This window comes from Serratia microhaemolytica, from assembly GCF_004011885.1.
Classification (GTDB): domain Bacteria; phylum Pseudomonadota; class Gammaproteobacteria; order Enterobacterales; family Enterobacteriaceae; genus Serratia_G; species Serratia_G microhaemolytica.
On sequence record NZ_SBEF01000035.1, the window covers coordinates 1 to 40,929 of the forward strand.

The 40,929-nt window shown below is 46.8% G+C and carries 55 protein-coding genes, 4 tRNA genes and 1 rRNA gene; 50 read left to right on the forward strand and 10 right to left on the reverse strand.

The features are described from left to right. The 37 genes from rrf to fis form a co-directional block, all read left to right on the forward strand. Positions 1 to 110: ribosomal RNA gene (rrf, locus tag EOJ37_RS11135) — 5S ribosomal RNA — on the forward strand; the annotation flags it as partial. Between the two features lie 294 nt (positions 111 to 404). Then, on the forward strand, positions 405 to 716 hold the full coding sequence (rpsJ, locus tag EOJ37_RS11140; RefSeq protein WP_001181005.1) for a 30S ribosomal protein S10: 312 nt from the start codon (positions 405 to 407) through the stop codon (positions 714 to 716). Positions 717 to 748: 32 nt separating this feature from the next. Beyond that, positions 749 to 1,378, forward strand: coding sequence for a 50S ribosomal protein L3 (gene rplC, locus EOJ37_RS11145; protein ID WP_127959995.1), 630 nt, complete (start codon positions 749 to 751; stop codon positions 1,376 to 1,378). Between the two features lie 10 nt (positions 1,379 to 1,388). Then, positions 1,389 to 1,994 carry a 50S ribosomal protein L4 gene (rplD, locus tag EOJ37_RS11150; RefSeq protein ID WP_127959996.1) on the forward strand — a complete coding sequence of 202 codons (606 nt, stop codon included), beginning with the start codon at positions 1,389 to 1,391 and terminating at the stop codon, positions 1,992 to 1,994. Then, positions 1,991 to 2,293 (forward strand): 50S ribosomal protein L23, encoded by a 303-nt coding sequence (gene rplW / locus EOJ37_RS11155; RefSeq protein ID WP_127959997.1) that lies wholly within the window; start codon positions 1,991 to 1,993, stop codon positions 2,291 to 2,293. The genes rplD and rplW overlap by 4 nt, the downstream gene beginning before the upstream one ends. A gap of 18 nt (positions 2,294 to 2,311) precedes the next feature. Continuing rightward, positions 2,312 to 3,136, forward strand: coding sequence for a 50S ribosomal protein L2 (gene rplB, locus EOJ37_RS11160; RefSeq protein WP_127959998.1), 825 nt, complete (start codon positions 2,312 to 2,314; stop codon positions 3,134 to 3,136). Positions 3,137 to 3,150: 14 nt separating this feature from the next. Beyond that, positions 3,151 to 3,429 carry a 30S ribosomal protein S19 gene (rpsS, locus tag EOJ37_RS11165; RefSeq protein ID WP_017374152.1) on the forward strand — a complete coding sequence of 93 codons (279 nt, stop codon included), beginning with the start codon at positions 3,151 to 3,153 and terminating at the stop codon, positions 3,427 to 3,429. Between the two features lie 14 nt (positions 3,430 to 3,443). Further along, entirely contained in the window at positions 3,444 to 3,776 is a 333-nt protein-coding gene (gene rplV, locus EOJ37_RS11170; protein WP_026741343.1) for a 50S ribosomal protein L22, read from the forward strand. Positions 3,777 to 3,793: 17 nt separating this feature from the next. Further along, positions 3,794 to 4,492 (forward strand): 30S ribosomal protein S3, encoded by a 699-nt coding sequence (gene rpsC, locus EOJ37_RS11175; RefSeq protein WP_127959999.1) that lies wholly within the window; start codon positions 3,794 to 3,796, stop codon positions 4,490 to 4,492. A gap of 12 nt (positions 4,493 to 4,504) precedes the next feature. Then, the gene (gene rplP / locus EOJ37_RS11180) at positions 4,505 to 4,915 is read left to right on the forward strand and encodes a 50S ribosomal protein L16 (protein ID WP_127960000.1); all 411 of its coding nucleotides are present in this window, start codon (positions 4,505 to 4,507) and stop codon (positions 4,913 to 4,915) included. After that, positions 4,915 to 5,106 carry a 50S ribosomal protein L29 gene (rpmC, locus tag EOJ37_RS11185; protein ID WP_127960001.1) on the forward strand — a complete coding sequence of 64 codons (192 nt, stop codon included), beginning with the start codon at positions 4,915 to 4,917 and terminating at the stop codon, positions 5,104 to 5,106. The genes rplP and rpmC overlap by 1 nt, the downstream gene beginning before the upstream one ends. Positions 5,107 to 5,108: 2 nt before the next feature. Continuing rightward, positions 5,109 to 5,363, forward strand: a complete 255-nt coding sequence (rpsQ, locus tag EOJ37_RS11190) for a 30S ribosomal protein S17 (RefSeq protein ID WP_127960002.1) — start codon at positions 5,109 to 5,111, stop codon at positions 5,361 to 5,363. Positions 5,364 to 5,529: 166 nt separating this feature from the next. Continuing rightward, positions 5,530 to 5,901, forward strand: coding sequence for a 50S ribosomal protein L14 (gene rplN, locus EOJ37_RS11195; RefSeq protein ID WP_023479426.1), 372 nt, complete (start codon positions 5,530 to 5,532; stop codon positions 5,899 to 5,901). Positions 5,902 to 5,911: 10 nt separating this feature from the next. Next, positions 5,912 to 6,226: a 50S ribosomal protein L24 gene (gene rplX, locus EOJ37_RS11200; RefSeq protein WP_127960003.1), complete on the forward strand. Its 315-nt coding sequence runs from the start codon at positions 5,912 to 5,914 to the stop codon at positions 6,224 to 6,226. A gap of 14 nt (positions 6,227 to 6,240) precedes the next feature. After that, the gene (gene rplE / locus EOJ37_RS11205) at positions 6,241 to 6,780 is read left to right on the forward strand and encodes a 50S ribosomal protein L5 (RefSeq protein ID WP_127960004.1); all 540 of its coding nucleotides are present in this window, start codon (positions 6,241 to 6,243) and stop codon (positions 6,778 to 6,780) included. Positions 6,781 to 6,794: 14 nt separating this feature from the next. Then, positions 6,795 to 7,100 (forward strand): 30S ribosomal protein S14, encoded by a 306-nt coding sequence (rpsN, locus tag EOJ37_RS11210; protein WP_127960005.1) that lies wholly within the window; start codon positions 6,795 to 6,797, stop codon positions 7,098 to 7,100. A 30-nt stretch (positions 7,101 to 7,130) separates the two neighbouring features. Further along, positions 7,131 to 7,523: a 30S ribosomal protein S8 gene (gene rpsH, locus EOJ37_RS11215; RefSeq protein ID WP_127960006.1), complete on the forward strand. Its 393-nt coding sequence runs from the start codon at positions 7,131 to 7,133 to the stop codon at positions 7,521 to 7,523. A 14-nt stretch (positions 7,524 to 7,537) separates the two neighbouring features. Continuing rightward, on the forward strand, positions 7,538 to 8,071 hold the full coding sequence (rplF, locus tag EOJ37_RS11220) for a 50S ribosomal protein L6 (protein ID WP_127960007.1): 534 nt from the start codon (positions 7,538 to 7,540) through the stop codon (positions 8,069 to 8,071). A 9-nt stretch (positions 8,072 to 8,080) separates the two neighbouring features. Next, positions 8,081 to 8,434: a 50S ribosomal protein L18 gene (gene rplR / locus EOJ37_RS11225; RefSeq protein WP_127960008.1), complete on the forward strand. Its 354-nt coding sequence runs from the start codon at positions 8,081 to 8,083 to the stop codon at positions 8,432 to 8,434. Between the two features lie 14 nt (positions 8,435 to 8,448). Beyond that, positions 8,449 to 8,949, forward strand: a complete 501-nt coding sequence (gene rpsE / locus EOJ37_RS11230; RefSeq protein ID WP_127960009.1) for a 30S ribosomal protein S5 — start codon at positions 8,449 to 8,451, stop codon at positions 8,947 to 8,949. Between the two features lie 6 nt (positions 8,950 to 8,955). Further along, on the forward strand, positions 8,956 to 9,135 hold the full coding sequence (gene rpmD, locus EOJ37_RS11235; protein WP_127960010.1) for a 50S ribosomal protein L30: 180 nt from the start codon (positions 8,956 to 8,958) through the stop codon (positions 9,133 to 9,135). A 3-nt stretch (positions 9,136 to 9,138) separates the two neighbouring features. Continuing rightward, complete coding sequence (gene rplO, locus EOJ37_RS11240; protein WP_127960011.1) at positions 9,139 to 9,573, forward strand: 50S ribosomal protein L15; 435 nt, start codon at positions 9,139 to 9,141, stop codon at positions 9,571 to 9,573. Between the two features lie 8 nt (positions 9,574 to 9,581). Beyond that, on the forward strand, positions 9,582 to 10,913 hold the full coding sequence (gene secY, locus EOJ37_RS11245) for a preprotein translocase subunit SecY (protein ID WP_127960012.1): 1,332 nt from the start codon (positions 9,582 to 9,584) through the stop codon (positions 10,911 to 10,913). 33 nt (positions 10,914 to 10,946) lie between these two features. Then, positions 10,947 to 11,063, forward strand: a complete 117-nt coding sequence (gene rpmJ / locus EOJ37_RS11250) for a 50S ribosomal protein L36 (RefSeq protein WP_037402687.1) — start codon at positions 10,947 to 10,949, stop codon at positions 11,061 to 11,063. A gap of 146 nt (positions 11,064 to 11,209) precedes the next feature. Continuing rightward, entirely contained in the window at positions 11,210 to 11,566 is a 357-nt protein-coding gene (rpsM, locus tag EOJ37_RS11255; RefSeq protein WP_127960013.1) for a 30S ribosomal protein S13, read from the forward strand. A 16-nt stretch (positions 11,567 to 11,582) separates the two neighbouring features. Beyond that, positions 11,583 to 11,972, forward strand: a complete 390-nt coding sequence (rpsK, locus tag EOJ37_RS11260) for a 30S ribosomal protein S11 (RefSeq protein ID WP_004951128.1) — start codon at positions 11,583 to 11,585, stop codon at positions 11,970 to 11,972. A 33-nt stretch (positions 11,973 to 12,005) separates the two neighbouring features. Further along, positions 12,006 to 12,626 carry a 30S ribosomal protein S4 gene (gene rpsD / locus EOJ37_RS11265; RefSeq protein WP_127960014.1) on the forward strand — a complete coding sequence of 207 codons (621 nt, stop codon included), beginning with the start codon at positions 12,006 to 12,008 and terminating at the stop codon, positions 12,624 to 12,626. A gap of 26 nt (positions 12,627 to 12,652) precedes the next feature. After that, entirely contained in the window at positions 12,653 to 13,642 is a 990-nt protein-coding gene (locus tag EOJ37_RS11270) for a DNA-directed RNA polymerase subunit alpha (protein ID WP_127960015.1), read from the forward strand. 40 nt (positions 13,643 to 13,682) lie between these two features. Beyond that, positions 13,683 to 14,072, forward strand: coding sequence for a 50S ribosomal protein L17 (rplQ, locus tag EOJ37_RS11275; RefSeq protein ID WP_127960016.1), 390 nt, complete (start codon positions 13,683 to 13,685; stop codon positions 14,070 to 14,072). A 517-nt stretch (positions 14,073 to 14,589) separates the two neighbouring features. Further along, positions 14,590 to 15,042: a type II 3-dehydroquinate dehydratase gene (gene aroQ / locus EOJ37_RS11280; protein WP_127960017.1), complete on the forward strand. Its 453-nt coding sequence runs from the start codon at positions 14,590 to 14,592 to the stop codon at positions 15,040 to 15,042. Positions 15,043 to 15,074: 32 nt separating this feature from the next. Continuing rightward, positions 15,075 to 15,536, forward strand: a complete 462-nt coding sequence (gene accB / locus EOJ37_RS11285; RefSeq protein ID WP_127960018.1) for an acetyl-CoA carboxylase biotin carboxyl carrier protein — start codon at positions 15,075 to 15,077, stop codon at positions 15,534 to 15,536. 11 nt (positions 15,537 to 15,547) lie between these two features. Beyond that, positions 15,548 to 16,891 (forward strand): acetyl-CoA carboxylase biotin carboxylase subunit, encoded by a 1,344-nt coding sequence (gene accC, locus EOJ37_RS11290; RefSeq protein WP_127960019.1) that lies wholly within the window; start codon positions 15,548 to 15,550, stop codon positions 16,889 to 16,891. 216 nt (positions 16,892 to 17,107) lie between these two features. Further along, entirely contained in the window at positions 17,108 to 17,350 is a 243-nt protein-coding gene (locus EOJ37_RS11295; RefSeq protein WP_127960020.1) for a YhdT family protein, read from the forward strand. Beyond that, on the forward strand, positions 17,340 to 18,785 hold the full coding sequence (gene panF, locus EOJ37_RS11300; protein ID WP_127960021.1) for a sodium/pantothenate symporter: 1,446 nt from the start codon (positions 17,340 to 17,342) through the stop codon (positions 18,783 to 18,785). The genes EOJ37_RS11295 and panF overlap by 11 nt, the downstream gene beginning before the upstream one ends. An 11-nt stretch (positions 18,786 to 18,796) precedes the next feature. After that, positions 18,797 to 19,678, forward strand: coding sequence for a 50S ribosomal protein L11 methyltransferase (gene prmA, locus EOJ37_RS11305; RefSeq protein WP_127960022.1), 882 nt, complete (start codon positions 18,797 to 18,799; stop codon positions 19,676 to 19,678). A 477-nt stretch (positions 19,679 to 20,155) separates the two neighbouring features. Further along, the gene (gene dusB / locus EOJ37_RS11310) at positions 20,156 to 21,121 is read left to right on the forward strand and encodes a tRNA dihydrouridine synthase DusB (RefSeq protein WP_127960023.1); all 966 of its coding nucleotides are present in this window, start codon (positions 20,156 to 20,158) and stop codon (positions 21,119 to 21,121) included. Positions 21,122 to 21,142: 21 nt separating this feature from the next. Further along, positions 21,143 to 21,439 (forward strand): DNA-binding transcriptional regulator Fis, encoded by a 297-nt coding sequence (gene fis / locus EOJ37_RS11315; protein ID WP_127960024.1) that lies wholly within the window; start codon positions 21,143 to 21,145, stop codon positions 21,437 to 21,439. A gap of 135 nt (positions 21,440 to 21,574) precedes the next feature. Here the strand turns inward: fis and hemB are convergent, their stop codons facing one another. The 8 genes from hemB to rmuC form a co-directional block, all read right to left on the reverse strand. After that, positions 21,575 to 22,597, reverse strand: a complete 1,023-nt coding sequence (gene hemB, locus EOJ37_RS11320) for a porphobilinogen synthase (RefSeq protein WP_127960025.1) — start codon at positions 22,595 to 22,597, stop codon at positions 21,575 to 21,577. 27 nt (positions 22,598 to 22,624) lie between these two features. After that, the gene (gene tatC, locus EOJ37_RS11325) at positions 22,625 to 23,392 is read right to left on the reverse strand and encodes a Sec-independent protein translocase subunit TatC (protein ID WP_127960026.1); all 768 of its coding nucleotides are present in this window, start codon (positions 23,390 to 23,392) and stop codon (positions 22,625 to 22,627) included. 2 nt (positions 23,393 to 23,394) lie between these two features. After that, a complete protein-coding gene (gene tatB / locus EOJ37_RS11330) occupies positions 23,395 to 23,880 on the reverse strand; it encodes a Sec-independent protein translocase protein TatB (RefSeq protein WP_127960027.1) in 486 nt (161 codons plus the stop codon). A gap of 3 nt (positions 23,881 to 23,883) precedes the next feature. After that, the gene (gene tatA, locus EOJ37_RS11335; protein ID WP_127960041.1) at positions 23,884 to 24,147 is read right to left on the reverse strand and encodes a Sec-independent protein translocase subunit TatA; all 264 of its coding nucleotides are present in this window, start codon (positions 24,145 to 24,147) and stop codon (positions 23,884 to 23,886) included. Positions 24,148 to 24,297: 150 nt separating this feature from the next. Next, on the reverse strand, positions 24,298 to 25,929 hold the full coding sequence (ubiB, locus tag EOJ37_RS11340; protein WP_127960028.1) for a ubiquinone biosynthesis regulatory protein kinase UbiB: 1,632 nt from the start codon (positions 25,927 to 25,929) through the stop codon (positions 24,298 to 24,300). Then, positions 25,926 to 26,543 (reverse strand): ubiquinone biosynthesis accessory factor UbiJ, encoded by a 618-nt coding sequence (locus EOJ37_RS11345; protein ID WP_420820635.1) that lies wholly within the window; start codon positions 26,541 to 26,543, stop codon positions 25,926 to 25,928. The genes ubiB and EOJ37_RS11345 overlap by 4 nt, the downstream gene beginning before the upstream one ends. Next, positions 26,543 to 27,298 carry a bifunctional demethylmenaquinone methyltransferase/2-methoxy-6-polyprenyl-1,4-benzoquinol methylase UbiE gene (gene ubiE, locus EOJ37_RS11350; protein WP_127960029.1) on the reverse strand — a complete coding sequence of 252 codons (756 nt, stop codon included), beginning with the start codon at positions 27,296 to 27,298 and terminating at the stop codon, positions 26,543 to 26,545. Before ubiE ends, EOJ37_RS11345 begins: the two co-directional genes overlap by 1 nt. Before the next feature lie 100 nt (positions 27,299 to 27,398). Then, positions 27,399 to 28,883 carry a DNA recombination protein RmuC gene (gene rmuC, locus EOJ37_RS11355; RefSeq protein WP_127960030.1) on the reverse strand — a complete coding sequence of 495 codons (1,485 nt, stop codon included), beginning with the start codon at positions 28,881 to 28,883 and terminating at the stop codon, positions 27,399 to 27,401. A gap of 608 nt (positions 28,884 to 29,491) precedes the next feature. Between rmuC and EOJ37_RS11360 the strand changes: the two genes are divergently transcribed. From EOJ37_RS11360 to EOJ37_RS11375, 4 genes are all read left to right on the forward strand, one after another. Next, complete coding sequence (locus tag EOJ37_RS11360; protein ID WP_127960031.1) at positions 29,492 to 30,223, forward strand: LuxR family transcriptional regulator; 732 nt, start codon at positions 29,492 to 29,494, stop codon at positions 30,221 to 30,223. 233 nt (positions 30,224 to 30,456) lie between these two features. Continuing rightward, positions 30,457 to 31,605, forward strand: coding sequence for a hypothetical protein (locus tag EOJ37_RS11365; protein WP_127960032.1), 1,149 nt, complete (start codon positions 30,457 to 30,459; stop codon positions 31,603 to 31,605). A gap of 290 nt (positions 31,606 to 31,895) precedes the next feature. Then, positions 31,896 to 32,186 (forward strand): helix-turn-helix domain-containing protein, encoded by a 291-nt coding sequence (locus EOJ37_RS11370; protein WP_127960033.1) that lies wholly within the window; start codon positions 31,896 to 31,898, stop codon positions 32,184 to 32,186. Then, entirely contained in the window at positions 32,173 to 33,525 is a 1,353-nt protein-coding gene (locus tag EOJ37_RS11375) for a type II toxin-antitoxin system HipA family toxin (protein ID WP_127960034.1), read from the forward strand. The genes EOJ37_RS11370 and EOJ37_RS11375 overlap by 14 nt, the downstream gene beginning before the upstream one ends. A gap of 362 nt (positions 33,526 to 33,887) precedes the next feature. On the opposite strand, the gene EOJ37_RS11385 is transcribed toward EOJ37_RS11375, so the two are convergent. Beyond that, complete coding sequence (locus tag EOJ37_RS11385) at positions 33,888 to 34,751, reverse strand: YicC/YloC family endoribonuclease (RefSeq protein ID WP_127960035.1); 864 nt, start codon at positions 34,749 to 34,751, stop codon at positions 33,888 to 33,890. Between the two features lie 238 nt (positions 34,752 to 34,989). On the opposite strand from EOJ37_RS11385, the gene rph reads away from it, so the two are divergent. From rph to birA, 4 genes are all read left to right on the forward strand, one after another. Then, the gene (gene rph / locus EOJ37_RS11390) at positions 34,990 to 35,706 is read left to right on the forward strand and encodes a ribonuclease PH (RefSeq protein WP_127960036.1); all 717 of its coding nucleotides are present in this window, start codon (positions 34,990 to 34,992) and stop codon (positions 35,704 to 35,706) included. Positions 35,707 to 35,800: 94 nt separating this feature from the next. After that, positions 35,801 to 36,448 (forward strand): orotate phosphoribosyltransferase, encoded by a 648-nt coding sequence (gene pyrE, locus EOJ37_RS11395; protein ID WP_127960037.1) that lies wholly within the window; start codon positions 35,801 to 35,803, stop codon positions 36,446 to 36,448. 294 nt (positions 36,449 to 36,742) lie between these two features. Then, on the forward strand, positions 36,743 to 37,780 hold the full coding sequence (murB, locus tag EOJ37_RS11400; protein ID WP_127960038.1) for a UDP-N-acetylmuramate dehydrogenase: 1,038 nt from the start codon (positions 36,743 to 36,745) through the stop codon (positions 37,778 to 37,780). Then, positions 37,777 to 38,739: a bifunctional biotin--[acetyl-CoA-carboxylase] ligase/biotin operon repressor BirA gene (birA, locus tag EOJ37_RS11405; RefSeq protein ID WP_127960039.1), complete on the forward strand. Its 963-nt coding sequence runs from the start codon at positions 37,777 to 37,779 to the stop codon at positions 38,737 to 38,739. Before murB ends, birA begins: the two co-directional genes overlap by 4 nt. 61 nt (positions 38,740 to 38,800) lie before the next feature. Here the strand turns inward: birA and coaA are convergent, their stop codons facing one another. Continuing rightward, positions 38,801 to 39,751 carry a type I pantothenate kinase gene (gene coaA, locus EOJ37_RS11410; protein WP_127960040.1) on the reverse strand — a complete coding sequence of 317 codons (951 nt, stop codon included), beginning with the start codon at positions 39,749 to 39,751 and terminating at the stop codon, positions 38,801 to 38,803. A 356-nt stretch (positions 39,752 to 40,107) separates the two neighbouring features. On the opposite strand from coaA, the gene EOJ37_RS11415 reads away from it, so the two are divergent. The 5 genes from EOJ37_RS11415 to EOJ37_RS11435 form a co-directional block, all read left to right on the forward strand. Then, positions 40,108 to 40,183, forward strand: a tRNA-Thr gene (locus tag EOJ37_RS11415). 43 nt (positions 40,184 to 40,226) lie between these two features. Next, positions 40,227 to 40,311: transfer RNA gene (locus tag EOJ37_RS11420), tRNA-Tyr, on the forward strand. Between the two features lie 211 nt (positions 40,312 to 40,522). Continuing rightward, positions 40,523 to 40,597 (forward strand) — tRNA-Gly (locus tag EOJ37_RS11425). Between the two features lie 6 nt (positions 40,598 to 40,603). Then, positions 40,604 to 40,679, forward strand: a tRNA-Thr gene (locus tag EOJ37_RS11430). Between the two features lie 108 nt (positions 40,680 to 40,787). Further along, positions 40,788 to 40,929, forward strand: a 142-nt coding sequence (locus tag EOJ37_RS11435) for a GTP-binding protein (protein ID WP_240651695.1), incomplete at its 3' end; no start/stop codon positions are given.

Genomic DNA, 40,929 nt, shown 5'->3' on the forward strand with positions numbered 1-40,929 from the left:
GGCGATAGCGCGGTGGTCCCACCTGACCCCATGCCGAACTCAGAAGTGAAACGCCGTAGCGCCGATGGTAGTGTGGGGTCTCCCCATGCGAGAGTAGGACACTGCCAGGCACCTACAGAAGCGCCCCTGTGTACTGATGTACACGGGGGTTTTGCTTTTTGGCTCATTGTCAGCAGTGATTGTTTGACTGCTTGCTTCTTGCCTTATTTTGCGTATAATGCGCGGGCTTGCATTGTAAGTAGTGAGCCTGGTTTTAGCGAATCAGTCGATTGGCGATAGGGTTTTGCCTTTCGAACAATACTCCCGATTTGGGAGTTATATGTTAACGATTACACTCCCCCATCAATCGAAATGGGTGTGAGTAGTAGTTATTTACGTTTATAAATAATTGGAGCTCTGGTCTCATGCAGAACCAAAGAATCCGTATCCGCCTGAAAGCGTTTGATCATCGTCTTATCGATCAATCAACCGCGGAAATCGTCGAGACTGCTAAGCGCACTGGTGCGCAGGTACGTGGTCCGATCCCGCTGCCAACTCGTAAAGAGCGTTTCACCGTTCTGATTTCTCCGCACGTCAACAAAGATGCGCGTGATCAGTACGAGATCCGCACTCATAAGCGTCTGGTTGACATCGTTGAGCCAACCGAGAAAACCGTCGATGCTCTGATGCGTCTGGATCTGGCTGCCGGTGTAGACGTGCAGATCAGCCTGGGTTAATCAGGTCATTGAGCGATTGAGAGGTTGAAACAATGATTGGTTTAGTCGGTAAAAAAGTGGGTATGACCCGTATCTTCACTGAAGATGGTGTTTCTATCCCTGTCACCGTAATTGAAATTGAAGCAAACCGCATTACTCAAGTTAAGAGCTTGGAGAGTGATGGGTACCGTGCGATCCAGGTTACCACTGGCAGCAAAAAAGCGAGCCGTGTTAGCAAGCCTGAAGCAGGGCATTTCGCTAAGGCTGGTGTTGAGGCTGGTCGTGGTCTGTGGGAATTCCGTCTGGAAGAAGGGCAAGAATTCTCTACCGGCCAAGAAATTAGCGTAGAAATTTTTGCTGATGTTAAGAAAGTTGACGTGACTGGTACCTCTAAGGGTAAAGGTTTTGCTGGTACAGTAAAACGCTGGAATTTCCGTACCCAAGATGCTACTCACGGTAACTCTTTGTCTCACCGCGTTCCGGGTTCTATCGGTCAGAACCAGACTCCGGGCAAAGTGTTTAAAGGCAAAAAAATGTCAGGTCACTTGGGTGATGAGCGTGTAACTGTTCAGAGCCTGGATGTAGTACGTGTTGACGCTGAGCGCAACCTGCTGCTGGTGAAGGGTGCTGTACCAGGTGCACCTGGTGGTAACCTGATTGTTAAACCGGCTGTGAAGGCGTAAGGGGATAGCAATGGAATTAGTATTGAAAGACGCGCCAGGCGCGCTGACTGTTTCCGAAACTACCTTCGGTCGTGATTTTAACGAAGCGCTGGTACATCAGGTTGTTGTTGCATATGCAGCAGGTGCCCGTCAAGGTACTCGTGCACAGAAGACCCGTGCTGAAGTAACCGGTTCCGGTAAAAAACCATGGCGTCAGAAAGGTACTGGCCGCGCGCGTTCAGGTTCTACCAAGAGCCCGATTTGGCGTTCAGGTGGTGTGACCTTCGCTGCTAAGCCACAGGACCATAGTCAGAAAGTAAACAAAAAGATGTATCGCGGCGCGCTGAAAAGCATTTTGTCCGAGTTGGTACGTCAAGATCGTCTAATCGTTGTCGAGAAGTTCTCTGTAGAAGCGCCTAAAACTAAGTTGCTGGCACAGAAACTAAAAGATATGGCACTGGAAGATGTGCTGATCGTGACTGGTGAACTGGATGAGAATCTGTTCCTTGCCGCACGTAACCTGTATAAGGTCGATGTGCGTGATGCAGCAGGTATCGATCCCGTTAGTCTGATCGCCTTCGACAAAGTGGTTATGACTGCTGATGCTGTGAAGCAAGTTGAGGAGATGCTGGCATGATCCGTGAAGAACGTTTGCTGAAAGTGCTGCGTGCACCGCACGTATCTGAAAAAGCATCCAACGCGATGGAAAAAAGCAACACCATCGTGCTCAAAGTTGCTAAAGATGCGACCAAGGCAGAGATTAAAGAAGCAGTGCAAAAACTGTTCGAGGTTGAAGTCAAAGACGTGAATACTTTGCTCGTTAAGGGGAAAGTGAAGCGTCACGGTCAGCGAGTTGGTCGTCGTAGCGACTGGAAAAAAGCTTACGTCACCCTGAAAGAAGGCCAGAATATGGACTTCATCGGCGGCGCAGAGTAAGTCGGAGGAGTAAGAACAATGGCAATTGTTAAATGTAAACCTACATCTCCGGGACGTCGCCATGTTGTTAAGGTGGTTAACCCAGAGTTGCATAAGGGTAAGCCTTACGCACCGTTGCTTGAAAAACTAAGCAAAACGGGTGGCCGTAACAATAATGGTCGTATCACTACTCGCCATATCGGTGGTGGTCATAAGCAACATTATCGTCTGGTTGATTTTAAACGCAACAAAGACGGTATCCCGGCTGTAGTTGAGCGTCTTGAGTACGATCCGAACCGTTCTGCAAATATTGCACTGGTTCTGTACAAAGATGGCGAGCGTCGTTACATTTTGGCACCGAAAGGTCTGAAAGTGGGTGACCAAATCCAATCTGGTGTTGATGCAGCGATCAAAGCGGGTAATAGCCTGCCAATGCGCAATATTCCAGTGGGTTCAACAGTTCACAACGTAGAGATGAAACCAGGCAAAGGTGGCCAGTTGGCGCGTTCTGCTGGTGCCTATGTTCAGATTGTTGCGCGTGATGGTTCCTATGTAACTCTGCGTCTGCGTTCTGGTGAAATGCGTAAAGTTCCAGTTGATTGCCGTGCCACCCTTGGTGAAGTCGGTAATGCGGAGCATATGTTACGTGTTCTTGGTAAGGCAGGTGCGACACGTTGGCGTGGTGTTCGCCCAACTGTACGCGGTACAGCGATGAACCCAGTCGATCACCCACACGGTGGTGGTGAAGGTCGTAACTTTGGTAAGCACCCGGTCACTCCGTGGGGCGTTCAAACCAAAGGTAAGAAGACCCGTAGCAACAAGCGTACTGACAAGTTCATTGTACGTCGCCGTAGTAAAAAATAATTAGAGGATAAGCCATGCCACGTTCTCTCAAGAAAGGTCCTTTTATTGACCTGCACTTGCTGAAGAAGGTAGAGAAAGCGGTGGAAAGCGGTGACAAAAAGCCTTTGCGCACTTGGTCCCGTCGTTCAACGATCTTTCCTAACATGATCGGTTTGACCATCGCTGTCCATAATGGTCGTCAGCATGTTCCAGTGTTTGTTACCGATGAAATGGTCGGTCACAAACTGGGTGAATTTGCGCCGACTCGTACTTATCGCGGCCATGCGGCTGATAAAAAAGCTAAAAAGCGCTAAGGTAGGAGGAAGAGATGGAAACTATCGCTAAACATCGCCACGCTCGTTCTTCTGCTCAGAAGGTTCGCCTAGTTGCTGACCTGATTCGCGGTAAGAAGGTGTCGCAAGCTCTGGAAATTTTGACTTATACCAACAAGAAAGCTGCTGGTTTGGTTAAGAAAGTACTCGAGTCTGCCATTGCTAACGCAGAACACAACGATGGCGCTGATATCGATGATCTGAAAGTCGCGAAAATCTTCGTCGACGAAGGCCCAAGCATGAAGCGCATTATGCCGCGTGCAAAAGGTCGAGCAGACCGCATCCTAAAGCGCACCAGCCACATTACTGTGGTTGTGTCCGATCGCTGAGACTCTGGAGACTAGCAATGGGTCAGAAAGTACATCCTAATGGTATTCGCCTGGGTATCGTTAAACCTTGGAACTCTACTTGGTATGCGAATACCAAAGAATTCGCTGACAATCTGGACAGCGATTTTAAAGTTCGTCAGTTCTTGGCAAAAGAGCTGGCAAAGGCTTCAGTTTCTCGTATTGTTATCGAGCGTCCGGCTAAAAGCATTCGTGTGACTGTGCACACTGCTCGCCCGGGTATCGTTATCGGCAAGAAAGGGGAAGATGTTGAAAAATTGCGTAAAGGCGTAGCAGATATTGCTGGTGTGCCTGCACAAATCAACATCGCTGAAGTACGTAAGCCAGAACTGGACGCTAAATTGGTTGCTGATAGCATCAGCTCACAGTTGGAGCGTCGTGTGATGTTCCGCCGTGCAATGAAGCGTGCAGTACAAAACGCTATGCGTCTTGGCGCTAAAGGTATCAAAGTTGAAGTCAGTGGCCGCCTTGGCGGTGCTGAGATCGCGCGTACCGAATGGTACCGTGAAGGTCGTGTTCCGTTGCATACTCTGCGTGCGGATATCGATTACAACACCTCTGAAGCGCACACCACGTATGGTGTTATTGGTGTTAAGGTCTGGATCTTCAAAGGTGAGATCCTAGGTGGTATGGCTGCTGTTGAACAACCGGAACCGGCTGCTCAACCTAAAAAGCAGCAGCGTAAAGGCCGCAAGTAAGGAGAGTCGCTGATGTTACAACCAAAGCGTACAAAATTCCGTAAAGTGCACAAAGGTCGCAACCGTGGCCTAGCGCAAGGTACGGATGTTAGCTTCGGCACTTTCGGTCTGAAAGCTGTTGGCCGTGGCCGTTTGACTGCGCGTCAAATTGAAGCAGCACGTCGTGCTATGACTCGTGCTGTGAAGCGTCAAGGTAAGATTTGGATCCGTGTATTCCCGGACAAGCCAATCACAGAGAAGCCGCTTGAAGTGCGGATGGGTAAAGGTAAGGGTAGCGTGGAGTATTGGGTTGCCCTGATCCAGCCAGGTAAAGTCTTGTATGAAATGGACGGTGTGCCTGAAGAAGTCGCCCGTGAAGCATTCAAGCTGGCAGCAGCGAAACTGCCTATCAAGACCACCTTTGTAACTAAGACGGTGATGTAATGAAAGCACAAGAGCTGCGTGAAAAAAGTGTTGAAGAGCTGAACACTGAGCTACTCAACCTACTGCGTGAGCAATTTAACTTGCGTATGCAGGCGGCGAGTGGTCAATTGCAACAAACTCACCTGTTGAAACAAGTGCGCCGTAATATCGCACGCGTTAAGACTTTATTGACTGAGAAGGCGGGTGCGTAAAAATGACTAATACTATTCGTACTCTGCAAGGCCGTGTTGTTAGCGACAAAATGGAGAAATCCTTGGTTGTTGCTATCGAGCGTACAGTGAAGCATCCTATCTATGGGAAATTCATCAAGCGCACGACCAAGCTGCACGTACATGACGAGAACAATGAGTGTGGTATCGGTGACGTGGTGGAAATCCGCGAATGCCGTCCACTGTCTAAGACTAAATCTTGGACGCTAGTTCGCGTCGTAGAGAAAGCGGTTCTTTAATTAGAACAGTGACTCTGACGTTGTAAACGGCTCAGAAAGTGGGCCGTTTATTTTTTCTACCAATACTCGGGGAGTGGTGTTACAATGTTGCGCCCTGAGTTTTGGGGTTTTCAACGACCTATTAATGGGTCCCAAAGCTGTAGTTGACATTTAGCGGAGCACTAACATGATCCAAGAACAGACTATGCTGAACGTGGCCGACAACTCCGGTGCTCGTCGCGTAATGTGTATCAAGGTTCTAGGTGGCTCGCACCGTCGATACGCAGGCGTCGGCGACATCATCAAAATTACCATTAAGGAAGCAATTCCGCGTGGTAAGGTGAAGAAAGGCGATGTACTGAAGGCGGTAGTGGTGCGCACCAAGAAAGGCGTACGTCGCCCGGACGGTTCTGTCATTCGCTTCGATGGTAATGCATGCGTTATTTTAAATAATAACAGCGAGCAACCTATCGGTACGCGTATTTTTGGGCCGGTAACTCGTGAACTGCGTAGTGAAAAGTTCATGAAAATTATCTCTCTGGCACCTGAAGTACTCTAAGGAGCGAATCATGGCAGCGAAAATCCGTCGTGATGACGAAGTTATCGTAATTACCGGTAAAGACAAAGGTAAGCGCGGTAAAGTAAAAAGTGTCCTGTCTACAGGTAAGGTCATTGTTGAAGGTATTAATCTGGTTAAGAAGCATCAAAAGCCGGTCCCGGCGCTGAACCAACCAGGTGGTATCGTTGAGAAAGAAGCTGCTATTGCTGTTTCTAACTTGGCAATCTTCAATGCGACTACCGGTAAAGCAGACCGTGTAGGTTTTAGATTTGAAGACGGTAAAAAAGTCCGTTTCTTTAAGTCTAATAGCGAAACAATCAAGTAATTTGGAGTATGACGATGGCGAAACTGCATGATTACTACAAAGACGAGGTAGTCAAACAGCTGATGTCTCAGTTTGATTACAACTCTGTCATGCAAGTCCCTCGGGTCAAGAAGATCACCCTGAACATGGGTGTTGGTGAGGCGATCGCTGATAAGAAACTGCTGGATAATGCAGCAGCTGATTTAGCAGCAATCTCTGGTCAAAAGCCGCTTATCACCAAAGCACGCAAATCTGTTGCAGGCTTCAAAATCCGTCAGGGCTATCCGATTGGCTGTAAAGTAACTCTGCGTGGTGAACGCATGTGGGAGTTCTTTGAGCGCCTGATTTCTATTGCTGTTCCACGTATCCGTGACTTCCGTGGCTTGTCTGCAAAGTCATTTGATGGTCGTGGTAACTACAGCATGGGTGTTCGTGAGCAAATCATCTTCCCAGAGATCGACTACGATAAAGTTGATCGTGTGCGTGGTTTGGATATTACCATTACCACTACTGCGAAATCTGATGATGAAGGCCGCGCACTGTTGGCTGCTTTTAACTTCCCGTTCCGCAAGTAAGGCAGAGTTGACTTATGGCAAAGCAATCAATGAAAGCACGCGAAGTCGTTCGTGTGAAACTGGCTAACAAGTACCGTGCCAAGCGCGAGGAATTGAAAGCTATCATTTCGAGTGTGAACTCGTCCGACGAAGATCGTTGGAATGCTGTTCTCAAGCTGCAGACTCTGCCGCGTGATTCCAGCCCGTCTCGTCAGCGTAAGCGCTGCCGCCAAACTGGCCGTCCACATGGTTATGTGGGCAAGTTCGGGTTGAGCCGTATCAAGTTACGTGAAGCCGCTATGCGCGGTGAAGTACCGGGCTTGAAGAAGGCTAGCTGGTAATTACCAATTGACTCACGGGAGTAAAGACAGATGAGCATGCAAGATCCGATCGCGGATATGCTGACCCGTATTCGTAACGGTCAAGCCGCGAACAAAGTTGCGGTCACCATGCCTTCCTCCAAGCTGAAAGTGGCAATTGCCAACGTGCTGAAGGAAGAAGGTTTTATTGAAGATTTTAAAGTCGAAGGCGATACCAAGCCTGTATTGGAACTAGTACTGAAGTACTTCCAAGGCAAGGCAGTGGTAGAGAGCATTCAGCGTGTTAGCCGTCCAGGTTTGCGCATCTATAAGAAAAAAGATGAGCTGCCAAAAGTAATGGCTGGTTTGGGTATCGCTGTTGTTTCTACCTCTAAAGGTGTTATGACTGATCGTGCAGCTCGCCAAGCAGGTCTTGGTGGCGAGATTATCTGCTACGTAGCTTAATTCGGGAGGAAAGAATGTCTCGTGTTGCAAAAGCACCCGTCGTCATTCCTGCCGGCGTAGAGGTAAAACTCAACGGTCAGGTTATTTCGATTAAGGGTAAGAATGGCGAGCTGACTCGTACAGTTCATGACGCCGTTATTGTTAAGCAAGAAGATAACGCACTGACTTTCGCACCACGCGAAGGTTTTGCCAATGCTTGGGCACAAGCGGGTACTACTCGTGCATTGCTCAATGCCATGGTTGTTGGTGTTACCGAGGGCTTCACTAAGAAGCTGCAACTGGTAGGTGTTGGTTATCGTGCTGCGGTGAAAGGAAATGTGGTGAATTTAGCCCTAGGCTTCTCTCATCCGATTGATCACCAGTTGCCAGCAGGCATTACTGCTGAATGCCCAAGCCAAACTGAAATCGTACTGAAAGGTGCTGATAAGCAGGTTATTGGCCAGGTTGCGGCAGATCTGCGTGCCTACCGCCGTCCCGAGCCTTACAAAGGCAAGGGGATCCGTTACGCCGATGAAGTCGTGCGTACCAAAGAGGCTAAGAAGAAGTAAGGTAACACTATGGATAAGAAATCTGCTCGTATCCGTCGTGCGACCCGCGCACGCCGTAAGCTCAAAGAACTGGGTGCAACTCGCCTGGTGGTGCATCGCACCCCGCGTCATATTTACGCACAGGTTATTGCGCCAAATGGTTCTGAAGTGTTGGTAGCTGCTTCTACGCTAGAGAAGGCTATCACTGAGCAACTCAAATACTCCGGTAACAAAGAAGCTGCTGCTGCTGTAGGTAAAGCTATTGCTGAGCGAGCTTTGGAAAAAGGGATTGCACAAGTCTCCTTTGACCGTTCCGGTTTCCAATATCATGGTCGAGTCCAGGCACTGGCAGATGCTGCCCGTGAAGCTGGCCTTCAGTTCTAAGGAAGAGGTTTAAGATGGCTCACATCGAAAAACAAGCTGGCGAACTGCAGGAAAAGCTGATCGCGGTAAATCGCGTATCTAAAACCGTAAAAGGTGGCCGTATTTTCAGCTTTACCGCACTGACAGTTGTTGGTGATGGTAATGGTCGCGTTGGTTTTGGCTACGGCAAAGCACGCGAAGTTCCAGCAGCAATCCAAAAAGCGATGGAAAAAGCCCGTCGCAACATGATGAATGTCGCGTTGAATAGCGGCACCTTACAGCATCCAATTAAAGGTGCTCATACAGGTTCCCGTGTGTTCATGCAGCCTGCTCACGAAGGTACCGGTATCATCGCGGGTGGTGCAATGCGCGCTGTTCTCGAAGTTGCTGGGGTGCACAACGTATTAGCTAAAGCTTATGGTTCAACTAACCCGATTAACGTGGTTCGTGCAACTATCGATGCTCTGGCAAATATGAAGTCTCCTGAAATGGTCGCTGCTAAGCGTGGTAAATCCGTTGCAGACATTTTGGGGTAATTGACCATGGCTAAGACTATCAAAGTTACACAAGTTCGCAGTTCAATTGGCCGTTTGCCGAAGCATAAAGCTACGTTGATTGGTTTGGGATTGCGTCGTATTGGTCACACCGTTGAGCGTGAGGATACTCCTGCCATACGCGGTATGATCAATCTGGTTTCCTACATGGTTAAAGTTGAGGAGTAGCAGATGCGTTTAAATACTCTGTCTCCCGCTGAGGGTGCCAAGCAGGCGCCGAAGCGTGTAGGTCGTGGTATTGGTTCTGGCCTGGGTAAAACTGGTGGCCGTGGTCACAAAGGTCAGAAGTCTCGTTCTGGCGGTGGCGTGCGTCGCGGGTTTGAAGGTGGTCAGATGCCTTTATATCGTCGTTTGCCGAAGTTTGGTTTTACTTCACGCAAGGCGATGCTGACAGCAGAAGTTCGTCTCTCTGAGCTGGCTTTGGTTGAAGGCGATACTATTGACCTGAATACGCTGAAAGCTGCTAACGTTGTTGGTTGCCAGATTGAGTTCGCCAAAGTGATACTTTCCGGTGAAATCAGTCGTCCGGTTACAGTGCGTGGTCTTCGAGTCACTAAAGGTGCTCGTGCTGCGATTGAAGCCGCTGGCGGTAAAATTGAGGAATAAGTGAGCGAATGGCTAAGCAACCAGGATTAGATTTTCAAAGTGCTAAAGGTGGACTCGGCGAGCTGAAGCGCAGACTGTTGTTTGTTGTCGGTGCGTTGATAGTGTTCCGCATTGGCTCTTTTATTCCGATCCCTGGTATCGATGCCGCAGTGCTCGCCAAATTGCTCGAGCAGCAAAGAGGCACCATCATTGAGATGTTTAACATGTTCTCTGGTGGTGCTTTGAGCCGTGCTTCTATTTTTGCGCTGGGTATTATGCCGTATATTTCGGCTTCAATTATTATCCAGCTGTTAACGGTGGTACATCCGGCGTTGGCAGAAATCAAAAAAGAAGGGGAGGCTGGTCGGCGTAAGATTAGCCAGTACACCCGTTACGGTACGTTAGTATTGGCCATATTCCAGTCAATCGGTATCGCTACCGGTTTACCAAATATGCCAGGTATGCAGAATTTGGTTTTAAATCCAGGCTTTGCATTCTACTTTACTGCGGTGGTGAGTCTGGTCACCGGAACGATGTTTCTGATGTGGCTGGGTGAGCAGATTACTGAACGTGGTATCGGCAACGGTATTTCGATCATTATCTTCGCAGGTATTGTGGCAGGATTGCCTTCGGCAATTGGTCATACTATTGAGCAAGCTCGGCAAGGTGAGATGAACTTCCTCCTGTTGCTGTTGATTGCAGTGTTGGTGTTTGCAGTGACTTTCTTTGTGGTGTTTATGGAGCGTGGTCAACGTCGTATCGTTGTTAACTATGCTAAGCGCCAACAAGGGCGTCGTGTTTATGCAGCACAAAGCACACACTTACCATTGAAAGTTAACATGGCTGGGGTGATCCCGGCGATTTTTGCTTCCAGTATTATTCTATTCCCTGCCACGATTGCATCTTGGTTTGGGGGAGGAACCGGTTGGAACTGGCTGACAACGATTTCGTTGTATCTTCAGCCTGGTCAGCCGTTGTATGTGTTGCTGTATGCTTCTGCAATCATCTTCTTTTGCTTTTTTTACACGGCATTGGTGTTCAATCCGCGTGAAACAGCAGATAACTTGAAGAAGTCCGGTGCCTTCGTACCAGGAATTCGCCCAGGAGAGCAGACGGCGAAGTATATTGATAAAGTGATGACACGTTTAACCTTAGTTGGTGCAATGTACATTACTTTTATCTGTCTGATCCCAGAGTTCATGCGTGACGCCATGAAAGTGCCGTTCTATTTTGGTGGAACATCGCTACTGATTGTGGTTGTGGTCATCATGGATTTTATGGCTCAAGTGCAAACTCTGATGATGTCAAGTCAGTATGAGTCTGCATTGAAGAAAGCAAACCTGAAAGGCTATGGCCGGTAATCGGGTGCATTTGAGAAGTTACGGAGGGTAAAAATGAAAGTTCGTGCTTCTGTCAAGAAATTGTGTCGTAACTGTAAAATTGTTAAGCGCGACGGTGTCGTTCGCGTGATTTGCAGTGCAGAGCCGAAGCATAAACAGCGCCAAGGCTGATTGTTTCGCATATTTTTCTTGCAAAGTTGGAGTGAGCTGGCTAGATTAGCCAGCCAATCTTTTGTCTGTAGCCGCAACACTATTTGAGTATCCTGAAAACGGGCTTTTCAGAATGGTGTTGCCGTAAAAATAAGTAGGAGTGCATAGTGGCCCGTATAGCAGGCATTAACATTCCTGATCATAAACATACCGTTATCGCACTAACGTCGATCTTCGGAATTGGCAAGACTCGTTCACAGGCTATCTGTGCAGAAACGGGAATTGCTGAACATGTTAAGATCAGTGAGCTGTCTGAAGAGCAAATTGAACAACTGCGTGAGGCAGTTGCCAAATACACCGTTGAAGGTGATTTGCGTCGTGAAGTTACCCTGAGCATCAAGCGTCTGATGGATCTTGGTACATATCGTGGTTTGCGTCATCGTCGTGGTTTGCCTGTACGCGGTCAGCGTACTAAAACCAACGCACGTACCCGTAAGGGTCCACGTAAGCCGATCAAGAAATAATCGGGGTGATTGAATAATGGCAAAGGCACCTGTTCGTACACGTAAGCGTGTAAGAAAGCAAGTCTCTGACGGCGTGGCTCATGTCCATGCTTCTTTCAACAACACCATTGTGACTATTACCGATCGTCAAGGTAACGCTTTGGGTTGGGCAACAGCCGGTGGTTCCGGTTTCCGTGGTTCCCGTAAATCAACGCCATTTGCAGCACAGGTTGCAGCTGAGCGTTGTGCCGATGCGGTGAAAGAGTACGGTATTAAGAACCTGGAAGTTATGGTTAAGGGACCTGGTCCTGGTCGTGAGTCTACTATCCGCGCTCTGAACGCGGCTGGGTTCCGCATCACTAATATTACTGATGTGACTCCGATCCCTCATAACGGTTGTCGTCCGCCGAAAAAGCGCCGCGTATAACGCCTTCGCTTTTCGGATTGTTGGAGAAAGAAAATGGCAAGATATTTGGGTCCTAAGCTCAAGCTTAGCCGCCGTGAGGGCACAGACCTGTTCCTGAAGTCTGGCGTTCGCGCGATCGATTCAAAGTGTAAACTTGAACAACCACCAGGTCAGCATGGCGCTCGTAAGCCGCGTCTTTCTGATTATGGTGTACAGTTACGTGAGAAGCAAAAAGTTCGTCGTATGTACGGTGTTCTAGAGCGTCAGTTCCGTAACTATTATAAAGAAGCAGCCCGTCTGAAAGGTAACACGGGTGAGAACCTGTTAACCCTTTTAGAAGGTCGTCTGGATAACGTGGTTTATCGTATGGGCTTTGGTGCTACACGTGCAGAAGCACGTCAGTTAGTCAGCCACAAAGCAGTTATGGTAAACGGTCGCGTTGTTAACATCGCTTCTTATCAGGTATCTCCGAATGACATTGTTAGCATTCGCGAGAAAGCTAAAAAGCAGTCTCGTGTTAAGGCTTCTTTGGAGCTGGCTGAGCAGCGTGAAAAGCCGACTTGGCTAGAAGTTGATGCTGTGAAGATGGAAGGTGTGTTCAAGCGTATTCCTGAGCGTACTGATCTGTCCGCTGACATTAATGAACACCTGATCGTCGAGCTTTACTCTAAGTAAGGTTTGATTTTCAAAGAGAGGACACAATGCAGGGTTCTGTGACAGAGTTTCTAAAACCGCGCCTGGTAGATATCGAGCAGATTAGTTCGACCCACGCCAAGGTGACCCTTGAGCCTTTAGAGCGTGGCTTTGGCCATACTCTCGGCAACGCACTGCGCCGTATTCTGCTTTCATCTATGCCGGGTTGTGCGGTGACCGAGGTTGAGATTGATGGTGTACTGCACGAGTACAGCACCAAAGAAGGTGTACAGGAAGATATCCTGGAGATCCTACTGAACCTTAAAGGTCTGGCGGTGAGAGTTCAAGGCAAAGATGAAGTTATTCTTACCCTGAATAAATCTGGCATTGGCCCTGTAACCGCTGCCGACATCACCCATGATGGTGATGTCGAAATCGTTAAACAGCAGCACGTTATCTGCCACCTGACTGATGAAAATGCATCTATCAATATGCGTATCAAAGTTCAGCGTGGTCGTGGTTATGTGCCGGCTTCTGCCCGAATTCATTCGGAAGAAGATGAGCGCCCAATTGGTCGTTTGTTAGTCGATGCTTGCTACAGCCCTGTAGAGCGTATTGCCTACAATGTTGAAGCTGCACGTGTTGAACAGCGTACTGACCTGGACAAGCTGGTAATCGAAATGGAAACCAATGGCACGATCGATCCTGAAGAGGCGATCCGCCGTGCGGCGACCATTCTGGCCGAACAACTGGAAGCTTTCGTTGACCTGCGTGATGTACGTCAACCGGAAGTGAAAGAAGAGAAACCGGAGTTCGATCCGATCCTGCTGCGCCCTGTTGACGATCTGGAATTGACTGTCCGCTCCGCTAACTGCCTCAAGGCAGAAGCTATCCACTACATCGGTGATTTGGTACAGCGTACCGAGGTTGAGTTGTTGAAAACGCCTAACCTGGGTAAAAAATCTCTTACTGAGATTAAAGATGTGCTGGCCTCTCGTGGTTTATCTCTTGGTATGCGCCTTGAGAATTGGCCACCGGCAAGCATTGCTGACGAGTAACCGGATCACAGGTTAAGGTTTTACTGAGAAGGATAAGGTCATGCGCCATCGTAAGAGTGGTCGTCAATTGAACCGTAACAGCAGCCATCGTCAGGCTATGTTTCGTAATATGGCTGGTTCTTTGGTTCGTTATGAGATCATCAAGACGACCCTGCCAAAAGCGAAAGAGCTGCGCCGTGTTGTTGAGCCACTAATTACTCTTGCCAAGATTGATAGCTTAGCTAATCGTCGTCTGGCATTCGCCCGTACTCGTGATAGCGATATCGTGGCAAAATTGTTTAATGACTTGGGGCCACGTTTTGCAAGTCGTGCGGGTGGTTATACACGTATTTTGAAGTGTGGTTTCCGTGCGGGCGACAATGCGCCGATGGCATACATCGAGTTAGTTGATCGTAACGAGTCACAAGAAGAAGTTGTTGCTGCAGAGTAATTTGTAGCAGAGTAGGGGGTTGTTCTACTTAGCTCCCCACTGTTAGCAAAGTCCTGGCCTTTTGGTCAGGACTTTGGTCTTTTTGGTGTATGAAAAAACACCTATCAAAAAATCCCACTATAATATTAAGTTAGTATTACTCATGTTGTAATCATATCTCTTTCTTTGATGCCCTCCCTCAACCGCGAATGGCGGCATGATGTTGGGTTATGATGATGCTAATGGGCTAGTGGTTACATAACACTTTTAAAATAATCAGATAAGTGTTAGAGACAGAGTTGCAGCAGCAGCGAGGTATGTTTTGCTTATAACAACTCACTATTCTTTTAGATTGTTGGCTTTAGTAAGCAAGCTTGTGTTGATAAAAGCAACATCTGGCTGCTAATTGCTGTGATATTGTTATAACAATCGACTTTTTTCGAAATCTTATCGCAAAACTAGCATGTAACAGGTGACAAATCGTCAGCAGCAGGTTATTTTCTATAATGATCGTTTTATTGCCGGAGATACCAGCATAATGGCTGACAAGTTTCACATCTTGCTTCTCAACGGCCCCAATTTGAACTTGTTGGGGACACGTGAACCGGATAAATATGGTAGCACGACGTTGAGCGAGATCATTAGCCAGTTGGAAAATCAAGCAAAGATGCTTGATGTTGCTTTGTCTCACCTGCAGTCGAATGCGGAACATGAGTTAATCGACCGCATTCATCAGGCACGAGCTAATACGGATTTTATTTTGATTAATCCGGCAGCGTTTACGCATACTAGCGTAGCGTTGCGTGATGCATTACTGGCGGTACAGATCCCGTTCATTGAGATCCACCTCTCTAATGTGCATTCCCGTGAGCCTTTTCGTCATCACTCTTACCTGTCTGACGTTGCAGTAGGGGTGATTTGTGGTCTCGGTGCGGATGGGTATACATTTGCGTTACAGGCAGCGGTTAGCCGTTTGTCAAAACTCCATTAATTGCAATATAAAAAGAGTTCGGAATCACACCTATGGATATTCGTAAAATTAAAAAACTGATCGAATTAGTTGAAGAGTCTGGCATTTCTGAGCTGGAAATTTCTGAAGGTGAAGAGTCAGTGCGCATCAGTCGTGCTGTTCCTTCTGCTCAGGCTTATCCAGTAATGCCTCAGTATGTTGCATCAGCACCGGCACAACCTGCTGCCGCTCCTGCTTCTGCGGCCAGTGCTGCTGAAACCGCTGCACCAGCAGCAATCAGCGGTCATATCGTTCGTTCACCGATGGTGGGTACTTTTTATCGTACCCCTAGCCCGGACGCTAAGCCATTTGTGGAAGTGGGTCAGAAAGTGAATGCTGGCGATACCTTGTGTATTGTTGAAGCGATGAAAATGATGAATCAGATTGAAGCGGACAAATCTGGTGTGATCAAAGCGATCCTGGTAGAAAATGGCCAGCCGGTTGAATATGACGAGCCATTGGTCGTCATCGAATAACGAGGCGTCCTATGCTTGATAAAATTGTTATAGCCAACCGTGGTGAGATTGCGCTGCGTATTTTACGTGCTTGCAAAGAGCTTGGTATCAAGACTGTTGCGGTACACTCCAGTGCTGATCGTGATTTAAAGCACGTGCTACTGGCCGATGAAACGGTCTGTATCGGCCCAGCACCATCAGTGAAAAGTTATCTCAACATCCCTGCGATTATTGCGGCAGCTGAGGTAACTGGTGCCGTTGCGATCCACCCTGGTTATGGTTTTTTGTCTGAAAACGCTAATTTTGCTGAGCAAGTTGAGCGTTCTGGTTTTATTTTCATTGGCCCGCGTGCTGAAACTATCCGCCTCATGGGAGATAAAGTTTCAGCGATTAATGCCATGAAGAAAGCTGGCGTGCCTTGTGTACCAGGATCGGATGGTCCATTGACCGAAGATATGGAAAAGAACCGTGCCTTTGCTAAGCGGATTGGTTACCCAGTGATCATCAAAGCTTCTGGTGGTGGCGGTGGTCGTGGTATGCGTGTGGTGCGCAGTGATAAGGATCTTGAGCAATCAATCTCCATGACAAAAGCGGAAGCCAAGGCAGCTTTCAATAATGACATGGTTTATATGGAAAAATATTTAGAGAATCCACGTCATATCGAGATCCAGGTGTTGGCTGATGGTCAGGGGAATGCTATCTATCTTGCTGAGCGTGATTGTTCTATGCAGCGTCGTCATCAGAAAGTGGTGGAAGAAGCGCCTGCACCGGGCATTACTCCTGAACTACGTCGTTACATTGGTGAGCGTTGTGCTAAGGCGTGTGTTGAAATTGGCTATCGTGGTGCTGGTACTTTCGAGTTCCTGTATGAAAATGGTGAGTTCTATTTCATTGAGATGAACACACGTATCCAGGTGGAGCATCCTGTTACTGAGATGATCACTGGCGTTGACCTGATTAAGGAGCAGTTGCGTGTTGCTGCTGGTCAGCCGCTGTCGATTGAGCAGCAAGAGGTGAGAGTTCAGGGACATGCAGTAGAGTGTCGAATCAACGCTGAAGATCCCAATACCTTCTTACCAAGCCCGGGTAAAATTACTCGCTTTCATGTGCCAGGAGGCTTCGGGGTCCGTTGGGAATCGCATATTTATTCTGGTTACACCGTACCGCCTCACTACGACTCAATGATTGGCAAGCTGATCACTTATGGTGAAAGCCGTGATGTAGCGATTGCACGCATGAAGAATGCGTTGTCTGAACTGATCATTGATGGCATTAAAACCAACATTGAATTGCAGCAAAAGATCATGCATGACGAAAATTTCCAGCATGGCGGTACTAATATCCACTATCTGGAGAAGAAACTGGGCTTACAGTGAGGCTGACAAAGGCCAGGTTAGCTGTTGAGCAGTGAGTACTCACAGCGTGTTGATTGGTCTTTAGCATGCACCAAAGCTAAATAGTTTATCAACCGGCCATTTGTTGGCCGGTTTTTTCTTGCTTTTGCCAACATAAGCGCTTGGCAAAAGTCGCTCTTGCCGTAAAATTTCCCTCTGTCTTTTCGTACCTTCATTAAGAACCTCTTGGAGAGATCAATGGAACAACGCGTTCTACAGGCTCATCGTGAAGCACGCTGGGCTATGGGGTTAACACTGCTGTACCTAGCGGCTTGGTCATTGGCAGCCTATCTGCCGGACGACAAAATTGGCATCACTGGGTTGCCGCACTGGTTTGAGATGGCTTGTATGTTAGTACCGCTACTGTTTATTGTTCTCTGCTGGTTGATGGTTCGTGTTGTGTTCCGTGATATTTCGCTGGAGGACAACAGTGAGAGTTGAAGTTATTTTCCCATTAATCATCTATTTACTGCTGGTGTTTGCGTTGTCTGTTTATGCTTACCGTCGTCGTCAGCAGGGTAGTTTCCTCAATGAATATTTTCTCGGTAACCGATCGTTAGGTGGCTTTGTCTTGGCGATGACGCTAACTACCACCTATGTGAGTGCAAGTTCCTTTATTGGTGGGCCAGGAGCAGCTTACAAATATGGTTTAGGGTGGGTATTGCTGGCGATGATCCAATTGCCGGCGGTATGGCTTTCGTTAAGTGTGCTGGGTAAAAAATTTGCCATTTTGGCACGTCGATATAATGCCATCACTCTCAACGATATGCTGTTTGCCCGTTATCAAAGTCGTCTATTGGTATGGTTGGCCAGCTTGAGCCTACTGATTGCGTTTCTTGGTGCGATGACGGTGCAGTTTATCGGTGGTGCGCGTCTGCTAGAGACTGCGGCTGGCATTCCTTATGATGTAGGGCTGCTGATTTTTGGCCTCAGTATCGCGCTGTACACCACATTGGGGGGATTTCGTGCCAGTGTGCTCAACGACGCCATGCAAGGGCTAATGATGTTGCTGGGCACCCTGCTGTTGCTAGCAGCGGTGATCCACGCTGCGGGTGGCCTGCATGGTGCAGTGGATAAACTGCAGCAGATCGACCCTGCACTGATTACGCCGCAAGGTGGTGACCAGATCCTGAGTTTGCCTTTTATGCTCTCATTCTGGATCTTGGTCTGTTTTGGTGTTGTTGGCCTACCGCATACAGCGGTGCGTTGTATCGCTTATCGTGACAGTAAAGCAGTACACCGAGGAATAATCCTTGGCACTCTAGTGCTGGCGGTACTGATGTTTGGTATGCATTTGGCGGGAGCGCTAGGGCGAGCAGTATTACCGGATATAAAAATCCCTGATCAGGTGATCCCTTCTCTGATGATCACTGTATTGCCACCGTATGCAGCGGGAATTTTTCTGGCGGCACCGATGGCGGCGATCATGTCAACTATCAACGCACAACTACTGCAATCTTCGGCTACGATTGTCAAAGATCTCTATTTAGGGGTTCGCCCACAACAGATGCAAAATGAGAAGCTGATCAAGCGTGGCTCTAGTTTGACCACACTTATTCTCGGTTTATTGGTTCTGCTGGCTGCTTGGCGACCACCAGAAATGATTATCTGGCTAAACTTGCTGGCATTTGGTGGTCTTGAAGCGGTATTCCTTTGGCCATTGGTGCTAGGTTTGTATTGGCAGAGGGCCAATGCACAAGGCGCGCTTAGTTCGATGATCATCGGGGCGCTATGTTATACCGTGTTGGCGAGTTTTAACTGGAAATTGGTTGGGACACATCCGATCGTCCCCTCACTATTATTAAGTTTGCTGGCATTCTACCTAGGTAATCTCTATGGTGAAAAACGTCGGTTAACCTCCTCGTTAGCTTCTTGAACGGAGTTGTTATGCCTTGGATCCAACTTAAATTAAACACGACCGGCAGCCAGGCGGAGAGCCTGAGTGATGCACTGGTCGAGAGTGGTGCAGTCTCTGTCACTTTTCAGGATAGCCACGATAACCCAGTATTTGAACCATTACCCGGTGAAACCTTGTTGTGGGGTGATACCGATGTGATAGGCCTATTTGATGCGCAAACCGATATGGATGAAGTGGTGGCGATACTGGAGCAGCATCCTTTATTGGGTGCTGGTTTTCACAAGAAAATTGAGCAAATTGAGGATAAAGACTGGGAGCGTGAGTGGATGGATAACTTTCATCCGATGCGCTTTGGTCAGCGTTTATGGATTTGTCCAAGTTGGCGTGAGGTACCAGACCCTGATGCAGTGAACGTGATGCTAGATCCTGGTCTAGCGTTTGGTACTGGCACACATCCTACTACATCTCTCTGCTTACAGTGGCTGGATGGGTTGGATTTGTCAGGAAAAACGGTAATCGATTTTGGCTGTGGCTCTGGCATTTTAGCAATTGCAGCACTGAAACTTGGTGCAGCTCGAGCAATCGGCATTGATATCGACCCACAAGCGATCCAGGCTAGCCGTGATAATGCTGAGCGTAATGGCGTCTCAGCACAGCTTGATCTTTATTTATCTAAAGATAAACCAGCAGATTTATATGCGGACGTAGTGGTAGCCAACATTTTGGCTGGACCGTTACGTGAGCTGGCGCCAGTAATTAGCGAACTGGTGAAACCCGGAGGAGTTTTGGGATTATCTGGTGTATTGGCAACACAGGCGATAGCGGTTGCACAAGCTTATCAAGATAAATTTTCTCTTGAACCTGTCGCAGTAAATGAAGAGTGGAGTCGGATTACCGGACGGCGGCTATAATTTGTTTGAGAGTGTTATTAACCGCAGATTTGAGAAAGTTTGCGGTTTTTACCTGCGATAAATTATGCTGCATTTATGACAAATATCATTCATAACGTTTCGAAAGTAGCGTGAATTGCATAATAATAAATACCTACTTAGAGGTATAAAATAAAAAGTGTAACAAAATGAAATTTTATCTTATCTTAGTGGTGTACCCTTAATCAGCTCTGGAAGCGTTATTCTGTCAAGTATATTACTATTTACACGGAGTTACAGTGGATAGTGGATAACAACGAATAAGTAATATTTTATTACAGACATATTAATAACAATAATGCAACTCATTGTTACACAATGGTAATTTATTATAAATCCCACTGAATAACAGATTGATTGATAAATAGCGATAATTTGCTCAAAGTTTGGCCTTTCATATCAGAACAAAAATGCGTAATATATGCGCCCTTGTGGGCACAGTATGGTTATTCTTCGTCTATGCGCATTGGAAACTACCAGTTATCTAATTGCTTGATTGCCGCTCCGATGGCCGGAGTCTCAGATCGTCCATTCAGAACGTTATGTCATGCAATGGGTGCTGGAATGGCGGTATCCGAAATGCTCTCCTCAAATCCAGAGGTGTGGCGGACGGATAAATCGCGTTTGCGCATGGTGCATAGTGATGAACCGGGTATCCGTTCGGTGCAAATTGCCGGTTGTGATCCTGGTGATATGGCGGCTGCAGCACGGATTAATGTTGCTAGTGGTGCGCAGATTATCGACATCAATATGGGATGTCCGGCAAAGAAAGTGAATCGGAAACTAGCAGGTTCTGCTTTGTTGCAGTACCCAGATCTAGTGAAACAGATCCTGCTTGCAGTTGTTAATGCGGTGGATGTGCCGGTAACGCTGAAAATCCGAACTGGCTGGGATCCGGAACACCGTAACTGTGTAGAAATTGCCCAGTTGGCCGAAGAGTGTGGTGTACAGGCTGTGACTATTCATGGCAGAACCCGTGCCTGTCTATTTAATGGCTGTGCGGAGTACGACACCATTCGGGCAGTTAAGCAGAATGTTTCTATTCCGATTATCGCGAACGGCGACATTACTAACCCGCAGAAAGCCAGAGCAGTGCTTGACTACACTGGGGCGGATGCCCTGATGATCGGGCGCGCTGCTCAGGGGAGACCCTGGATCTTCCGGGAAATCCAGCATTATCTGGACACAGGGGAGTTGCTGCCACCTTTGCCATCGGGTGAAGTGAAGCGCTTGCTAGTCGGCCATATTCGGGAGTTGCATGGTTTTTATGGCCAAGGCAAAGGAGCTCGAATTGCTCGAAAGCACGTCTCTTGGTATTTACAAGAGCATGCCCCGAATGACCAGTTTAGGCGCACATTCAACACCATAGAGGATGCCAGTGAACAACTGGAGGTGTTGGAGGCATATTTTGAAAATTTTGCGTAACAAAAAAGAGCTGACAGAACTATGTTCGAACAACGTGTAAACGCTGACGTACTCACCGTTTCAACAGTGAATTCACAGGATCAGGTAACTCAAAAGCCTCTACGTGATTCGGTTAAGCAAGCACTGAAAAACTATCTTGCCCAGCTCAATGGTCAAGATGTTAATGATCTGTATGAATTAGTGTTGGCTGAAGTTGAACATCCATTACTGGACATGGTGATGCAATATACTCGTGGTAACCAAACCCGAGCAGCGCTTATGATGGGGATTAACCGTGGTACATTGCGTAAGAAATTGAAAAAATACGGCATGAACTAATCATTGTCGGCGAATGTATCAACTGAAAAGCGCTGCTGGGAAACTGGCAGCGCTTTTTTATCGCCTAACGGTTATCGTTTGATATCACAGTAGCAGAATAGCCATACTCACTACCTTGCTCTACAATTTGCTTTGTTAGCGTTGGATCGCTTCATCGTGTAGCCACTGTGCAACCCGTGGTGCAAAGTAAGTTAACACACCGTCGGCACCGGCACGTTTAAAACAGAGCAGTGATTCCATAATTGCCGGCTTCTCCTGTAGCCAGCCATTTTGAATTGCAGCCATATGCATCGCATACTCACCAGAAACTTGGTAGGCGAAAGTCGGCACACCGAAGGTCTGTTTGACACGTTGGACGACATCCAAATAGGGCATCCCAGGTTTGACCATCACCATATCTGCGCCTTCTTGCAGATCTTGGGCGATCTCTTGCAGTGCTTCATCACTATTGGCCGGATCCATCTGGTAACTCTTTTTATTGCCACCTTTGAGGTTGCCGGTAGAGCCTAATGCATCACGGAACGGACCGTAGTAGCAAGAGGCATACTTGGCCGAGTAGGCCATAATTTGCGTAGTTACCCAGCCCTGTTGCTCCAACTGAGAACGGATAGCGCCGATACGACCATCCATCATATCGCTTGGGGCGACAATTTCTGCACCAGCTTCGGCGTGAGACAGAGCTTGACGAACCAGAATTTCACTACTGGCGTCGTTAATCACATAACCTTGCTCGTCAATAACACCATCTTGCCCATGGCTAGTGTAGGGATCGAGCGCAACATCAGTCAAAATGCCTAATTCAGGCACAGCATTTTTTAATGCACGCACAGCGCGTTGCACTAATCCATTGGGATTGTAGGCCTCTTCAGCGTTTAGTGTTTTTAAGCTTGGTTCAATCACGGGAAACAGCGAAAGTACGGGTATACCAAGTTTGGCCGCCGCCTCTGCTTCCTTAAGTAGCAGATCAAGTGTCATTCGCGATACGCCCGGCATTGAGGACACTTGTTCCTGCCGATTATTTCCCTCCATGATGAAGACTGGATAAATTAGATCATTGACCGTTAATTGGTGCTCAGCGACCAGCCGACGACTAAAATCGTGGCGACGTAAACGCCGCAAACGTCGTGCTGGAAAGGATGTGGGAAATAGATAACTCATTATTTTTCCTTAATGGGTATCACCGAGTCAGGAATGCAACGGTTCATCATCATCTTCTTCTTCGGTGGGTTTACGTCTTTTGCCGACATAGAAACGTGCGAGGAACATACCGAGTTCGAATAGGATATACATCGGGATGGCCAGTAGCGTCTGTGAAAATATGTCAGCCGGCGTTAACAGCATACCAACGACAAAGGCACCGACCAGCACATATGGCCGCTTTCTTTTTAAGTCTTCCGGGGTGGTTACTCCACTCCAGCACAGCAAAATGATGGCAATAGGAACCTCAAACGCAACACCAAAGGCCATAAACAGCGCCATGACAAAGCTGAGGTAACTGCTAATATCAGTGGCAATCACGACCCCTGCGGGAGCTGTTTGCGCAAAAAAGCCAAAGGCAAGCGGGAACACCACAAAATAGGCGAATGCCATGCCGAGGTAGAACAGTAGGCTACTGGAGATTAGCAGTGGCATCATTAAGCGACGCTCGTGCTGGTAAAGTGCAGGAGCAATGAATGCCCAGACCTGATATAGGATCATCGGTGCCGATACAATCACTGAAACCATCATGGTGAGCTTGATCGGTGTGAAAAAAGGTGAGGCCACATCAGTGGCGATCATACTGGCACCCGTGGGCAGTTGTTCTTTTAGAGGGGCTGACACTAATTGATAGATATCATTGGCAAAGAACACCAGCACAGCAAAAACGACCAGTACACAGATAATGGCATTCAGTAGTCGCTTGCGCAGTTCAATCAAATGGCTGACCAGCGGTTGGGTATCTTCAACGGCCATGTTTAACGCTCATCGTGAGTTTGTTGAGCAGCAGTTTTTTCCGCGACTACTGCAGTAGTTGGGGGCTGTTGCACCGAAGGATTTTTTACCACAGCAGTAGAAGACGGCTCTGGCTTGTTGTCAGGCAGTGGCATACCATCGTGAACTGCTTCTGGATCGATACCCTGAGGATCTTCAGTGGGTGGATTGGCGTCGAGCTGATAGGAGCGCTTGAGTGATTCCGCAACCCCTTTCAATTCCTCCATGGACGCTTTTAGCTCAGGGGTTAAATTTTGCAAACCAGCCTCTTCAGCCTTCTTCAGGCTTTGCTGTAGCTCTTGCAGCTTTAACTCTTGTGTCAGCTCATTTTGTACTGATGCAGCAAGCGAGCGCAGTGAGCGGATCCAGCCAGCGATGGTTTTGATCGCCACCGGCAGCCGCTCTGGCCCAAGAACAACCAAGCCGATCACCATCACCAGCATCAGTTCACTAAACCCAATGTCAAACACGGTTTACACCTGCTCTTTGTTTTTTGACTCTTCTGGTTTTGTTTCCGTTTGCTTGTCAGTAAGCGGTTTGGTTGTGAAATCAGCATCATCCTGCTCACTTTTTTCTGCTGTATTGGCAGTGGGCGGTGTTTCATCATTTACCGCTTTTTTAAATCCTTTGATGGATGCACCTAGATCAGAACCCAGGGTACGCAGTTTTTTGGTGCCAAATAACAACACGACGATGACTGCGATAATCAACAATTGCCAAATACTTATACCACCCATTATCGTTACCTCGATCACTAAAAAGGGTTATATACCCGTTATGTTTCAATCTGCTGCATTATATACACTTATTACCTTAAGTTGAGCTGTTGGATCAACTTAAGGCAGTAAATTTATTCCGCTATGTCGCTAATCTGTGCTTCTTGCGCACTAACGGGTACGTAGCCAGCCGATCACCCAGATCACCAAGCCTGCGCTAATCAACCAGCCCGGAAACATTGTTACGTCTTTTAACAACAAAAGCGTACCACTGATTAGCAGTGTAGCACCAACACCAAACAAATAACGTGACTGGCTTTGGCGTGAGCTTTGTTGTGCTAACTGATCAGTTAACTTGTCAACGCTTTGTTTCAGGTATCTATGCTGATGTAGGCTGTCGTAAAGTAACTCTGGCAATTCAGGTAATTTTTCTGCCCAGAATGGGGCTTTCTCTTTTATCGCACGTATCACTGCCGGAATGCCCATCTGTTCACGTAACCAGTTTTCTAAAAACGGTTTTGCCGTGCTCCAGAGATCAAGTTGAGGATAGAGCTGGCGGCCAAGCCCCTCAACGTAGAGCAGTGTCTTTTGCAGTAGCACCAGTTGTGGTTGAACCTCCATATTGAAGCGGCGAGCGGTGTTGAATAGATTTAGCAGCACATGGCCAAAAGAGATCTCAGCCAGAGGTTTCTCAAAAATAGGCTCACAAACCGTACGAATGGCAAATTCAAAATCTTCTAGGTTGGTATCACGAGGTACCCAACCAGAATCGACATGCAACTCTGCTACCTTGCGGTAATCGCGATTGAAAAAGGCGATAAAATTTTCAGCCAGATAGCGTTTATCTTCCCGGTTTAGTGAACCAACAATGCCGCAGTCGATACCGATATAGCAGGGATCTTGCGGATGAGCGTGACTCACAAAAATATTACCAGGGTGCATGTCAGCATGGAAAAAACTGTCGCGGAAAACTTGAGTAAAGAACACCTGCACTCCGCGTTCAGCCAGCAGCTTCATATTGGTATTCTGTTGTTGCAATGCAGCAATATCGGCAACGGGAATACCGTAAATACGCTCCATAACCAGCAGGTTTTCTCGACAGTAATCAGGATAAACCTCCGGAATATATAGCATCGGGCTAGCATCAAAATTGCGCCGCAATTGGATGGCATTTGCTGCTTCACGTAGCAGATTCAACTCATCTAACAGTGTTTTCTCATATTCCCGTACCACTTCACGCGGACGTAAACGGCGACCATCTGGCAAGATGGTCGGCAGCCAACTGGCTAGGCGATACATTAGCCGTACATCAGCACGGATGATAGGTTTAATATCTGGTCTGATGACCTTTAATACCACCTCTTGTGTGCTGCCTTTTAACCAAGCGGTATGCACTTGAGCGATCGAGGCTGAGGCCAAGGGTTGTTGCTTGAAACCATCAAACCAAGTCTCAAGCGGTCCGCCCAAGGCCTGCTCAATCTGCTGACGCGCTAATGCACCATCGAACGGGGCAACGCGATCCTGTAGTAGCGCTAGTTGTTCAGCAATCTCTGGTGGGAATAGATCGCGTCGGGTCGACATCATTTGGCCAAATTTGATCCAGACTGGGCCGAGGGTTTGTAATGCTAATCGCAGCCGTTCACCTAGCGGTTTTTCCTGATGACGATTTGGCAACCAGAATAACAGACGACGGATAACGCGCAGCGGTAACGTTAAGCGGATTTTTGGCAGTAATTCATCCAGGCCGTGATTGAGAAAAACACGCACAATAAAATATAAGCGGTAGATTTCGCTCGGCGTCATGAAGTTATCTCCAACTGGTCTATGCGTAGCGCTAGCGCATCAACGCTTGCTACCGTAGCGTCTACTTCTTCATTGAACCAGGCTACCTCCAATTTATTGGCGGCTAATTGCCACTCATGCATCACTGTTTCAGCAAAATGGCGTTGCTGTTTCTGACACTGTGCTTTCAACAGTTGACCGGTTTTATTGATGCCATCAGACAGACTTTGTGCAACCACATCACCAAGATACGGAGCGAGTTGATCGGCAACATCCCATTGAGCCAGGTCAAGTAGTGTGATCAAGTGTTGTACTACTTGGATATCGCCTTCAACAATCAGCTCACCACTACGCATTAGCGATGATAACTGTTGGCGATCACCTAACTTGATGATCACGGCTAAACGGGTTTGCACCGTGCAATCAGCCTGATCTTCAGTGTGTGCCAGCACATCCACACATCGCTCGCTAAATATCAGCACCAGCGGCGTCGGCAGTTCTTGCAACTCCAGACGTAGCCGTTTACCGACCAGACGCAGGCGAGCTGCTTTTAGACTGGGTTCGTTGAACAGTAGCCGGTTAAGTGCGGCTTCAACCATGCCGGTGAGCAGCGGAGTGAGCAGTAGCGGCATCATCAGAATTTGAAGCCTCTATGCAGAGCGACGATACCACCGGTGAGATTGAAATAGTTGATGTTCTCGAAACCGGCCTGGTCCATCATCTGCTTCAACGTCTCTTGCCCGGGGTGCATACGGATTGATTCTGCCAGGTAACGATAGCTCTCGGCATCATTGACCACTAACTCACCAATTTTGGGTAGTACATGGAAAGAGTAGAGGTCATACGCTTTACTGAGCGGCTCTAGTAACGGTTTGGAGAATTCCAGTACTAGTAGGCGCCCTCCCGGCTTGAGAACACGAAACATAGAACGCAGTGCCTTATCTTTATCGGTGACATTGCGCAGACCAAATGAGATGGTGATGCAATCAAAAGTGTTATCGGGGAAGGGCAGGGCTTCGGCATTAGCTTGTACATAGCGGATATTGCCGACCATGCCATGATCACGCAACTTTTCACGTCCCATTTTCAGCATTGAGTCATTGATATCCGCCAGAACCACCTGGCCTTGTTCACCGACCATGCGGGAAAACTTAGCTGCCAAATCACCAGTACCACCGGCAAGATCCAGCACCTGTTGACCACGACGTACCCCACTACAATCAATGGTAAAGCGCTTCCAAATACGGTGGATACCGAATGACATCAGATCGTTCATGACATCATACTTGGCGGCGACGGAGTGAAAAACATTCGCTACCATTGCCTGTTTTTCGTTTCTCGCTACAGTGCGAAAACCAAAATCAGTCGTTTCTGGGAGTTGATCTGCCATACTGTGCTGCCTGTACCTGCTGTTGTGCTAATTTCATAGCGCCAATTGTACCAGAAAGTGTGGCAATCCCCCAGTTTGCAATTTGCTTGCAGCTTGTTGACTACTCTAAGGTCTCATCGGATAGGATTGTTGTATTCTCTTGTTCAGCAAGTGCTTGCTGTACTAACTGTGCGTTTATTGGTCTTTTGGCTTCCACACCTAGGTTACGGAAGCCTTCAATCTGACTCAGTAGATTAGCTCGGCCAGTAGTGAGTTTATTCATTGCCTGTTGATAGTTGCTTTGTGCTTTGTCTAAACTTTGCCCTACAGCTGACATATCGTCGATGAATAGACGCATTTTGTCATACAGTCGAGCGGCACGATTAGCGATACGTTCAGCATTCTGACTCTGACGTTCATAACGCCAGAGATTATTGATGGTACGCAGTGCCACGAGAGTAGTGGTTGGGCTGACCAGCATCACGTTATGTTGCAGCGCTTCGGTGATTAGCTCTGGTTCGTGATTGATGGCCAGTAAAAACGCTGGCTCGATCGGCACAAACATAAGCACATAGTCGAGCGAGCGTAAGCCGGGGAGTTGTTGATAATCCTTACGGCTTAGTAGGCGTATTTGTCCACGCAGTGAGGCGATGTGTTCGCTTAATGCGCTGTTACGCTTTGCGTCATCATCGCTATTAAAGTAGCGCTCATAAGCAACCAGAGAAACTTTGGCATCAATCACTACATCTTTGCCTTGGGGAAGATGCACGATCACATCCGGCTGCAGGCGACTTTGTGGATCTACCTGTAGATTAACTTGTATTTCATATTCATACCCTTGACGTAAGCCAGATGCTTCCAGCACTTTGCTCAATAACCACTCACCCCAGTTACCCTGGATTTTGTTGTCACCTTTGAGTGCTCTAGTCAGATTGACTGCTTCGTGCGCCATCTGTGCATTTAGCTGTTGCAGATTGCGGATCTCATGAGTCAAAGTGTGTCGTTCACGCGCTTCATAATTAAAACTCTCCTGTACTTGACGTCGGAAACCCTCTAACTGTTCGCGTAGTGGTGACAGAAGGTGGTTGAGGCTTTGTTGACTCAGTTGATCAACTTTGCGTGTACTGGTCTCGAAAATACGGTTAGCCAACTGTTCAAACTGATTGCTTAAACGTTGTTCACTGTTAACGAGCAGTTGCTGCTTCTCTGAGGCGGAAATTTGGCTCTCTTCCAAACGAGTGGTGAGTTCACACAGCTTGGCTTCTTGTGTACTGTTAACTTGTTGTTGATTGTGGAGCTGTTGGCGTAGTATTTGGCATTCATTACGCCAATAATCAAGTTGTTGTAAACGCTCTTGCCCAGCGGCCAGTTGGCTGTGCAGGGAGCGCAGTTCTAGGCTATTTTGTTGCAATTGTTGTTCTAATTGCTGTTCTGTCAGTTGTTGCGCATTGATGTCAAGTCGCGCTTGATCTAGCGTCTGTTCGAGTAGGCGTGCGTTTGTTTCGTACATGGCGGCATACTGTTGTGCTCTCAGGCTGGTAATTAACCAGCCAAGCAATATGCCAATTATGATCCCGCCGATACCGTAAACTAGAACGCTGTCCACCTTGATCTCCTACTTCGGCAATATTTCGTGCGATAGTGCTCGCTGTGATTGATTAGCGCTGCAATAGATATGAGGTTTAGAAATGGATTGCTCCACTTGTATGCGAGTGGGGAGCGTTGAACTGAAAGCGTGAAATCCGACCCAATATTGACCTCATACAGATTTAAGGTAAAACGTCACTGTATAAATGTCCAGTCTATTTTGGTTGATTTTTTCTTCTGAACTGTGCGCCGTATCACGCACAGTTTTGCTGCCAGCATACAATCTGACAATTACTAAACAGAGGCTATGCTGTTATTTGCTTTACTAAAAGTTTAACGCTGATTTAAGATTGGGGGTGGGATTTTTTTATATAGAAAAAGAAATAAATATCAGCAGAAAATTCTTATTTCTGCTGATATGATGACTAGATTATAGTATAGTTATAGTATAAATAAATATCCCTGGTGCTGCTTAGTTTGGTAACTCGATTGTTACGAGGTCGGGTTTCCTCATCGGCTACCAACGACGGAAAGTATAAGCGTTTCTGTGGTGTTGAGGATAGTTAGACTTAGGTTTGGTTTTACCCTATACTTTTGTCAGTTGGTGGATGTTTTGGAGGTCACTCGATGTCAGGCTTTTTTGGGGATAATAATAGTGAAACGAAAGGTGCTGTACAAAACTACTTAGATAGTAAGTTGGCAGTGTTGGGTGATTTCAAGTATGCCTATATTATAATCAATAAAAAAAACCCTATGGATATATATGTTGTTTCTAATTACCCAGAAGAGTGGGCTGACATATATGTGAAAAATAACTATCAGCATATCGATCCAGTGATTCTTTCCGCACTGAATCGCGTTTCTCCGTTTGCTTGGGATGAGAACATTTCAATAAGCTCATTAGGAAGTTTTTCTAGAATATTTAACTTGTCTAGAAATTATAATATTATTAATGGATATAGTTTTGTTTTGCACGATAACAATAACAATATGGCAGTTTTATCAGTTATTGTTGATAGCGAAAAAGTGGTCGATATAGAAGATGAAATAAAAGGTAAGAAAGCAGACCTACAATTGTTACTTATCTTTACTTATGAGAAAATCGTTGCATTATATCGTGAAATCATTCGAAAAGAGTATAAGGAAAAAGATCTGTTCTCTGAGAGAGAAAATGAAATTCTTTATTGGGCGAGTATGGGAAAGACCTATCAAGAAATTTCAATTATCTTAGGTATTAAAGTGAGCACGGTGAAATTCCATATTGGAAATGTGGTGAAAAAACTCGGAGTCATGAATGCTAAACACGCGATTAGACTAGGAACAGAGTTGCAGTTGATAAAACCATCAAATAACAAATAGTTGACTGATGCATGATTTGATGATTTAGCTCGGAACAGAAGTGAAACTTGGCAACCAGATGTGACGGGTTGTTGTGTGGTATAAAAGGTATGCAATAGGAAAGACAGACTGAGGAAAAGAGCCGTAAATATCTGTTATCGGAGATTAGATATCTGCGTGCTTGCTTTTTCCTCTGTTCATGATCTCATATTTGGCTGATGAATATAGTGAGATAAATTGTTAGGGAACATACAATGAGTGAGTACAGGTCTTACCGGTTTGAGCGGTTAGAGGGTTATTTAACACAACAACAGCAGCAGGAATTAAGTAAAATTTCTAGTCGGGCAGAGGTGAATCGTAACTTTTTTACTATCAACTATAGCTACAGTGATTTTGAATTGCCCATCAAGAGTTTGATGTGGGATTATTTCGATATTGGCTTCTATTTTACTGTGTGGGGTGATGCTGAAATTTATTTCAAAGTGCCTGTGGGTGTATTGCCGAATATATTGTTGGCAACAACACCTCAAACAGTATTGCAGTCATCAGAACAAGGTGATATGCAGTTATTATCTCTTTCGTTGAATAATCAAGGTCAATATAAAGAAAATTTCTTTGATAATGCAAATGACATTTTTAAATCCTTGGCTTCGCTATATTCTGAATTAATAAATGGTGATTATAGGTTATTATATTTTTGTTGGTTACAGTCGGTTGCTAATGGTGAAAAATCGCTAAAGCTGCCATTGATTAATTTCGACTTTGAACAGTTAACGAGCGCACAAAAGGTATTTTTTGATTTTTTCTCTATTCCTCGTGTTTCGTGTCGAGCTTTGGCGCTATTGCTGAAACAGCACCCATCCCATCGTTGTGAAAATCTGTTAACCGATGCAGCAAGTTGGGTCGAACGCTTATCTATTGAAGATAAGAATATGCTACTTAACCGACTGTTTAAAGAGCAGTTTTTATCGTTAGCCTCTGCGTTGTCATTAACTAGTAAAAATAAAGTTAAATCAAGTGATTATGAGTTTTGGCTGACGGCAGAGATGTTGGGGATTTATCTAGAACAGGCGGAAAGATTAATTGCACAGGAGAAGCTGGAAGAGCAGGCTTTGCGTTTAGAGCTGGAACGAATTGACAGAGAAAATAAACTAAATCAAATCTATGCTAAAAGAGAGGCGAGTTGGCGACAAGCAGAAATGCAAGTGCTACGCAGTAGTGCCAGTGGGTATGAGAAGGCAGCATTTTATCTGCACGAGCTGTCAGACGCCTATCAGTTCAAGCATGAACAACAAGAGTTTACTGAGCGCTTTCGTACTTTTATTAGTAGACATAAAAAACGCAGTGCTTTGCTAAAGCGGTTATCGGGTATTGCTTTGTTGGAGTTACTGCCAATCGAGTAACCGCAGTCTATGAGCCTGTTCAGTTAGTGCTTATTTCGTGAGTTACCGCGATTTGCAGTTAAGGTGTGCCACCATCCAAGAAAGGCAGGGTATCTGGGCTGGTGGTGATTTTAGGAGACGGTTTATAGTGTTCTTGCGATAACTCAGCGTAACCCGCACGTTAAGCTCAGGTGAGCGGGTCGCTGTCGAGTAATTTTATCAACACCTCATCCATTTCTGGATACAATAGTGTCCATTTTCTGTTTTATTTCACTATAATGGATGTAACTGTATCCATTTGGTCTTTGCGGATGAATTTTACCTTACTTGATGATACCGATGTAAGCCAAGCTTATGCGGCTTATTTGCGGAAGTTACGCCACCAAGCAAAGTTGTCACGAGCTGCGTTGGCTGAGCGAAGCTGCGTACCTGCGGCCACCATTAAGAAATTTGAGCTGACTGGGCAAATTTCATTTCGCCAATTGCTGTTGCTATGGCAGACCCTCGACTCATTGGATAGGCTTTATCAGCTCACACAGCCTAACAAAGAGCGCGCCACTATGCCCTCTAGCATTGATGAGGTGCTAAATGACGAGTTTTAAACCCATTCAGAAACTCACTGTAACTCGTACGTTAAGCTCAGGTGAGCGGGTTGCTGTAGGTGTCTTGGCGCAGAATCGGCAAGGCGTTTTTTTCCAGTATGCAGACAGCTATTTGCAGCAGTTTGGCAATTTATCACCTTTTACCTTGCAAGCGAACACGCAAGTTCAAGCCGCACCTAAAGAGCCGCACCAGGGTGTACATGGCATATTTGGGGATTGTTTACCCGATGGCTGGGGTTTGTTGTTACAGGATCGTATTTTCCGGCAAAAAGGCATTCTACCCCATCAATTAACAGCGATGGATAGGCTGGCTTTTGTCGGTGATAAAGGCATGGGAGCATTGTCTTTTTCTCCAGTGTCTGAATTTTCAGCCACGATGCACGCGGATATTGAATTAGCAACCTTGGGTTTAGAAGCGCAAAGGCTGTTCGACGCCTCAATGTCAGATTTAGTGGATAGCAACCACGATGAGTTAGATGGGCATACGCAACAGGTGTTGGCCGCATTAGTCGCGGGTGGTAGTTCGGGTGGGGCAAGGCCAAAAGCGCAGATTTATATGCCTGCTGGGGAAACTCAGCATTGTCGAACCTTTGCCCAGCCTGGTGATGAAGCGTGGCTGATTAAGTTTACTTCTAAAAATCTCGCGCTCGGGCATGAAGAAGGTTTGTGTGAGGCTGTGTATTTGCAACTGGCTGAGCTGGCAAAGTGTCAACCCCCGCGCTGGCAACTCATTGAAGCACCGAATACAAGCGGTGCGCCTGCCTGGTTGGCGCTCAAGCGTTTTGATTATGTCACTGAGCAGGCCGGTTTGGGCAGCAAGCGCAGTTCAGGTCGCTTGCATATGCACAGCGCTTGCGGGCTGTTGGATGCAGACTTTCGAACGCCAAGTCTAGATTATATTGATTTGATCAAAGCCAGCCGTCAGTTGTGTAAATCTCCAGCTGCTGGACAACTGCAATTTCGCCGCGCCATTTTTAACCTGCTGTCGTCTAATCAAGACGACCACAGTAAAAACTGGGCGTTTTTGCAATCTGATGACGGTCAATGGGATCCTGCACCTTTTTACGATGTTACTTACAGCCCACATCCATTCAACGAACACGCCACTGCGTTCGGAGGTTATGGCAAAGCACCACCGCTTAAGGTGATGCAAAAACTTGCTACAAGTGCTGGCTATGGGAGTTGGCATGATGCAAGGCAAGTTATTGAAGAAATTGCAGAAGCTATCAGCCAGTTTACTTATTTTGCAAAGCAGCAAGGGGTTAGAAAAACCACATTATCTGCAATTGCTAAGACACTGGAGCTGCGCAAACAGGAAAATGCAGCGCTTTTCCAATGAAATTAAAACAATTTATTCGATTCATCATTAACGCATAAAAAGGTCATCGTGAGCGAATATCAATACGCTAAATTCGAGCGTCTGGATGAGTATTTAAATGCTAAAGCGCGCCAAGCACTCAGATCCATTTCAAGCCGAGCTGAGATCAGCGCTACGTCCTTTCAGGTGTATTACAGCTACAGTGACTTAAATACGGAACCTATTGAGGTGATGTCAGAATACTTCGATATCGGTTTTTACTATGCCGATTGAGGCTCGATCGATATTTACATCAAGCTTCCATCTGGAACGACGAAAATAAAAACCCTGTATTTACAATTAAATAACAGGGGTTTTGAGACGTTATTGGACGGGTGAAAAAACTATTCGATGTTTTGAATTTGCTCACGCATTTGCTCAATTAACACTTTCAATTCAATCGCTGAACTGGTGACATCAGCATTGATTGATTTCGATGCCAAGGTATTTGACTCACGATTGAACTCTTGCATCATAAAATCGAGCCTGCGGCCAACAGCTTCTTTTTTAACTAAAATGTTGTAAGTTTCTTTGACGTGTGCCTCTAGTCGATCGAGCTCTTCAGCAACATCAATGCGTTGTGCCATTAGCAATAGCTCTTGTTCAAGGCGACTATTTTCCAGTGGTAGATCGGCCTCTTCTAGCTTACTGACCAAGCGTTCACGTTGCCACTGTAGGATATTAGGCATCTGTGCCCGTACGTTAACGATCTCTGCGCTCACGCCTGCCAGTCGTTGCTCAATTAATGTTTTCAAGGCTCGCCCTTCACTTTCACGAGCGGCAACGAAATCATCCAGCGTCTCTTCTAGGGAACGCAGTAGCTCAACACTGATAACGTCAAGATCTTGCTCTTGTGCAGACATCACGCCAGGCCAACGTAGTACATCAATAGGATCAATCTCTCCTTCATCGCTCTGGATTTTGACCCATTTTGCCGCTTCAATAAGTTGTTTAGCCAGATTTTCATTTAGGATCATTTGTCCTTGAGCCTGTAGATCCAGTTCAAAGCGCAAATTGCATTCTACTTTGCCGCGCGTCAGGCGATTGCGGATACGTTCCCGGATCACGGGTTCTAGACTGCGAAACTGCTCTGGTAGACGGATGTAAGTTTCTAAATAACGCTGGTTAACGGAGCGCAGCTCCCAAGCTGCACTGCCCCATTCCCCCTTAACTTCACGACGTGCATAGGCTGTCATGCTGCGGATCATTGTTACATACCGGTAAGTTAGTAAAAGGTAGTCTGATTATAGCGCCGAGCTAGCACACAGGATAGGCATAATATCCAGTAGCCAGTTCAGGTCATTAATTGACAATCTATTGAGCGGGTTAACGCAACAAAAAATAACATCGAATATCATCACACTGCGGCCAGTAAACAGCCTGCAACTAGAGCGGTAACCAGTATATAATCTGCCTTCATGCATTGATAAGCGTCGGAGAGAGCCCATGCGTCCAGCAGGTCGAGCACCAGAGCAAGTTCGCCCGTTAACCATAACTCGTCACTATACTAAACATGCCGAAGGTTCAGTATTGATTGAGTTTGGTGATACCAAAGTACTATGTACCGCTTCAGTTGAGGAGGGAGTGCCCCGTTTTTTGAAAGGGCAAGGGCAGGGATGGATCACGGCAGAGTATGGGATGTTACCGCGCTCTACACACAGCCGTAATGCCCGTGAAGCAGCTAAAGGAAAGCAGAGTGGTAGAACTATGGAGATTCAGCGGCTTATAGCACGGGCATTGCGTGCTGCTGTCGATTTAGAGAAACTGGGTGAGTTTACCATTACCTTGGATTGTGATGTGCTACAGGCAGATGGCGGCACTCGTACCGCTGCTATCTCTGGGGCATGTGTGGCGCTGGTGGATGCACTGAATAGCTTAGTAGCGAGTGGCAAATTGAAATCCAATCCAGTCAAGGGATTGGTCGCGGCAGTATCGGTGGGTATTGTTGATGGAACTGTGGTGTGTGATCTTGAATATATTGAAGATTCGACAGCAGAAACTGATATGAATGTTGTGATGATGGAAGATGGTCGCATGATTGAGGTGCAAGGCACGGCAGAAGGCGAACCTTTTAGCGAGGATGAGTTGCACCGATTACTTAGCTTAGCAAAAGGGGGAATAGAGGCTATTTTTCAGGCACAGAAAGCGGCATTAGCAGGTTAATAGATTTGGGCGACATCATGGTCGCCCTTTTTGCGTTAGGCTCAAATTTAGGTATTGGGTTTAACTAAACATCCAGTAACGAGGAAAAAACGGCATGCAAGGCTATCAGCGGCAGTTTATCGAGTTTGCACTGAGCAGACAGGTGTTGAAATTTGGCCAGTTTACCCTGAAGTCTGGTCGTTGTAGTCCATACTTTTTCAATGCTGGCTTGTTTAGCTCAGGGCGTGACTTAGCGTTACTTGGGCGTTTTTATGCACAAGCGCTGTTGGCTTCAGGTATTGAATTTGATCTACTCTTTGGGCCCGCTTACAAAGGCATACCGATTGCTAGCGCTACCGCAATAGCCTTAGCTGAGCATCATGATCGTGATGTTCCGTACTGTTTCAATCGCAAAGAGGCAAAAGATCACGGCGAAGGAGGGCTGTTGGTGGGGAGTCAATTACAAGGGCGTGTGATGTTGGTTGATGATGTGATCACCGCAGGAACGGCAATTCGAGAATCAATGACCATTATTCAGTACCACGATGCTAGCTTGGCTGGCGTGTTAATTTCACTTGACCGTCAAGAGAGGGGACGCGGTGATATCTCTGCAATTCAGGAAGTTGAACGGGATTACCACTGCAAAGTGATCTCGATTATCACATTACAAGATCTGATTAGCTACCTAGAGCAGACACCAGAAATGGCTCAGCACCTTGACGCAGTGTGCGCTTATCGGCAGCAATATGGCATTGCAGTTTGAATTTAAATGTTTTTTATTCATGTAGATGGCTCAGACTATAACTGAGAAATACATCACAGTTAATGCAGTTGGCTGTATAATCTGGCGCTAGCAGCGAATATATTGGTTTGTTGTCGGATAAAGAAATAAATCAAGTGACTAATCGTAGTTAATAGGTTGCAGTTAACAGATCTTAATTAACTGGGTTGTTTGATAGACAACCGGGGCTATTCCCAGTGTAACGACAAATGGGTCACCAGTAACTGCTGGTCGTTTGGGTATAGAAGCTACTTACTAAGCAAGAGCACTTTAATCATGTCTACAGAGCGCGTCTGTTTAAAAAATTACAATACCTTCGCACTTTCGGTGCAGGCCGCAGAACTGGTCGTTGCAGAAACTATTGAAGTTATGATTAAAAGCTGGCAGCGAGCAAAGAAACGCCATCAACCATTGCTGATTTTAGGTGGTGGAAGTAACGTACTTTTTTTAGAAGACTTTTCAGGTACTGTGCTGATTAACGAGTTGAAGGGCATTGAAGTGAAGGAAACTGAAGATGCTTGGCAACTGCATGTTGCTGCTGGAGAAAACTGGCATCAATTGGTGAGTTATACGTTAGAGAATGGCATGCCAGGGCTGGAAAATCTCGCCTTGATCCCCGGTTCGGTAGGTTCAGCGCCGATCCAGAATATCGGTGCTTACGGCATGGAATTGGAACAAGTGTGTGTATATGTCGATCTGCTGAATTTGACCAACGGTGAAATTGAGCGGATTGAACACGAACGCTGCCAGTTTAACTACCGAGAAAGCATCTTTAAACACCAATTCAAACAAGGGTTTGTTATCGTCGGGGTCGGCTTTCGGCTTAGTAAGCAGTGGCAGGCACAACTTGCATACGGTGATTTAAAGCAGTTAGAACCAGAAACAACCACCGCACTGCAAGTGTTCGAAGCAGTGTGTGCGACGCGTCGCAGTAAGTTACCCGATCCGGCTGTAATGGGAAATGCTGGCAGTTTTTTTAAAAATCCGCTAGTCACTCAGCAGGTTGCTAAGGAATTACTTACTCAGTACCCGACGATGCCAAGTTATCCTCAAGCAGATGGGCAGGTAAAACTGGCAGCTGGCTGGTTGATTGATCAATGTGGATTGAAAGGATACCAGATCGGTGGTGCAGCAGTGCATGATCGACAAGCGTTGGTATTGGTTAACCGAGGCGATGCCAGTAGCCAGGATCTGGTCGATTTGGCAAAGCACGTGCGTAATACTGTTGTGGCCAAATTTGATGTTTGGCTAGAACCAGAGGTTCGTTTCATTGCAGCCAATGGAGAGGTGGATGCGCTAGAGGTACTGTCATGAGAGATACAACCGTTCCTGTAAAGATTATTTCGTTGCTAGCGGATGGCCAGTTTCACTCAGGTGAACAGTTGGGTGAAGCGCTGGGTATGAGTCGAGCAGCAGTTAACAAGCATATCCAGCTAATTTGTGAATGGGGATTGGAAGTATTTCGTGTACCAGGCAAAGGCTACAGTCTCTCGTCTGCGGTAGATTTGCTCGATGCTGAGCGGATTTTGTCCATGCTGGAAGATAAACGTGTAACGGTATTGCCGGTCGTGGATTCCACCAATCAGTACCTGCTTGATAGATTAGGCGAGTTGACCTCTGGCGATGCCTGTGTGGCAGAGTATCAGCAAGCAGGGAGAGGTCGTCGTGGTCGACAGTGGGTATCACCATTTGGATCAAATCTCTATTTTTCAATGTACTGGCGTCTTGAGCAAGGGCCGGCGGCGGCAATCGGACTGAGCTTGGTGATTGGTATTGTGATGGCGGAAGTCCTGCATCGTTTGGGCGCCGACCAGGTGCGGGTAAAGTGGCCGAATGATCTCTATCTCAATGATCGAAAATTGGCCGGCATTTTGGTTGAACTGACAGGTAAAACCGGCGATGAAGCGCAGCTAGTGATCGGTGCTGGACTGAATGTAGCAATGCGGGAAAATGACGCAACTAAGATTGATCAGCAGTGGATTAATTTGCAGGATGCAGCCGTCAGCATCGATCGTAACCAGTTGGTTGCCACTTTGCTTAATGAGTGGCGTCGGGCACTTAAACAGTTTGAAATTGAAGGATTGGCACCATTTGTTGATCGTTGGTGTGCGTTGGACAATTTTATCAATCGACCGGTAAAGTTGCTGACTGGAAACCAGCAAGTGATTGGCATCGCTCGTGGAATTGATCAGCAAGGTGCACTGTTACTGGAACAGAACGGACAGATTAGACCAATGATTAGTGGTGAAATATCGTTACGCAGTGCGGAGTAGCGCTGTGCCATGTTCACGATTGTTCTGATGGGCTGGTGAGTTATTCTCAGCCCATGACAGATCATTTTCTTAGCCGTACACTTTCCACTTCATGGTTGGCAACTTTGGTCATGATCAGGCTTGCTCGCTCGCGTGTTGGCAAAATGTTCTCTTTTAAATTTAGTCCATTAATCTCATTCCACACTTGGGTAGCAACACCGATCGCCTCTTGTTCTGCGAGCTTGGCATAGTTGTGGAAGTAGGAGTTGGGATCTGAGAAGGCACCCTGACGAAATTTAAGAAATCGGTTGATATACCAGCTTTTTAGTAACTCTTCTGGTGCATCAACATAGATCGAAAAATCGACGAAGTCTGACACGAAGACCCGATGCGGATCGTGTGGATAATCCATACCACTTTGCAACACATTTAATCCTTCTAGGATTAGAATGTCCGGTTGTTCAATAATTTTGTGCCTTTCCGGCACGATATCGTAGATCAGATGGGAGTAAATAGGCGCACTAACTTGCTTAGCACCTGATTTTACCTCGGAAACAAAATTCACCAGACGGTGCATATCATAGGATTGTGGAAATCCTTTTTTCTTCATGAGTCCGCGTTGTTGCAACACCTTATTCGGATACAGGAACCCATCGGTAGTGATCAACTCGACACGACGATGCTCTGGCCAGCGACTTAGCAGTGCTTGCAGCAGGCGCGCGGTGGTGCTTTTGCCGACAGCAACGCTACCGGCAATACCAATAACATATGGAATACGCTGGCTGTCAGTGCCAAGGAATTGTTCCAGCACCGTTTGCCGACGCAAATTAGAGCTGATGTAAAAATTGAGTAGCCGTGAAAGTGGCAGATAGATCTGCGCTACCTCTTCAAGCGAGAGCGCTTCGTTGATCCCTCTCAGTTTGACGATCTCCTCTTCTGACAACGTCAGTGGCACAGAATCGCGCAGTGCAGCCCATTGGGTACGATCGAACTCAAGATAAGGCGTTGCCAAAGATTGATCTCTTTCCATCATATAAGCCAGATGCTACCAGTGAATACAGGTTGGGAAAGGCGCTTTACGCCAACGTCTGATAACGAAAACTGTGCATTGTAACCTAAAAACTGATTGAAATGCAGAGAATCATTGTGCGGTTTGGGAAGGATGACGGGTTATTTTTATCGCGTATTGGTAACCAAGACGAGCCGATATAGTTGACCAATTCATCGCCTAGGTTGCTAAGGAGAGGTGTCTGAATGATGTGCAATTAGGGGGAAAATTGCGATCTAACAGTAAAAATCGAATAATTTATGAGCGGTAGCGCAAGTGACGCAATTTTTTTGTTGCATAGCGAGCCAGCTCTACCTAGAATGCGCTGCACTTAACTTGATGCCGGCTTAGCTCAGTAGGTAGAGCAACTGACTTGTAATCAGTAGGTCACCAGTTCGATTCCGGTAGCCGGCACCATTAAGTCACATTTATTATGTGCTGTTTTCAGTGCTAATAATCTGGTGGGGTTCCCGAGCGGCCAAAGGGAGCAGACTGTAAATCTGCCGTCACAGACTTCGAAGGTTCGAATCCTTCCCCCACCACCAAATTTGCATTAGTAACTTGTCGAGCATCTGAGCAGCTTGATTAAATCAAGTGAGTAAGAGCAAAAGTCTTGGACAATCTAGGTTGCTAAGCTTAAAGAGTTAAGCAGTGTGCTACACTTGTACGCTGCTAACAGGTGAAAGAAAAAGCAACTTGCAAACCTTCACCAGAAATATTCTACAGATTTAGAGTCAGGTAGCCGAGTTCCAGGATGCGGGCATCGTATAATGGCTATTACCTCAGCCTTCCAAGCTGATGATGTGGGTTCGATTCCCATTGCCCGCTCCAAGATGTGCTGATATAGCTCAGTTGGTAGAGCGCACCCTTGGTAAGGGTGAGGTCGGCAGTTCGAATCTGCCTATCAGCACCACCTCTGATTTATCGTCCCCTGATTTTCTTTCTGTTCTAAATTCATCAGGCAACTGCTTGGTTGATGTGGTGTTATCAGCGACTTATCCGTGTCTTAGAGGGACAATCGATGTCTAAAGAAAAGTTTGAACGTACAAAACCGCACGTTAACGTTGGTACTATCGGCCACGTTGACCACGGTAAAACTACCCTGACTGCAGCAATTACTACCGTGCTGGCAAAACACTTCGGCGGTTCTGCGCGTGCTTTCG

Bases quoted from the DNA above. Each gene is read 5' to 3' on its own strand.
- rpsJ (WP_001181005.1), top strand. From the start codon at position 405: ATGCAGAACCAAAGAATCCGTATCCGCCTGAAAGCGTTTGATCATCGT.
- rplC (WP_127959995.1), top strand. From the start codon at position 749: ATGATTGGTTTAGTCGGTAAAAAAGTGGGTATGACCCGTATCTTCACT.
- rplD (WP_127959996.1), top strand. From the start codon at position 1,389: ATGGAATTAGTATTGAAAGACGCGCCAGGCGCGCTGACTGTTTCCGAA.
- rplW (WP_127959997.1), top strand. From the start codon at position 1,991: ATGATCCGTGAAGAACGTTTGCTGAAAGTGCTGCGTGCACCGCACGTA.
- rplB (WP_127959998.1), top strand. From the start codon at position 2,312: ATGGCAATTGTTAAATGTAAACCTACATCTCCGGGACGTCGCCATGTT.
- rpsS (WP_017374152.1), top strand. From the start codon at position 3,151: ATGCCACGTTCTCTCAAGAAAGGTCCTTTTATTGACCTGCACTTGCTG.
- rplV (WP_026741343.1), top strand. From the start codon at position 3,444: ATGGAAACTATCGCTAAACATCGCCACGCTCGTTCTTCTGCTCAGAAG.
- rpsC (WP_127959999.1), top strand. From the start codon at position 3,794: ATGGGTCAGAAAGTACATCCTAATGGTATTCGCCTGGGTATCGTTAAA.
- rplP (WP_127960000.1), top strand. From the start codon at position 4,505: ATGTTACAACCAAAGCGTACAAAATTCCGTAAAGTGCACAAAGGTCGC.
- rpmC (WP_127960001.1), top strand. From the start codon at position 4,915: ATGAAAGCACAAGAGCTGCGTGAAAAAAGTGTTGAAGAGCTGAACACT.
- rpsQ (WP_127960002.1), top strand. From the start codon at position 5,109: ATGACTAATACTATTCGTACTCTGCAAGGCCGTGTTGTTAGCGACAAA.
- rplN (WP_023479426.1), top strand. From the start codon at position 5,530: ATGATCCAAGAACAGACTATGCTGAACGTGGCCGACAACTCCGGTGCT.
- rplX (WP_127960003.1), top strand. From the start codon at position 5,912: ATGGCAGCGAAAATCCGTCGTGATGACGAAGTTATCGTAATTACCGGT.
- rplE (WP_127960004.1), top strand. From the start codon at position 6,241: ATGGCGAAACTGCATGATTACTACAAAGACGAGGTAGTCAAACAGCTG.
- rpsN (WP_127960005.1), top strand. From the start codon at position 6,795: ATGGCAAAGCAATCAATGAAAGCACGCGAAGTCGTTCGTGTGAAACTG.
- rpsH (WP_127960006.1), top strand. From the start codon at position 7,131: ATGAGCATGCAAGATCCGATCGCGGATATGCTGACCCGTATTCGTAAC.
- rplF (WP_127960007.1), top strand. From the start codon at position 7,538: ATGTCTCGTGTTGCAAAAGCACCCGTCGTCATTCCTGCCGGCGTAGAG.
- rplR (WP_127960008.1), top strand. From the start codon at position 8,081: ATGGATAAGAAATCTGCTCGTATCCGTCGTGCGACCCGCGCACGCCGT.
- rpsE (WP_127960009.1), top strand. From the start codon at position 8,449: ATGGCTCACATCGAAAAACAAGCTGGCGAACTGCAGGAAAAGCTGATC.
- rpmD (WP_127960010.1), top strand. From the start codon at position 8,956: ATGGCTAAGACTATCAAAGTTACACAAGTTCGCAGTTCAATTGGCCGT.
- rplO (WP_127960011.1), top strand. From the start codon at position 9,139: ATGCGTTTAAATACTCTGTCTCCCGCTGAGGGTGCCAAGCAGGCGCCG.
- secY (WP_127960012.1), top strand. From the start codon at position 9,582: ATGGCTAAGCAACCAGGATTAGATTTTCAAAGTGCTAAAGGTGGACTC.
- rpmJ (WP_037402687.1), top strand. From the start codon at position 10,947: ATGAAAGTTCGTGCTTCTGTCAAGAAATTGTGTCGTAACTGTAAAATT.
- rpsK (WP_004951128.1), top strand. From the start codon at position 11,583: ATGGCAAAGGCACCTGTTCGTACACGTAAGCGTGTAAGAAAGCAAGTC.
- rpsD (WP_127960014.1), top strand. From the start codon at position 12,006: ATGGCAAGATATTTGGGTCCTAAGCTCAAGCTTAGCCGCCGTGAGGGC.
- EOJ37_RS11270 (WP_127960015.1), top strand. From the start codon at position 12,653: ATGCAGGGTTCTGTGACAGAGTTTCTAAAACCGCGCCTGGTAGATATC.
- rplQ (WP_127960016.1), top strand. From the start codon at position 13,683: ATGCGCCATCGTAAGAGTGGTCGTCAATTGAACCGTAACAGCAGCCAT.
- aroQ (WP_127960017.1), top strand. From the start codon at position 14,590: ATGGCTGACAAGTTTCACATCTTGCTTCTCAACGGCCCCAATTTGAAC.
- accB (WP_127960018.1), top strand. From the start codon at position 15,075: ATGGATATTCGTAAAATTAAAAAACTGATCGAATTAGTTGAAGAGTCT.
- accC (WP_127960019.1), top strand. From the start codon at position 15,548: ATGCTTGATAAAATTGTTATAGCCAACCGTGGTGAGATTGCGCTGCGT.
- EOJ37_RS11295 (WP_127960020.1), top strand. From the start codon at position 17,108: ATGGAACAACGCGTTCTACAGGCTCATCGTGAAGCACGCTGGGCTATG.
- prmA (WP_127960022.1), top strand. From the start codon at position 18,797: ATGCCTTGGATCCAACTTAAATTAAACACGACCGGCAGCCAGGCGGAG.
- dusB (WP_127960023.1), top strand. From the start codon at position 20,156: ATGCGCATTGGAAACTACCAGTTATCTAATTGCTTGATTGCCGCTCCG.
- fis (WP_127960024.1), top strand. From the start codon at position 21,143: ATGTTCGAACAACGTGTAAACGCTGACGTACTCACCGTTTCAACAGTG.
- hemB (WP_127960025.1), bottom strand. From the start codon at position 22,597: ATGAGTTATCTATTTCCCACATCCTTTCCAGCACGACGTTTGCGGCGT.
- tatC (WP_127960026.1), bottom strand. From the start codon at position 23,392: ATGGCCGTTGAAGATACCCAACCGCTGGTCAGCCATTTGATTGAACTG.
- tatA (WP_127960041.1), bottom strand. From the start codon at position 24,147: ATGGGTGGTATAAGTATTTGGCAATTGTTGATTATCGCAGTCATCGTC.
- ubiB (WP_127960028.1), bottom strand. From the start codon at position 25,929: ATGACGCCGAGCGAAATCTACCGCTTATATTTTATTGTGCGTGTTTTT.
- EOJ37_RS11345 (WP_420820635.1), bottom strand. From the start codon at position 26,543: ATGATGCCGCTACTGCTCACTCCGCTGCTCACCGGCATGGTTGAAGCC.
- ubiE (WP_127960029.1), bottom strand. From the start codon at position 27,298: ATGGCAGATCAACTCCCAGAAACGACTGATTTTGGTTTTCGCACTGTA.
- EOJ37_RS11360 (WP_127960031.1), top strand. From the start codon at position 29,492: ATGTCAGGCTTTTTTGGGGATAATAATAGTGAAACGAAAGGTGCTGTA.
- EOJ37_RS11365 (WP_127960032.1), top strand. From the start codon at position 30,457: ATGAGTGAGTACAGGTCTTACCGGTTTGAGCGGTTAGAGGGTTATTTA.
- EOJ37_RS11370 (WP_127960033.1), top strand. From the start codon at position 31,896: ATGAATTTTACCTTACTTGATGATACCGATGTAAGCCAAGCTTATGCG.
- EOJ37_RS11375 (WP_127960034.1), top strand. From the start codon at position 32,173: ATGACGAGTTTTAAACCCATTCAGAAACTCACTGTAACTCGTACGTTA.
- EOJ37_RS11385 (WP_127960035.1), bottom strand. From the start codon at position 34,751: ATGATCCGCAGCATGACAGCCTATGCACGTCGTGAAGTTAAGGGGGAA.
- rph (WP_127960036.1), top strand. From the start codon at position 34,990: ATGCGTCCAGCAGGTCGAGCACCAGAGCAAGTTCGCCCGTTAACCATA.
- pyrE (WP_127960037.1), top strand. From the start codon at position 35,801: ATGCAAGGCTATCAGCGGCAGTTTATCGAGTTTGCACTGAGCAGACAG.
- murB (WP_127960038.1), top strand. From the start codon at position 36,743: ATGTCTACAGAGCGCGTCTGTTTAAAAAATTACAATACCTTCGCACTT.
- birA (WP_127960039.1), top strand. From the start codon at position 37,777: ATGAGAGATACAACCGTTCCTGTAAAGATTATTTCGTTGCTAGCGGAT.
- coaA (WP_127960040.1), bottom strand. From the start codon at position 39,751: ATGATGGAAAGAGATCAATCTTTGGCAACGCCTTATCTTGAGTTCGAT.